Raw genomic sequence first — 55,017 nt, 5'->3', positions numbered from 1 at the left:
GTCCGCGACGGCGACCCGTGCACCCTCGCGCGCGAACAGCAGGGCCGCCGCCCGGCCGATCCCGCGGGCGCCGCCGGTGATCAGGGCCGCCTTGCCTTCGAGCATGCGCGCGGGCGGCTTCTGCGGAGCTTCGACCATTGTTCCCTCCAACCCTCGTTATTGTTCCGCCAGTCTAAGCGGCATCGTCCCTGGCGAGATAGAGGAGCCCGGCGGCGCGGAGGGGGGCGGAGCGGACAGCAGAACGCCCGGACCGATCTCTCGGCCCGGGCGCGTTCGCCGTGTACCCGGCGGTGATTCAGCGGCGGAGCATCAGTGACGGCTCTCCCAGTCCTGAAGTTGACGTTCCGCCTCGTCCTTCTCGACGCCGTAGCGCTCCTGCACACGCCCTACGAGCTTGTCCCGGCTTCCTTCCACGAAGGTGAGATCGTCGTCGGTGAGTTTGCCCCACTGCTGCTTCACCTCGCCCTTCATCTGGTTCCAGTTGCCGCGAACCTGTTCCCAATTCATGGCCGGCTCCGTTGCTGTTTCCGTTGTCTGAGAAACAGGGCGACGGCAGGGCGGTTCCCTGGCCGCGCGGCGCTACGACTCGAAGGTCGTCTCCGAATGGTCGGCGACGTCGAGGCGAGCAATTGCAGCTGGATCAAGGGTGATCAGGCGGCCGCTCGGTGGTGTTCGACGCGCTCGGCTGTTCTAGACGGCCGCGAGTGGGCGGTGGGGTTCGGGCGGCAGCGTCACCCGGATCGCATCGCCCGCGCGCACGTCGCCCTCTCGCCTGACGATCGACATGACCCCGGCCTTACGGATCAGGCCGCCATCGGCGTCGCGGCCCAGACATGCGGCCATGAGACCCTTTTGAAACCGGTCGAGCTGAACGCAGGGATTGCGCAGACCGGTAACCTCGACCACCGCCGTCTCGCCGATGGCGAGCAGGGTGCCCGTGGGCAGGCCCAGGAGGTCGAGGTCGCGCGTCAGGATGTTCTCGCCGATCTCGCCGGGACCGACGTCGAAGCCCTTGGCCTTCAGTTCCTCCAGCAGCTCGATGTGGATCAGGTGCACCTGGCGCAGGTTCGGCTGCGTCGGGTCCCGCGCGACGCGGGAGCGGTGCTTCACCGTCTCGCCGTGATGGGCGTCGCCAGCGACGCCGAGGCCGGCGAGAAGCCGAATCTCGAGTTGATTCGGCTTGCCGAAACTGTGCGTGGCACTCCGGCTCACCGCGACGACGCTCGCCGTGCCGGGGCGTTCCTGCGGTGCCATCAGCGCTTGCTGCCGTAGAGGGCGTCCGGGTCGACCAGCACGGGCGCGTTCTCGACCATCCCGTCCGGCGTGACGGCATTGAAGAAGCAGTTCCTGCGCCCGGTGTGGCACGCCACGCCGTCCTGATGGACACGCAGCAGCAGGGTGTCGCCGTCGCAGTCGACAAGCATCTGCTTCAGCACCTGCATCTGCCCCGACGTCTCGCCCTTGCGCCAGAGCGCCTTGCGCGACCGCGACCAGTAGCAGACGCGGCCGGTGCGCAGCGTCTCCGCGACGGACTCGGCGTTCATCCAGGCCATCATCAGCACCTCGCCCGTGTCGTGCTGCTGCGCGATGGCGGCGACGAGGCCGTCCGTATTGAAGCTGATCGTGCCGAGCGCCGCCGCGACGGCGGGCTCGGGCAGGGGGTATTGCTGTTCGTTCACTGCACGCTCGCTCCCGGCTGCGCCCAGGCGTCCAGCATCGCCTTCAGGGCATCGGCGCCGACGTTGCGGGTGATGAAGATGATGCGCGACCGGCGGTCGTCGCTCGGCCAGCCATCGAGGATGACGGGCGGGTGGAAGAGGTGCTGCACCCCGTGCACGGCGACCGGACGGTCCAGGCCGTCGACGTTCAGGATGCCCTTCATCCGCAGCAGGTCGCCGCCGCGGCTCGCCACCAGCGCCTCCAGCCAGCCGACCCAGACGTTCCATGCCAAGGGCTGGTCGCAGGTCAGCACGAAGGATTTGAAGGCGTCGTCGTGCTTGTGATGATGGTGGTGGTGATCGTGGTCGCCATGGTCGTGACCGTGGTGGTCATGGTCGTGCTGGGCCGCGTGGTAGGCCTCCTCGCGCAGCCAGCGGGCGACGTCGGGGCTCTTGGTCTCGGGATTGTAGAGGCCCGCCTCGAAGAGGGTCTTCGGGTCCGCCTCACCGTCGTGCACTTCCTGGATCGGCGCCCCGGGATTAAGGGCCTTCAGCCGCTCGCGGAGCTTTTCCAGGTCGCGCCGCGACACCGGGTCCCGGACGAGGTCGGTCTTGGTCAGCAGCAGCCGGTCGGCCATCGCCACCTGGCGCACGGATTCTTCCTGGCTGTCGAGCGTGCTGTCGCCGTTGATCGCGTCGATCGTGGTCACGACCCCGTCGAGCCGGTAGTGGCTGCCGACGACGGGATCGCCCATCAGCGTGTGCAGGATCGGGACCGGATCCGCGAGGCCGGTCGTCTCGATCAGCAGCCGCTCGAACGGCGGCAGGTCGCCCTTGGCGCGCCGGGCCAGCAGGTCGCGCATGGTGTCGACCAGATCGCCCTTGATGGTGCAGCAGATGCAGCCGCTCTCCATCAGGATCGTGTCGTCCGTGGCCGAGGAGACGAGGTCGTGGTCGAGGCCGACCTCGCCGAACTCGTTGATGATCACTGCGGTCCGGCCCATGTCCGGCCGCTTTAGCAGATGCGACAGCAGCGTGGTCTTGCCGCTTCCGAGGAAGCCGGTGATCACGGAAACGGGGACGGGTTCGGTCCTGGCCATCGCTACGTCCTTTTCGCCGTCGGGTCGAAGCGGCGCGGAAGACATTTAGGCGTGGTGAGGGGGCAGCGTCCAGGCTCGAGGCGCTCCGCCTCGGAGCGCGGGCGTCTCGCCCGCACCTTGGTTCTCGCGGCGGCAATTATGGCGCCGGACGTTCGGATCGCGGGCCGCCTCTGCACCGAGCGCTGCTGAACGGCCAATCCTCGGGCTCCGCGCAAAGCCCAGCCCTGACCGGATTGTACTCGACATACGAGATCGTTGCGGCGAGGTGCTCGTCGTCTCTGACATAGCGATCGAAGTAATCAGGCTGCCAGAAGCGGCCTTCGCCGGGCGAGAACTCGCGTGCGCGTTTGGCCGTGTAGGATTTCCAGGAGTGCACGATCGATGAGAGCGTATGGCCGTCGTTCACGCGGAGCACGGCGTGGACATGGTTTGGCATGATGCTCCAGGCGAGGACGCGGTAGCGTTCCCGATCGAAATGCAGCAATGCATGCTCGACCAGACCCGCGATCTCGGGAATGCGCAGTGCACATGAACCGTAGCCGCAATCGAGCAGCTTCTCGACGTTGCGTCTTAGCTCTTGCGATGCGACGCGTCGGGAGCGGAGCGCCCGCAGGACATTCTGTGGAAGACTGTCAGCGAGCCGAAAGGTTACCGACTGGACGATGTCGGGGGCATCGAGATGCGGAAGGTACCCGCGAGAGTGCCACCCGACAGTCATCAGCCGCGGCTCACTCCAAGAAAAGACGGAAGAAGGCGGGCGGGACGCCCGCGCTCCGGGTCGCCGGTCGGCCTCATCGGGCCGCCGTCACCACGATCTCGACGAGGTCGCCTGGGGCGAGTTGGACGCCGATGCAGGCGCGTTGGGGCCAGTGGCCGGGATCGTTGCCGAGCCATTCGCACCATGCCCGATCCATCTCGCCCTTCGTGGCGATATCGGTGACGTAGACCGTCGCGGACACGAGCCGCGACTTGTCCGTGCCGGACTTGGAAAGGCATTCGTCGATGACGCCGAGGGCGCCCCGGGTCTGGTCGTAGACGGAGCCGGACTTGTCCGGCCCAGTCGCGACCGCCCACACGAGGTCGCCCCAGGCGCTGGCCTGGCTGCGGCCCCGTGCGGAACCGGGCACCCGCTCGATGGCGGGCATACGACTATTCCGCGGCGCGAGCGGCGCGGGGCGGCCAGTCGACCTGACGGCGCAGTTCCAGCTTGGCGATCTGCTGGCGGTGCACCTCGTCCGGACCGTCGGCGAAGCGCAGTGCCCGCATGCGCGACCACATGTAGCTGAGCTTGAAGGCCTGGCTCATGGCGCCGCCGCCGTGCGCCTGCATCGCGTCGTCGATGACCTTGAGGGCCATGTTCGGCGCCGCGACCTTGATCATCGCGATTTCCTGCCGGGCAGTCTTGTTGCCGGCGGTGTCCATCATCCAGGCGGCCTTCAGCGTCAGCAGGCGGCACATCTCGATGTTGATGCGGGCGTTGGCGACGCGCTCCATGAAGTTGTCGCGCTCGGCCAGGGTCTTGCCCCAGGTCACGCGCTCCGTGCCGCGCTTGCACATCATCTCCAGCGCCCGCTCGGCGACGCCGATGATGCGCATGCAGTGATGGATGCGCCCCGGGCCGAGGCGGCCCTGGGCGATCTCGAAGCCGCGGCCCTCACCGAGGAGCAGGTTCTCCTTGGGCACGCGGACGTTCTTGAACTCGACCTCGCCGTGGCCGTGCGGGGCGTCGTCGAAGCCCATCACGTTCAGCATGCGCAGGTTCGTGATGCCTGGGGTGTCGACGGGGACGACGATCATCGACTGCTGGCGGTAGGTCGGCGCCGACGGGTCGGTCTTGCCCATCAGGATCAGCACCTTGCAGCGCGGGTCGCCGATGCCGCTGGTCCACCACTTCAGGCCGTTGATGACGTAGTGGTCGCCGTCGCGCTCGATGCGGGTCTCGATGTTGGTCGCGTCGGACGAGGCGACGCGCGGCTCGGTCATCGCGAAGGCCGAACGGATCTCGCCGTTCAGCAGCGGCTCCAGCCACTTCTTCTTCAGCTCCGGGCTGGCGTAGCGCTCGAACACCTCCATGTTGCCGGTGTCCGGCGCCGAGCAGTTGAACGCCTCGGACGCCCAGTGGACGCGGCCCATGATCTCGCAGAGGGGCGCGTACTCCATGTTGGTCAGGCCGGCGCCGCTCGCGCTCTCCGGCAGGAAGAAGTTCCAGAGGCCCTCGGCCTTGGCCTTCTGCTTCACCTCTTCCAGGATCGGCACGACCTTCCAGCGGTTTCCACCCTCGTCGAGCTGCTGATAGTAGAGCTCTTCGTTGGGGTAGACGTACCGGTTCATGAAGTCTTCGACGCGGGCCTTCAGCTCCTTGGTCCGCTCCGAGTACTCGAATTCCATGTCTCGCTCCCTCCATCCGTCAGGGAATGGTTCTGTCATCCATTGGTACGGACAGCCTAGCGGTTTCGGGCGGCTTTGTCGCCTCCCCGCCGAGGTCAGCGCGGCGCGGCTCCCCGGATCAGCGGCGCGAACTCGTCGACCACCTCCAGATAGACATCGCGCTTGAACGGCACGATCAGGTCGACGAGCCGGTCGAGAGCCACCCACTGCCAAGCGTCGAACTCCACATGGGGCGTCGCGGTCAGGTCGATGTCCGCATCCTGGCCGGTGAAGCGCAGCGCGAACCATTTCTGCGCCTGGCCGCGATAGCGGCCGCCCCATACGCGGCGCGCGAGCGAGGCCGGCAGTTCGTAATGCCGCCATAGGTCGCTCTCCGCGATGATCTCCGCCTTCCCCGTACCGATCTCCTCCTGCATTTCGCGGAGGACCGCGGTTCGCGGTTCCTCGCCGGGATCGATGCCGCCCTGCGGCATCTGCCATGCGTCCTGGGTGTCCAGGCGCCGCCCGACGAAAACCTCGCCGTTCGCATTGAGCAGCAGCAGCCCGACGCAGGGACGATAGCCGGGCAGGATGTGCGGGTGTCCGACGGTCATGGCCGTGCCTTCCGGGCAGAGGCCGGAGCGGGGGTGGCGTCGGGGGCGGCGTTGGGGGCCGGCTGGCTCGGCTTGTCCCCGCCGACCATGGCAGACAGCGGTGCGAGTTCGAAGCCGCGGTCGGCGAGCGTGGCCGCCCAGGCGGCGATCGCATCGATCGTGACCGGATAGGGGCGCCCAAGGGCGATGGCGCTGCCGCGACGGCGCGCGATCTCCTCCACCTCGGCCAGCCGCCGGTCGACGGCCGCGCGTGACGGTACAGGGTCGATGATCCGGTCGACTGCCGCGAACGGCACGCCGAGTTCGGCCGTGACGCGCGCCGCGATGGCGGGATTGGTCGCGGAAGCGTCGAACAGAAGCAGGCCGCGGTCGCGCAGCGGGGCGACGATCGTGCGCACGGCGCTCTCCGTCGACAGGAACGCGCCGCCCATATAGGTCGCGATCCCGACATAAGCGGAGCCCCGCGACAGATGCCATTCCAGCGCGTCGATCATGGCGTCCGGGGCGGCCGCCGTGGTGAGCGCGCGCGGGCCGGGATCGTCGGTCTTCGCGGCGGGTTCCATGGGGACGGCGATCAGGACCTCATGGCCATCGGCCCTGGCGCGCTGCAGCCAGACGGCAGCGGCGTCGGCGTAGGACAGGAACGCCAGCGACACTTCCGGCGGCAGCGAATTCACCGCCTTGCCCGTCGCCGCGGTGCTGAGGCCAAGGTCGCTGAGGACTACGGCGATCCGTGCCTTCTCTGCGTTCGGTGCGAAGGGGCGGGCATAGACCTGCCAAGGCTTCCGGCCGAGCGGCCCGATCACGGGGAGCGGACCGCTCGGACCGTCCTCCACGAGCCTCGGATCGACGCCCTGGAAGCCGGTCGTCGCCGCTGTGGCGGCGTCCGGGGACACCGGCTCAGCCCGCGGCTCCTGCCTGGGCTCCTTTTGGGGTGGCGGTTCCGCGGGCACCGGCGGAGCCGCGGCCTCCGCGGGGGTGGCGCCGGGGGGCTCGGCGGGCGGTTCGGGCACCGCAACAGGTTCGGGCGCGGGGGCGGGCTCTGGTGCGGGCGCCGGTTCGGGGGGCGTCGGCGGCGCCTGTGCCGCCGGAGGCTCCACGGGTGCCACGACCGGCTTTTCTCCGGCAGGCGCCGGCTCGGCCGGTGCCGCTGCGGCCGGGGGCGCTGCCGGTGCTGTCGCTTCTGCCGGTACTGGCGGTGCCTCCGCCGGCGGTGCCTCCGCGGGTACTGGCGCAGGGGCAGCCGGGCGGTCCGGAATGACCAGCGTCAGCGTCGGAGCGTCGGTTCGATCGGGCTCTTCCCCCAACTCCACCCACGCCACGACACCGGCCAGGACGGCGAGGGTCGCGGCCCACGCGGCGAAGAGTGGCGCGCGCCTCATCGCTTCGGCCGGGCGGGGCGACGGCGGGACTGCCCGGGATATGCCGGCTCCGAACGGCCGCTGGGCACCATCCGCTCCCTACTTCGTGATCCGCTTCTGGTACAGCGAGATGCCGCGCAGCAGGTCGAAGGCGCGCGCCAGCTGATAGTCCTGCGGTCCGCCCTGAAGGACCGGCGGGATCGCCTCGACCTCTTCGTCTTCCATCTCGGAGCCCGGCTGGCCTCCCGGCTGGGACTGAGGCTGAGGCTGGGGCTGGGGCGTGACGGCCGGTGCGGCGGGTGCTTGCGGCGCCGGGCCGGACGTCGGCTCGGCACGTTCGGCGTCGTTGCGCAGGGCACCCCGCAGGTCGGCCTCGCGCCGGCGACCCTCGACGGTCAACGGCTCGATGCGCGCCTGCTCGATGATGATGTCCGGCTCGATGCCCTTCGCCTGGATCGAGCGTCCCGACGGGGTGTAGTAGCGCGCCGTCGTCAAGCGGATCGCACCGTGCCCCGGGATGGGAACGATGGTCTGCACCGAGCCTTTGCCGAACGACTGGGTGCCGACGACCAGCGCGCGCTGATGATCCTGCAGGGCGCCTGCGACGATTTCGGATGCCGACGCCGAGCCGCCGTTGATCAGCACGACGATCGGCAGATCTGCGGCGATGTCTCCGGAATTCGCGTTGTAGCGCTGCACGTCCTCTTTCCGCCGGCCGCGCGTTGAGACGATCTCGCCCTTGTCCAGGAAGTCGTCGGACACGGCGACCGCCTGGTCCAGGAGGCCGCCCGGGTTGTTGCGCAGATCGAGCAGCACGCCGTGCAGCTTGTCGCCCATCTCCTCCTTCAGCCGCTTCATGGCGTTGCGCAGGCCTTCGTCGGTCTGCTCGCTGAACGAGGTGATGCGGATGTAGCCGATATCCTTTTCAACGCGCGAGCGCACCGACTGGATGCGGATGACGTCGCGGGTGAGGGTCACGTCGAAGGGTGCCTCCTCGCCGCGCCGGATCGTGACCTTCAGCGTGGTCTTCGGCGCGCCGCGCATCTTTTCGACGGCATCGGCGAGGGTCATGCCCTGGACGGACTCGCCGTCGAGGTGCGTGATCAGGTCGCCGGGCTGCAGGCCAGCGCGGAAGGCGGGCGTATCGTCGATGGGGGAGACGACCTTGACGTAGCCGTTCTCCATCGTGACCTCGATGCCGAGGCCGCCGAACTCGCCTTTCGTCTGCACCTGCATGTCGCGAAAATTCTTCGCGTTCAGGTAGCTGGAATGCGGGTCGAGCGCCGTCAGCATGCCGTTGATCGCGGATTCGACGAGTTGTTCGTCGGTCACCGGCTCGACATAGTCGGAGCGCACCCGCTCGAACACGTCGCCGAACAGGTTGAGCTGGCGGTAGGTCTCCGAGCCCTTGTTCTGGGCGCTCACGTCGACCGCGGTTGCGCAACCGACCGTGACGGCCACCGTGGCCGCCAGCATCATTCGTCCGATCATGCCCTGCTATTCCCTCTGCGCCGCCAGCATGGGCAGCGGATTGGTAGGCTGCCCGTTGCGGCGCAGCTCGACATAGAGGTGGGGGTTCCCTCTTTCGGATGCACCCATGACACCGACGGGCTCCCCGGCGATCACCCGCTGGCCCGGGCGCGCATCGATTCGCGCGAAGCCCATCAGCACCGAATGATACCCGTCGCCATGGTCGATGATCAAGAGTCGGCCATAGCCGCGGAAATCTCCCGCATAGGCTACGGTGCCCTCGCGTGGCGCCACCACCTGCGCATCGCCGCGTGTCTCCAGTACGACACCGCGATCCCGCGGCGGCGGTGCATCGCCGTAGCCCATGACGATCCTGCCGCGGGCCGGGGGGGCCGTCCGCGACGAGCCGCGCGGTACCACCGGTGGTGGGGGCTGCGACTCGCGCAACTCGGCGGGGCGCGGTGGCGGCGTCATCGCGACCGGTGGCGGCGCGTTCCGCCGGCGCGCCTCTTCCTCCGCGCGCCGCTGTTCTTCGGCGAGCCGGCGCTGTTCCGCGGCCCGCCGTCGTGCCGCCTCGGCACGCTGGCGCTCCGCTTCGACCCGGCGGCGCTCCTCCTCCGCGCGTCGTTCCGCTTCCAGCCGCTTGATCAGGTCGCGCAGGTCGTCGGCTTCCTTGCCCATGCTGTCGAGCCGGGCGACGACATCCTGGCGCTCGGCCGCCGCGCGATCGCGGAGGACGGCGGTTCGTTCCGCCAGTCGGGCCAGTTCGGCGCGTTCGCTTCGCAGCGCTGCCAGCTGGTTGGCCAGCGCCGTGCGCTCGCGCCTGCCCTCTTCGCGGAGGGCGGCGAGCGTCGCAAGCCGGTCGCGCAGCTCGACGGCCTGCCGCTCCAGGGGCGGGACCACCGCGCCGAGCAGCATCGCCGTCCGCACGGTATCGACCGGGCTGGTCGGCATGGCGATCATCGCCTCGGGCGGCCGGCGCGCGAGGCGTTGCAGCGCGGCCAAGGTCACCGCCATGCGGTCGCGTCCGTCATTCAGGCTCTGTTCCGCCGCTGCGGTCTCGCGCCGGAGATCGCGCAGGCGAAGCTCCGTCGCGGAGGCTGCCGCTTCCTGATCCTGCACGCGCCGGGCGACTTCGACCGACTGCGCGCGCAGCGCCTCCACCTCCTGAGCGTGTCTGGCCGCTTCTGCGTCCAGGCGTTCCCTGCGTTCCCGCGCGAGGTCGATGGCGCGGTCGATCGACCGTATCTCGCTCTTCGCCCGATCCTCGTCGCGGACCTGCGCGTCCGCGTCAGCGAGCGGCAAGGCAACCGTGGCCGCGACCACGGCCACCATCGCCCCGCACAGTCGGGCGGAGCGGGCGCTGCTGTAGCGGTGGGCGACCGGAACGGTTGGCAACATGCGCGTGGCGGGCTTTCGGGCCGCGGGACCGGCCTTCAACCTATCATGCGATCGCTTGCCCGCAGCAACTTTGCGGCCCTGCGATCATGTAGAATCGGCAATGTCGGGCGGCCTTGCGGCGCCCGCTTTAGGCGCGATGATAGGGGTGGCCGGCCAGGATCGTCGTCGCCCGATAGAGCTGCTCCGCCAGCATGGCGCGAGCCAGCAGATGGGGCCAGGTCATTGCGCCGAACGAGAGGGTCAGGTCCGCCGCCGCACGCACCGGCGCGTCATGGCCGTCGGCGCCGCCGATCAGGAACGCCGCCTGCGGGACCCCCTCGTCGCGCCAGCCGCCGAGGAGGGCGGCGAAGGTCGCGCTGTCGAGGCTGCGGCCCGTTTCGTCGAGCGCCACCACCCGCGATCCCTTGGGCACCGCCGCCAGGAGCAGTTCACCCTCGCGCGCCTTCAGCCGGGGCGGCGGCAGGGCCTGTCTCACCTCGACCTCGCGCAGGTCGAGGGGCCACGTCATCCGGCGGGCGTACTCGTCGTAAAGAGCTCCTGCAGCGCTGCCGCGGGCGCGGCCGACGGCGGCAACCAACAGGCGCAACGGCGGTTCAGCTCGCGTTCGAGCGGCTCGGCGCCGCTTCCGCCAGCTCGACGCCCCACATCTTCTCCAGGTTGTAGAAGGCGCGGACCTCGGGGCGGAACAGGTGGACGATCACGTCGCCTGCGTCGATCAGCACCCAGTCGCCGGCCGGCAGCCCCTCGATCGCCGGCGCACGGCCGATCAGCGGCTTCAGGTCCTCGGCCAGATGCTCGGCCATCGCGGCGACGTGGCGCTGCGCCCGACCGGACGCGACCACCATCTGATCGCAGATCGACGATTTGCCGCGGAGATCGATCACCACGACATCCTGCGCTTGGTCGTCGTCCAGGCGCTGCAGCGTGAGATCCAGGATGCTGCCCTTTTCGGCGCCGTAGTCCTTCGCCTCGGGGCGGTCCTGGGCATCGGGGTGGGCGGCGTGGAGCCGTCCGGCGGTCGCGTCGGAGCCGATTATGACCGTGATCCTCCTGCAGTGGCGGGCGGCCAGCACGAAAGCCGCGCGCGTATGTCCGTCGCCGATGTGTTGTCATGGGGTATGGGAATGAACGTCCAAGCCGGCGGAACGCGCCCGGCCAGATCGCCGGCACCTGAAAGCGGGACCCGGTCCTGCCGGAACCTGTGCGCCACCTTGCCTGCCATTGCCCTGGAGAAGTAGGTAGGCCGGGCGAAGACCGCAACGGGGACCATCCGGAAGAGTTGCGGCCAGCGGCTCCAGCGCGGCATCTGGATCATGATGTCGGCGCCCATCAGCCAGACGAAGTCGATGCCCGGAAAGCGTCGCCGCAGCGCCAGGACGGTGTCGACCGTATAGCGGGTGCCGAAGTGGCGCTCCAGATCCGTCACCCGGATGCGCGGATGCGCCGCCACCCGCCCGGCGCGCTGCATACGCGCGGAAAGAGAGGCCATGCCGTCGGCGGCCTTCAGCGGATTCTGCGGCGAGACGAGCCACCAGACCTCGTCCAGGCGAAGCCGCCGCAGAGCCTCGAGACTGACGTGGCGATGACCGCGATGTGCGGGATTGAACGAGCCGCCGAGCAGGCCGATCCGGCCTGTCGCGCGATGGCCGACCACGCCGGAGAGGCGCGCCGGCCGCTGCATCGAGGTGGCTATGGCCGGACCTGCCCGTCGCCGCGGACGACGTATTTATAGCTGGTCAGCTGCTCGGCGCCGACCGGGCCGCGGGCGTGGAAGCGGTCGGTGGAGATGCCGATCTCGGCACCCATGCCGAACTCGCCGCCGTCGGCGAACTGGGTCGAGGCATTGTGCAGCACGATGGCGCTGTCCACCCGATCGAGGAACCGCCGGGCGGCGTCCGCGTCCTCGCTCAGGATCGCATCGGTATGATGCGAACCGTAGCGGTTGATGTGGTCGATCGCGGCGTCGAGGCCGTCGACGACGCGCGCCGACACGATCGCGTCGAGATACTCTGTCGACCAGTCGCTGTCCGCCGCGGGCAGGACGCGCGGATCCACGTCGCGCACCGCCGCGTCGCCGCGCACCTCGCAGCCCCCATCGAGCAGGTCGCGGATCACGGGAGGCATGTGGGTCGATGCCGCCGCCCGGTCGAAGAGCAGCGTCTCGACCGCGCCGCAGACGCCGGTGCGCCGCAGCTTCGCGTTCAGCACGATGCGGCGCACCTCCTCCAGGTCGGCGGTGGCGTCGACATAGATGTGCACCAGGCCTTCGAGATGGCCGATGACCGGCACCTTCGCCTCGTTCATCACGCGTTCGATCAGCGAGCGCCCGCCGCGCGGCACGATCACGTCGACGAGGCCGCGCAGTCCGAGGAGCGCGCCGACGGCCGCCCGGTCGCGGGTCGGCACCAGTTGGATACAGTCCTCCGGCAGGCCGGCGGCGCGCAGTCCCTCGTGCAGGCAGTCTGCGATGGCGCGCGAACTGTGGAAGCTCTCGGATCCGCCGCGCAGGATGGCGGCGTTGCCGGACTTCAGGCAGAGCCCGCCGGCGTCGGCCGTTACGTTCGGGCGGGATTCGTAGATGATGCCGATCACGCCGAGCGGCACGCGCACGCGCGCGATCCGCAGCCCGTTCGGGCGGGTCCATTCCGCGATCGTCTGGCCGATCGGGTCGGGCAGGGCGGCGACCTCCTCCAGGCCGCGCGCGATGCCCTCGATGCGGCCTTCGTCCAGCCGGAGCCGGTCGGACATCGATGCCGACAGGTCGCGCGCCTCGGCGAGGTCGCGGGCGTTGGCGGCGAGAATCTCCGGCGCGCGTGCGCGAATGGCGGCGGCGGCGGCATGCAGTGCCGAATCCTTCGCCGCGGACGGCGCCAGTGCCAGGACCGACGCGGCGGCGCGGGCGCGCTCGCCGATGCGGCGCATTGTCGTGCCGACGTCGTCGGTCTCAGCGAGCGGCATCGCCAGGGTCATGACAGCACCAGGTCGTCTCGATGGATCATCTCGTCGCGGCCACGGTAGCCGAGCCGGTCGGCGATTTCATGGCTTTTGTGCCCGGCGATCAGGCGCGCATCGTCCGATGAATAGGCACAGAGACCGCGTGCCAGTTCCCGGCCCGCCGCATCCTTCACCAGCACCGCGTCGCCGCGCTGGAATACGCCGTCGACGGTCACCACGCCGGCGGGAAGCAGGCTGCGCCCGTCGCGCAGGGCACGCGCCGCGCCCTCGTCGATCGTCACCACGCCGCGGGTACGCAGGCTTCCGGCGATCCACTCCTTGCGGGCGGTGCGGGGCGTCGCGGACGGCAGGAACCAGGTGCAGCGCTCGCCGGATTCGATGGCCGCCAGCGGCGCCTCGCGTCGGCCGTTGGCGATGACCATGCGGCAGCCGGCGCCCATGCTGATGCGCGCCGCAGCGAGCTTGGTCACCATGCCGCCGCTGCCGAAACCGGACCCGGGTGCGCCGGCCATCGCCTCGATCTCGGGCGTAAGGGCGTGGATTTCCGGCAGGAACCGCGCCTGCGGGTCGTGGCGCGGGTCGGCGGTATAGAGCCCGTCGATGTCGGAGAGCAGGACGAGGGCCTCGGCACTAACCATCGCCGCGACGCGCGCGGCGAGGCGGTCGTTGTCGCCGAACCGGATCTCCTCGGTCGCCACCGTGTCGTTCTCGTTGATCACCGGCACGGCGTGCAGGCGGACCAGGGCGTTGAGCGTGTTGCGGGCGTTCAGATACCGCCGGCGCTGCTCGGTATCGCCGAGCGTCACCAGCACCTGGGCGACGGTGATTCCGTGGCGTGCCAGCGTCTCCTGCCAAGCGTGGGCGAGGCGGATCTGGCCTGTCGCGGCGGCGGCCTGGGACTCCTCCAGCCGCAGCGGTCCGTCGGGCAGGCGAAGCTGCCTGCGCCCGAGGGCGATCGCGCCGGACGATACGATGATGACCTCCTGCCCGCGGGCGGCACAGCGCGCCACGTCGTCGCCGACGGCGTCGAGCCAGCTGCGCCGGAGCTGCCCGCTCGCCTCGTCGACGAGCAGTGAGGAGCCGATCTTCACCACCAGCCGGCGCGCCGCGGCGAGCGGACTGTCGGCGATGGCCGCGGCACTCATGGCTGGTAGGGCGCGGCGGGCGCGTCTGCGCCGTCCTCGGCGCGGGAACCCTGAATGGCGGCGTACAGCGCCGAGAGCAGGTCGCGGACGTTCTGCCCGGAGGCGCCGGAGATCGTCCAGACGGCACCCGGTGCGATCTCCGCCGCCTCGGCGAGTGCCGCGCGCCGCTCCTCGATGTCGTCCGGCGTTAGCGCGTCGCACTTGTTCAGGGCGACGATCTCCGGCTTTTCGGCCAGCGTCTCGCCATAGGCCTCGATCTCGCCGCGCACGATGCGGTAGCTCTCGGCCGGATCCTCGGATGTCCCGTCGATCAGGTGCAGGAGCACTCGGCAGCGTTCCACATGGCCGAGGAAGCGATCGCCGAGGCCGGCACCTTCATGCGCGCCTTCGATCAGCCCCGGTATGTCGGCGAGCACGAATTCGGCGTCGTGCACGTTGACCACGCCCAGGCCGGGCGTCAGGGTCGTGAAGGGATAGTCGGCGATCTTCGGCTTCGCCCGGCTGACGGCGGCGAGGAAGGTCGACTTGCCGGCGTTGGGCAGGCCGACGAGACCGGCGTCGGCGACCAGCTTCAGGCGCAGCCAGAGCCAGCGCTCCTCGCCGGGCCATCCCGGGCCGGCGCGGCGCGGCGCCTGGTTCGTCGAGGACTTGAAGTGGACGTTGCCGAAGCCGCCGTCGCCGCCCTTGGCCAGCATGATCCGCTGGCCGGGTTCGGTCATGTCGGCGAGCACCGTCTCGCGGTCCTCGTCCAGGATCTCGGTGCCCGGTGGAACGCGCAGCACGACATCGCTGCCGGCGGCTCCGCTCTTCTGCCGCCCGGCGCCGCCATGGCCGCGCCCGGCGCGGAAATGCTGCTGGTAGCGGTAGTCGATCAGGGTGTTCAGGTTCGGCACGCACTCGACATACACGCTGCCGCCGCGGCCGCCGTCGCCGCCGTCCGGCCCACCGAACTCGATGAACTTCTCGCGCCGGAAGCTGACGGAACCGCCGCCGCCGTCGCCGCTGCGGATCCAGATCTTGGCTTCGTCGAGGAAGCGCATGTCAGTCTCGGATCCTGGTTCGAAGGGCCGCTGGCGAAATGCGGAACGGTGAACCGTTCCTGCCCCAGAACGACGAAGGGGGAATGGCGAGCCATTCCCCCGGGTCGCACCGTCCTGGGGGCGGAGCGTTATTCGGCCGGCGGCACCGCGGTTTCGGTGGGCACCACGGAGACGTAGGTGCGGTTCTTCAGCCCGCCGCCGAACTCCACGCGGCCCTCGACCAGGGCGAAGATCGTGTGATCCTTGCCGAGGCCGACATTGCGGCCGGGGTGATACTTCGTGCCGCGCTGGCGAATGATGATGTTGCCCGGAATGACGGCCTGTCCGCCGAACTTCTTCACGCCCAGACGGCGACCGGCGGAATCGCGACCGTTACGCGAACTGCCGCCTGCTTTCTTATGAGCCATACGATCTGCTCCCCGACCCGATCAGGCCGTGATGTCGGTGATGCGAAGGACCGTCACGTTCTGACGGTGACCGCGCTTGCGCCGATAGTTCTGGCGGCGCTTCTTCTTGAAGATGATGACCTTGTCGTTGCGATCCTGCGCGACGACCGTCGCGGCTACGGACGCACCGTCGATCATCGGCGAGCCGACCTTCGGCTCGTCGCCGCCGAGCATCAGCACTTCGCCGAGCGTGATCGTGTCGCCCGCTTCGCCGGGCAGCCGCTCCACGCGGATGACGTCGTCCTTGGCGACCCTGTATTGCTTGCCGCCGGTCTTAACGATTGCGTACATGGCTTCCCGACTTCCGCACGACGTGAGCGCACCGATATGGTGGGCACTCCCGGATCGCACAATAACAGACCGCGCCTGCGGAACCCGCGGCGCGAGAGGCCGGGAATATACGCAGCCGGCGCGACGTGTCAACCGGATGTGCCGCTTCCCGCGCAGCTTTAGAGTAGCACCATGGTTTCATCGGAGGGCAGACAGGATGAGCGTCGCCGCTGCGCGATGGCTGGTTCGGGCGGTGCAGGAGCCCGGCGATCTGCGCGACGCGCTTCGGGCGCGCGCGGAGGACGTCACTCTGGCGGATCTGGCGGCGCTCTCGACGGAACGCGGCCAGCCCGTTTCGATAGAGGATCTCCGGCAGGCATTCGTCGAGGATTGGACCTTGCGCCGGGCGCTCGCGAACGTGCGCTCGCGGTCGGAGAAGGTCTAGGCGGGCGCGGCGAACCGGATGCGCAGTGAGGCGCGTTCGCGCAGCACCCGCCGTCCCGTCCATTCCGACGGCTCCGCCAGCGCCATGTGTGGAAGGTATGGGCGGATCTCGGTCAGCACGATCTCGAGTTCCTGCCGCGCGAGCCTCGCGCCCAGGCAATGCGTCGGGCCGTGTCCGAACGCCAGATGCTTGACCCTGGGCGTATCGGCATGGGGGCACGCCGCGTCGCCGAACGCATCGACGTCGCGGTTCGCGTCCCCCAGCATGAGATGGACGAGCTGTCCCCGCTCTATGCGGTTCGATCCGATCTCGACCCTCTCCCGGGCCACGCGTCCGATACATCCGACAGGGCCCTCCAGTCGAATCAGCTCTTCGAGGGTATCGTCGAGCCCGACCGGCGCGGCGGCCAGCCGATCCCGGAGAACAGGCGATTCCAGGAGCGCCGCGACGACGTTGGCGATCAGGTCCTTCGTCGTCTCGCTGCCCGCATAGAAGATCATGGCGCGCCAGTAGCCCAGCGCGCCGGCATCGTCGGCCGACCCCCCGAGCGCCGCCAGGGCATCGGCCACCAGCGGCGTGGGTCGGCCGCCGACACGTCCGGCGTCGAGCCGCTTCACGAGCATCATGAGACAGAGGCGGGCGCGCTGACGATCCGCTTCCGACGCATCGATCTCGTGGCCCTGGGTCATTCCCGCGAAGATCGGGCGCAGTCCGAGGATGCCGTCGGCGGGGTGGCCGAGCAGATCGGCCATGACCGTCGCCGGGACGGCGTAGGCGAGGTCCGCGAGTGCGTCGAACTCGCCCTTGTCGGCGCCTCGGGCGAGGATCTCGCGGACCAGGGTCCGGATGCGCGGCGCCATCCGGGCGACGGCCGCTCCGGACAGATGCCGGGCGAGCACGCCGCTCAGGGCACCGGCGCGTCGCGATCGCGTGGCGGGATTCGCGACCTCCAGATGTGCGGCGGCGTCACCGCGCATCAGCGGCTTGTAGATTTCGAACCGGGGATCGGCGAGGACGTCCAGGACGTCCCGATAGCGGTCGAGGCGGAGGTCGGGGATGCTGGCGGGCATCGGCGGGAGTGTGGCTTCGGTCAGGACATCGCCGCCGGCTTCGTCGCGCGCGCGATGACATAGGCGCTGACGGGGAGGGCGGCGATCTTGTCGGCGAAGGCGAGCGCCTTTCGGAAGGCTGCGGGCTCCAGCGTCTTCGTCATCAGCCCTTTCAGGGCTCGGGCCCGGCTGTTCCGGACGAAGCCGCGCCAGACGGGATCGGTGACGTCGCGGCAGGCCACATCGGCAAAGCCGGCGCTCCGCCAGATCGTCTCGTAGCTGCCGATGTCGCGATAGATTTCACCGCCGGACAGAAACCTGCCGAAGACCTCCGGCTGGTCGTGGAACAGTATATCCGCGACGACGAGTTCGCCGCCGGGACGCAGGATGCGCATCGCCTCGGCGAGAAAGCGTGGCCGATCGAAGTGGCAGGCCGCCTCGATACTGATGACGGTCCGGAAGGTTGCGTCCGGGAAGGCGAGGTCTTCCGCGGGCATCAGGTGGAAGTGCGCGCCGGGCACCCGGCGGCGGCAGGCATCCAGCTGATGATCCGAGATGTTCGCCCCATGCACGCGGTCGGCCGGCCAGTGGCGGGCGATGCAGGCTGTACCGCCGCCCGCGCCGCAGCCGACGTCGAGCACCGGTCCCTGGCGATCCTGCGCCGTGGCGACCACCTCCTCGGTCAGGCGTGCGCAGGCCTCGGACAGGGACATGCTCGTGCCGGTGAAATAGCCGAGGTTGAGAAAGCCGCTGTCGGCATCCTCCGTGATGTAATGCGCGGCGTGATCGAGGAAGCGATCGTACGATTCGGCGAGCGCGCTTCGGGTGATTGGCATGGCTTCCTCAGGATGCGATGACTCGGATCGAGACGGGCTCGTGCAGAAGCCAGGCTCTCCGCCACTGTATCGGCTCCAGGAGCCTGAGACGCGGGATGAGCGGCAGCAGGTGGGTGAGCGCCGTGCGGATCTCCAGCCGCGCGAGGGGCGCGCCCAGGCACGCATGGCGCCCTCTGCCGAAGGAGAGGTGCCGCTGCGTCGGCTCTGCCGCCGGGCAATCGGGTGCGGCAGTCCCGCGCTCCCTGTTCGCCGCGGCCGTGAGCAGGTAGACGCGTGTCCCGGCCGCAACCGGCGTGCCGGCGACCGTCGCCGCCGCCGTGGCCATCCGCTTCAGCGCCAGAACCGGGCTCCGCAGGCGGATCAGGTCCTCCACCAGCGCCGGCATGTCGGCATCCGCCCGTTCCGCACATGTGCGATAGGCGGCGGGATCCTCCAGCAGCCAGGCGAGGATCGACGCCAGGCACCCGGCAGTCGTCGTCGTGCCGGCGACGAGCAGCTTGGTGCAGACATCGGCCATGGCCGCAACGGGGATACCGTGCTTCAGGCCGAGGTCGCGCAACTCGTCGAGCAGCGGCGTCGCGATCTGCGTCTGTGTCAGGTGCAGAGCGAAGTAGCCGTCCAGCCCCTGCTTGGACCGGCCGCCGCCGGCGATGCTCTCGCCCCGGCCGGAATCGTAGGATTCGAGGAGGCCGCCCGCGAGCCGTCCCAGTCCCTGACGATGGGCGGGGGGGACGCCGAGAAGCTCGGCCATCACTACGAGCGGAACGGCGCGGGCGATATCGCTCACCAGATCGGCCTGCGAGGCCGCCAGGAGAGGTCCCGCCGCGTCGGCGCAGGCCTTTTCGACCAGTGCGGGCAGTTCTTCCCCGGCTTCATGGGCGAACCAACTCCTCAGCATCCGCACAACGGAACTGCGGAAGGCCGGCGTCCGGTCGGTGAAGCTCGAACTGTCGGTGATGGACAGCCGGTCGTCGCGCAGCGCGGCGAGGATTGCGCTGCGATCCGAGACCGCCCACCCCTCGCGATCGGCCAGCCGGACCGGGCAGACCGCCGGCATCCGTCCGAGAACTTCGAAAGGATCGCGCACATAGCCTTCGGGTGGATCGCCTGCGCCGAAGACGCTCATGCCGACACCGCCGCCTGTCGCAGGACCGTGAGCGTTTCCAGTACGGTCGCGGTCGTGAACGTCGCACGATTGTCGCACGCAGGAACGACGGCGTCGCGGGCATTTGGGATGCGCAGATGCGCGGAACCGGTCCAGGAGCCGTCGACGCGCTGTGCGGCGAGCAGATCGTTCAACGCCGCCGCCAGGTCATCCGGCCGGCGGACAGCAGGCAGCGCCGTACGGAGCGCAAGTGCCGTGCCGAACGGATCCTGGTGTGCAGCGAGGCGCGTCGCAGACCCGGCGTCCAGTCGCGCCGCGGCCCAGCGCGCCGCACGCCGTGCCGCCTCGGGAGCATCCTCGCGCAACGCGTCGGCCGCGAGCGCCGTGGCATAGGCTCGATCGGCCCACCAGTAGCCGTCCCAGGCGCCATCGTCGCCCTGCGCCGTTTCGAGATACCCCCGCAGCCGCGGCCGCAGGGCGGTCAGGCCGGCCGCGGCTGCGGTCACGCAGGCGTGGCTGGCGAACCATCCGGCATTCACAGCACGGTCCCCGGACCATTCGCCGTGCTGGGCGCGCCGATACGTCGTCACGCCGCCCGTATCGTCGATGTGCGCGTGCAGGAACGCGGTTCCTGCCGACGCGGCCGATGTGTCGGCCTGCCCCAGGCGCTGCGCCAGCCGGACCGCCCACGCCGTACTGTCGGCATCCGCCGGCTCGGCGTGGTTCCAGCCCCAGCCGGGCCGGCTCCGGCTCCGCCCGGACAGGAGGGCCCAGGCGAGGCCTGCCGCCGCACGTCCGGCGCCGTCCGTGCCCGCGAGGGCATGCCCGACATAGGCGGTAACCCACTCGTCGCTCGTGCCTTCGGCGAAGCCGTCATAGTCGAGCCACCATCCGGTCTGCGTGCGGGCATCGAGGAGAAACCGGATGGCGGCGTCGCACGCCTGTTGGAGCGATCGGGTCTGCGTGGTCGTGGAGATGCGCGCAGGCAGTGGCGCCGCCGGTTCGGGGGCGATCCGGCTCGGGACCGTCCTGTTCGTCACCTCCAGAAACCCGACATATGCCTTCGCGCGTGGCGGGCCGTCCGCGCCCAGGGTGACCTTGACGTGCGAGATCCGGCACTCGATCCATCCCGCCTGATGCTTGCCGCGCAGCAGGTCGTCGATGATCAGGCGCTCGGGCCATGGCTGTTCCGCCGTCCGCGGCGTGATGACCGCAGGCCAGGCGAGAACGGCGTCGCTCGTTTCCGTGTCGGCGAGTCCGTCCGCGGCGAGCACGGCGAGAAGGCCTCGCCAGCGGGGTTCGGCCGGGCCGGGCGTCCCGACGAAGCACTCGAAGCCGATCTCGGGGCGCAGTGCCGCGTCGAGCGTGAGCGCGAGCCGGATTCGGTCGCTGCATGTGGCGAGGCCGTCGGCGCAGGCCAGCGCTTCGGCCATCCTGCCGGGCCAGTGTGTCCGTTCCAGGTAGGACCGCAGGCCGTCGCAGGGGATGCCGTCGACGATCAGGCGGAGCGGCGACCCGGTCCTCCCCGCCATGATGCCGGCATGGGACAGGAAGGCGCCGTCCGGCAACGCCGACACTGCCCGCTCCAGGGCCTGGCGCTGCGGCGTCGGCGGCGTGGTGCCGGCGGTCGCGAGAAGGCGAAGAACCCTCTCGATGTCGCTTCCCCCGGCACCGCGGCCGATCCGAACGAATATCGACAGCGGGGGCGTCTCGTTCTCGCCCTGGCCCTCGTCGTCCATCTCCAGCCAGACCTCGTCGGCTGCACCGCCGGCGAGCAGGTCGTGGATCCGCATCGGGTCGAGCTGGGAACCGAGACGGCTGTCCGCCGCATTGCAGAAGGCCAGCAGGCGCTGTGCATCCTCGCGCGTTCTCAACATCTGCTGTATATCGACCCGGCTGCGCTCGGTCAGCGCGAATTCGATGCCTGCCGCCGCGATGGCGGGGAACCGTGCCGCGAGACGGTCGATGGCGGTCGACGGTGGCCATCCCCTCTCCGACAGCACGAACCGCAGGATGGGGGCCAGCGACGCGGCGTTCACCGCAGGATCGCGTCGACGAGGCGCGGCAGATCCCGCCACCGGCGCGCGTGGCGCAGCGGGCGAACGAGCACCGTCCGTGCGATCGCGCCCAGGCCCTGCAGGTGCGCCGGGCCGAGCAGGCCGGGCATGCCGGGCGGATAGCAGGCGCGGATCAGGCCGAGAAGGGCAGGGCCGGGGGCGAGCCTGTCATCGATGGTGAAGGAAGGCTCGTCGGCATCCGAGGTCGTCGGGCTCGCGAGCAGATAAATCGCATCCAGATCCGCCGAAAGGCAGGGTGCGCCTGCGGACTGGGGACAGGTCGGCGTCCAGAGCAGCTTGTCGGCGCCGTCCGGCCGCTTCAGCGCGTCCGCGCCGATCCCCAGCGCCTCCGCCGTTTCCGGGGTGAGGCGCAGCGATGCCATGCCGGCGGCGACCGACCGGCTGGAGCGCGGATCGGAAAAGGCCACCAGATCGTCCGACAGCAGGTCGGCGCCGGCCCGAACCGCGGCCGCGGCCAGCGTCGACTTGCCGGTTCCGCTGTCGCCGAGCAGCGCGACGGTCCTCCCCTGGAAGCGGACGACGCTGCCGTGCAGGCAGACCGCACCCCGCAGGACCAGGAGATAGCCGATGGCCCAGCCCATGACGATGGACGGGAGCAGGTGCAGCCTGTCGGACGTCGACGAAATCGCGATCGATCTCAGGGCGTTATCGATCCGCACCTGCACGTGGCCAGACCAGTCCAGTACGTGTGCACCGTCAGGCTCGATCGCGATGTCGGGTTGGGACGGTCGCGCCGACCGATGAAGCACGGCGCCGCTCGACCCAGGCCGGCGGTCGGGCAACAGGATGATCCTGACGTCGTCGGGTTCGTCGCCGTGTTCGATGGGACGAGCGCCCGGAAAGGGCAGGTCGCTACCGATTCTGAGGCCGCAGAACAGGACACGCGTGCGGATTTCGCCCAGAATTGCGTGTCGCCGGATTGCCGCGCCGTTCCGCATCAAGCGGGGGGAGCGACGTCACACTCGCGGACGAGGTCGTTCTCCGCGAGGCGCGCGACGAAGGACCTGATGTCGGCCTCACAGCGGTCGCGGTCGACCCGGTAGACCGACCGCACATGTTCGACGATCTCGTCGAGAGAACGAGCCTCCGCCAGAAAGTCCCAGACGACCTTCCCGGCACCGTCAGCTTCGAAGAGAAGATCCTGGTCCACGCAAAGAAAAGCGACCCGATCTTCGAGATCGGTCCATATCGCCATCTCGTTGCGAGTGAGCTTATTTAGTACGCTACTCTGCGTCGCCAAAGGTTGAGTCAATGTTAATGCAACTCAAGAATAATCCACACCGTCAAATCCTCCGCCTCCACCTCCACCAGCTTGCGCCAACTCGCTGACCTTGCCGATCAGCTTCAGTTCCGGTGGCGCATAGTCGTCGCGACGGTTCGCGTCGGCATCTTTCGACTTTGCGTATTCGCTATCGACCGCGCGCATCTGGATGCCTCTGACTGTCAGCAGGAATTGTGCCGGCAACGTAACCCGCTCTCGGAGCGGGGGCAATGGCCGGCGTTGGAGGTGGTGCCGACATTGGCGCTAGAATGGTTCGAAACTCCTTGAGGAACCCGGATCCATGCCTGATTCGCCTACACCGATCTCGACAGCCGAAGACCTGCCCACCAGCGAGACGATCCGCCTTCTGCACGGCCGCGTCAGCGTGCGCCGCTACACCGACCGCCCCGTCGACGACGCGCATGTCGAGGCGGTGCTGCGGGCGGCGTTCCGTGCGCCGACCTCGTCGAACATCCAGTCCTACAGCGTCGTGGTCGTGCGCGACCCGGAGACGCTGAAGCAGCTGTCCGTGGTCACCTCGAACCAGCGCCACGTCGCGGAGGCCCCGGTGTTCCTCGCCTTCTGTGCCGACATGGCGCGGATCGAGACGGCGATGACCGGCTACGGCCACGACATCGACGGCAACAACCTCGAGATGGGCCTGGTGTGCAGCATCGATGCGGCGCTGGTCGGCATGTCGGCATCGCTCGCGGCCGAATCGCTCGGACTGCAGGGCGTGATGATCGGGGCGATCCGCAACGACGCGACCGAGGCGGCGCGCATCCTGGGGCTGCCGCACCGCGTCTACTGCGTCTACGGCATGGTCCTCGGCTGGCCCGCCGAGGCGCCGCCGCCGAAGCCGCGCATGCCCTACGACGCGGTCGTGCATTACGAGCGCTACGGCGAGCGCCGCAGCGCGCGCAGCATGGAGGAGGCGGTCGCCGCCTACGACGCCGAGCTGGCGGCGCACTATCGCGGCCAGGGGCGCACGACGAACGACGATTCCTGGACCGCCGACGTCGCGAAGAAGTTCTCGGTGCGGCCGCGCCAGAAGCTGCGCGGCGACCTCGCCGGCCAGGGTTTCGACTTCGGCTGAACCGTCCCGCGGCGCGGGGCGTTGGCAAATCCGCTGTCCGGACATACCGTCGCGCCCCTGAAACGGAGCGCGGAGACGGGACAGCGATGAGTGCGGGCGAGCGACTGCCGGGTACGCCGGTGCCGATGCATGTGTGGGACGGCGCCGGCGGCGTGCCGATCGCGGGCGACAGTTGGGGCGATCCGGCGGGGCGGCTGGTGGTCCTGCTGCACGGCGGCGGCCAGACCCGCCATGCGTGGAAGGGCGCCGGCCAGACGCTGGGCGAGGCCGGCTACCACGCCGTCGCCTTCGACGCCCGCGGGCACGGCGATTCCGGCTGGGCCGGCGAGGGCAACTACGGCGCCGACCAGATGGTGGAGGATCTCCGCCGGGTCGTCGCCACGGTCGGCGACGGCCGGCCGTCGATCCTCGTCGGTGCGTCGATGGGCGGCGGTACCAGCCTCGTCGCGGTCGGTGAGGGCAGGGTGGAAGCCGCCGCCCTGGTGCTGGTCGACATGGCGCCGAAGATCGACCCGGACGGCGTGCAGCGCATCCAAGCCTTCATGAACCAGAAGCCGGACGGCTTCGATACGCTGGAGGAGGTGGCGGAGGCGATCGCCAGCTACCAGCCGCACCGGCCGCGGCCGCGCAGGCTGGACGGCCTCGCCAAGAACGTCCGCCTCGGCACCGACGGGAAGTATCGCTGGCACTGGGATCCCGCGCGCCGGCAGGGCGGCAATGCCGGGCAGGCACCGTACCGCCAGCGCCTGTCCGACTGCGCCGACCGGCTGACCCTGCCGACCCTCCTGGTGCGCGGCGGCCTGTCGGACGTGCTCAGCGAGGAGGGCGCGCAGAGCTTCCTCGCCCAGTGCCCGCACGCCGAATATGTCAGCGTGAAGGACGCCGCCCACATGGTCGCCGGCGACCGCAACGACATCTTCGCCGACGCGGTCATCGACTTCCTGCGGCGGGTCGTACCGGCATAGGGCTGTGCATTCACCGTTCGGCTATGCCGAACTTGCCGGTTTCTCGCCGCAACAGGTAAGCTGGGTAAGCTGGTTTGGGAGAGACGGATGCGTGAGGTCGGGGCCTTCGAGGCCAAGAACACTCTGGGCGCGCTGCTCGACCTCGTTCAGCAGGGCGAAGAGGTCGTCATTACGCGGCATGGGAAACCGGTCGCGCGCATGGTCAGGGAAGGCGGCGCGAAGGACCGTACTGCGGCGCGCGCTGCCGCCGAACGCATCCGCGCCCGTGCGGCGGGACTTCCGCGGATCAGCCCCGAGGAGTGGCGGCAACTGCGCGATGAGGGGCGTCGATGACGCTCGTCCTCGATAGCTCGGCGACTCTAGCTTGGCTGCATAATGACGAGCGGTCGCCTGCGATCGAGATGTTGTTCGACCGGATCGTTGACGAAGGGGTGGTCGTACCGAGCCTATGGCACCTCGAAGTTGCGAGTGCGCTGACGAATGCGGTTCGGCGGCAACGGGTCACGAAGGAGTTTCGTGATGAGGCGCTCGCGGATCTGGCTCACCTCGACATCACCATCGACCCGGAGACCGACCGCCATGCGTGGACGGCCAGCCTCCGCCTCGCCGATCTGCACGGCCTGACGGTTTATGATGCCGCATATCTGGAACTCGCTCAGCGGCGGAGGCTTCCGCTCGCCACGCTCGACGCCGCGCTGATTCGCGCTGCCTCCTCCTCTGGGGTGGAGACGCTGCCTTGACGGACGACGAGGCTGCTCTGCCGCTTCTCCGCATCGCCGCCTTCGCTCCCGCCGACGAGCCCGCTCTGCACGCCCTCCGCCTCGAAGCGCTCGCGGCGCATCCCGAGGCGTTCGGGGCTTCGCTGGCGGAGGAGAGCCGAGGGGTGCCCGACTGGCTCGCCGCACACCTCGCCGCAGGGCGGATCTACGGGGCCTGGGACGGCGACGACCTCGCCGGCATGGCCGGGCTGTGGCTGGAGGCGGCGGAGAAGAAGCGCCACCGCGGTGGGCTGTGGGGCATGTATGTGCGGCCCGCTTCGCGTGGGCGCGGCGTCGGCGGTGCACTGGTGCGGCACGTTCTCGACCGTGCGGCGGCGGCGGGGCTGGAGCAGGTCCATCTTGGCGTGGGTGCCGGCAATTCGGCGGCACGGGCGCTCTACGAGGCCTGCGGTTTCGTCGCCTACGGCACCGAGCCCCGGGCGCTGAAGATCGGGACTGCCTATGTCGACGAAATCCTGATGGTCCGCCGCCTGGAGCGGTGACGGCAATTTTCACCACGCGGCACATGACACCGGCAGCGGACCCTGCGTAATCTGCGGCAAAACGCCTGATGCGAGGGAGCCGTAGATCATGGCCGAGGGCCGCAACTATTCCACGCTCGACCAGGAGTCGCTGCGCATGCACGCAGCCGGCCGGCCGGGCAAGATCGAGGTCGTCCCGACCAAGCCGCTGACGACCCAGTACCACCTGTCCCTGGCCTATTCGCCGGGCGTGGCGGCGCCCTGCCTCGAGATCTTCGACGATCCCTCGAAGGCGTACGACTATACGGCGAAGGGCAACCTCGTCGCGGTCATCTCCAACGGCACGGCGGTGCTCGGCCTGGGCGACCTCGGCGCCCTCGGCTCCAAGCCGGTGATGGAGGGCAAGGCCGTCCTCTTCAAGCGGTTCGCCGACGTCGACTCGATCGACCTGGAAGTCGATACCCGCGACGTCGACGAGTTCGTCAACTGCGTGCGCTTCCTGGGCCCGACCTTCGGCGGCATCAACCTGGAAGACATCAAGGCGCCCGAGTGCTTCATCATCGAGGAGCGCCTGCGCGAACTGATGGACATCCCGGTCTTCCACGACGACCAGCACGGCACTGCGATCATCGCCGGTGCCGGTCTCGTCAACGCGCTGCACCTGACCGGCCGCGACTGGACGAACACGCGGGTCGTTATCAACGGCGCCGGGGCGTCCGCCATCGCCTGCATCGACCTGTTCAAGGGGCTCGGCCTGCCGTCGCGCAACGTGATCCTCTGCGACAGCAAGGGCGTCATCTACGAGGGCCGCACCGAGGGCATGAACCAGTGGAAGTCGGCCCATGCGGTCGACACGCCCTTCCGCACCCTCGCCGAGGCGATGAAGGGCGCCGACGTCTTCGTCGGCCTTTCCGTGAAGGGGGCCGTGACGCAGGAGATGGTGCGCTCGATGGCGGCAAAGCCGATCATCTTCGCCCTCGCCAACCCGGATCCCGAGATCACGCCCGAAGACGTCCAGGCGGTGCGCGACGACGCGATCATGGCGACCGGCCGGTCGGACTATCCGAACCAGGTCAACAACGTGCTGGGCTTTCCCTTCATCTTCCGCGGCGCGCTCGACGTGCGCGCCTCGAAGATAAACGACGCGATGAAGGTCGCCGCAGCCGAAGCGCTGGCGAAGCTCGCCCGATCCGAGGTGCCCGACGAGGTCGCCGCCTCCTATTCCGGCCGGCACCTGCAGTTCGGCCCGGACTATGTGATTCCCGTGCCGTTCGATCCGCGCCTGATCGTCGAGATTCCGACGGCGGTGGCGAAAGCGGCGATGGAGTCCGGGGTCGCCAGCAAGCCGATCGAGGACTTCGCAGCCTACCGCGCGCAGCTTGCGCAGCGGCTCGACCCGACGGCGGGCGCGCTGCAGCGGATCTACGACGAGGTGAAGGCCAAGCCGAAGCGCGTCGTCTTCGCCGAGGGCGAGGAGGAGCGGGCGATCCGGGCCGCGGTGAACTTCCGCAACGCTGGCCTCGGGACCCCCGTCCTGATCGGCCGCGAGGACACGGTGAAGGCGGCGATGGCGCGCATGGGCCTCGGCGACGAAGCCGGCGAGGGCAGCGGCCTGGAGATCCACAACGCCCGGCTCAGCCAGGACAACCGCCGCTACGTCGAGCTGCTCTACAGCCGCCTGCAGCGCCGCGGCTCGCTCCAGCGCGACTGTCAGCGGATGGTCAACCAGGACCGCAACGTCTTCGCCGCCTGCATGGTGGCGGCCGGCGACGCCGACGCGATGGTCACTGGCCTGACGCGCAGCTTCGCCGTCTCGTACCGCGACGTGACCCAGGTGATCGAGCCGGACCCCGATTCGATCGTCTTCGGGCTGACCACCATCGTCAGCCGCGGCCAGACCGTCCTGATCGCCGACACCACCGTGCACGAGCAGCCCTTGCCCGAGGAACTGGCCGAGATCGCGGTCGCCGCGGCGGCGCAGGCACGGCGCATGGGTCACGAGCCGCGCCTGGCCTTCCTGTCCTACTCGAACTTCGGCAACCCAGACCGGCCCTCGGCCCGGCGGGTCCGCGACGCGGTCGCGGTCCTCGATCAGCGGCCGGTAGACTTTGAGTATGACGGCGACCTTTCCGCCGACGTCGCCCTCGACCCGGAGCTGATGAAGCGGCTCTATCCGTTCTGCCGCCTGTCCGGGCCGGCCAACGTGCTGATCATGCCGGCGCTGCATTCGGCCAACATCGCGGCCAAGCTGCTGCAGAAGCTGGGCGGCGGCACGGTGATCGGTCCGATGCTGATCGGCCTGCCGAAGTCGGTGCAGATCGTCCAGATGGGGACGACGGTCTCCGAACTGGTCAACATGGCGGCCGTGGCGGCGCACGACGCGATGCGCTGACCGGCGGCCGGCGGGACTGCACCGATGCAGCCCTTGCCCGGCCGGTTCTGGCTGGTCGCGGCGGCCGTCGCCGCGCCCGGCCTGGCGGTTCTGACGATCGGCGCAGCGGCCGGCTGGGCGCCGATCGTCGCGGCCGCCGTGGGTGCCGTTCTCGTCGCGGTCGCAGCTTGCGTCATCGCCTGGGCGGCGGTGCGCGACATGGCTGCCCTCGCCGACCGTGTCGAACTGATCGGCGCCGAGGATGGCGTGGCGCCGGCGCAGAGCCTGCTCACGCCGCTGGCCTCGGACTTGGCGCTCGGCATCGCCAGGGCGCGCCGGCGCACCTCCTCGATCCAGCGCGCCCAGGAGGCTCGTGCCGCCGCGTCCGAAGCGGTGATCGACAGCGTTCCCGAGCCGCTGATGGTGCTCGATCCGTCTAGGGTGATCACGCACGCCAACAATGCGGCGGAGACGCTGCTGGGCGGGCGTCTGGCGGGGCGCCCGCTGGCGGAGGTGATCCGCCACCCTGCCGTCCTCGACAGCGTCGCCGAGACGTTCCGCGACGGGAACAACCGCTCGGTCGAGTTCGAACTCACGGCCCCGGTCCGCCGCTACATGCGGGCGCGAGTCGCCAATCTGGCGTCGACGCTGGCGACGGGAGAGGCGCTGGTCCTCACGCTGGAGGACGAGACGGCGATGCGCCGGGCGCAGCAGATGCGCGTCGATTTCGTCGCCAACGTCAGCCACGAACTGAAGACGCCGCTCGCCACGCTGCTCGGCTTCATCGAGACCCTGCAGGGGCCGGCACGGGACGACGCCGAGGCGCGGGACCGCTTCCTCTCGATCATGCAGACCGAGTCGGCGCGGATGCGGCGGATCGTCGACGACCTGCTCTCGCTCTCGCGCATCGAGGCCGAGGAGCACAATGCGCCGACGGAAGCCGTCGATCTTCGGGACGTGCTGGAGATGACCTGTGACGTGCTCCATTTCGTCGCAGCCGAGCGCGGTTCGACCATCGACCTGCGGCTCCCGCGCGATCTTCCATCCGTCGTCGGCGACGAGGATCAGCTCGCGCAGGTGTTCCGCAACCTCATCGAGAACGCCGTGAAGTACGGCCGCGCCGGCACGGCGGTCGAGGTCGACGTTCGGGTGGACGTCGTCGGCGGGCAGAAGCAGGTTGCGGTCGGCGTGCGCGACCATGGCGAAGGCATTCCGCGCAACCACCTGCAGCGACTGACGGAACGGTTCTACCGCGTCGACGCGGCGCGCTCGCGTGAGATCGGCGGAACCGGGCTCGGCCTGGCGATCGTGAAGCACATCGTCAACCGGCACCGCGGGCGGCTGACCATCGAGAGCGATCCCGGAAAGGGAAGCGTCTTCACGGTGCATCTTCCGGTCGCCGGGAATGGCGCCGTCATCAAACCGTAACCAAACGGTCATGCTTCTGTCGGGAGACGCGGCCTACCAAGCGCCTCGGTCACACCCGCTGAACGGAGGTACTTCCGTGTTCAAGAAAACGCTCGCCACCGGCGCATTCGCGCTCCTCGCCTGCACCGCTCTCGCCGGCCAGGCATCCGCTCGCGACCAGATCCGCATCGTCGGTTCCTCGACCGTGTTCCCCTTCTCGACGGCGGTCGCCGAGCAGTTCGCCAAGACCACCAACTTCAAGGCCCCCGTGGTCGAGAGCACCGGCACCGGCGGCGGCATGAAGCTGTTCTGCGCGGGTGTCGGCACCGGCCATCCGGACATGACGAACGCGTCGCGCCGGATGAAGTCGTCCGAGTTCGAGCAGTGCCAGAAGAACGGCGTCGAAAAGATCACCGAGGTGAAGATCGGCTTCGACGGCATCGTCTTCGCGAACGACAAGAGCGGCCCCAAGGTCGACCTGACGAAGCGCGACATCTGGCTCGCACTGGCCAAGGAGATCCCGATCGACGGCAAGCTCCAGGCGAACCCCTACACCATGTGGAACCAGATTCGCTCGGATCTGCCCGCCAACAAGATCGAGGTGCTCGGCCCGCCGCCGACCTCCGGCACGCGCGACGCCTTCGTCGAAATCGTCATGGAAGAAGGCTGTGAGGAGGTCGCGGGCACCAAGGAACTCGGCCTCAAGGGCAAGAAGTGCCACATCATCCGCGAGGATGGCGTCTTCGTCGAAGCCGGTGAGAACGACAACCTGATCGTCCAGAAGCTGGCCGCGAACCCGAACGCGTTCGGCATCTTCGGCTTCAGCTTCCTCGACCAGAACGCCGACAAGGTCAAGGGCGCCACGATCGGCGGCGTCGAACCGACCTTCGAGAACATCGCCGACGGCAAGTACGGCGTGTCCCGTTCGCTCTTCTTCTATGTCAAGAACGCCCACACCGGCGTCATCCCGGGCATGAAGGAGTTCGTGGCGGAATTCACCAGCCCGGCCGCATGGGGTCCGAACGGCTACCTGTCGGACAAGGGTCTGATCCCGCTGCCGGACGCGGAGCGGAAGAAGGTCGGCGACGCAGCCAATTCGATGACGCCGCTGACCATGTAACCTGCTGACGGTGCGCGTCCGGCGGCGAAATTCCGCCGCCGGACGTCGCCGTCACCGCAAACCTGCGGGCGCTTCATGCAAGCCATTGTCTTTCTCGCCGGACTGCTCGCCCTCGCCGCCTACGGCTACTATGCCGGGCGGGGCAGGGCGATGTCGGTCGCCGGCCCGCGCCGGAGCAGCACTTCTCTCCACTCCCTGCCGTCATACTACGGCGCCTATGTCGTTTTGTGGTGCGGGCTGCCGATCTTGATCATCGGCTTCGTCTGGCTGGTCGCCGGCGGGTGGATCGCCGAACAGGCCGCCATGGCGAGCCTCCCCGGAAGCCTGACCGACGTCGATCCGGGGCGCCTGCAACTCACACTGAACGAAATTCGCAACATCGCGGCAGGCTCGCTGTTCGGCGAGCCCAGCCCAGAGGTCCGTACCGCCGCCGAAACCTATGCGACGGTGAAAGGGTTCGGCGGCTGGATCGTGGTGGCCGGCGCCCTCGTGATCGGCGCAGCCTGCGCCGCGCTGGCGCAGCGGCGCATCCGGCCTGGCCTCCGGGCGCGCAATGCCGTCGAACGAGCTGTCATGATCGCCATGATGGTCTCGTCCGGCATCGCCATCCTGACGACCGTCGGCATCGTTCTGTCGCTGCTCTTCGAGAGCATGCGCTTCTTCGCGCAGGTGCCGGTCACTGAGTTTCTCTTCGGCTTGCACTGGAGCCCGCAGACCGCCCTCCGTGCCGACCAGGCCGGGTCGTCCGGCTCCTTCGGCGCCGTGCCGATCTTCGTGGGCACCCTGCTGATCACCTTCATCGCCATGCTCGTCGCGGTGCCGATCGGCCTGCTGGCGGCGGTGTACATGTCGGAATACGCCACCCCGCGCATCCGGTCGGTGGCCAAGCCGGTTCTCGAGATCCTCGCCGGCATCCCGACCGTGGTCTACGGCTTCTTCGCCGCCCTGACGGTGGCACCCTTCTTCCGCAATGCCGGCGAAGGGATCGGGCTCAGCGTCAGCTCAGAGTCCGCGCTCGCGGCCGGGGTGGTCATGGGCATCATGATCATTCCCTTCGTCTCGTCACTGTCCGACGACGTGATGAACGCCGTGCCGCAATCGCTGCGCGACGGCTCCTATGCCCTCGGCGCGACCAAGTCGGAAACGATCAAGCAGGTCATCTTCCCCGCGGCGCTGCCCGGCATCGTGGGTGCGATCCTGCTGGCGATCAGCCGCGCGATCGGCGAGACGATGATCGTCGTCATGGCTGCTGGCCTCGCCGCCAATCTCACGGCCAACCCGTTCGAAGCGGTGACCACGGTTACCGTGCAGATCGTCACGCTGCTGGTGGGTGACCAGGAATTCGACAGTGCCAAAACCCTGGCGGCCTTCGCCCTCGGTCTGGTTCTCTTCCTCGTCACCCTGACACTCAACGTCATCGCCCTGCGGGTGGTGCGGGCATATCGAGAAAAGTATGACTGACGCGATCGTCTCGTCGGCGGGCCCCGTGGCGGGCAAGGCCGACACGGAGCGGCGCCTGCGCCGCCGTTACGCCGCGGAGCGCCGCTTCCGCATGTATGGTGCCGGCGCGATCATCGCAGCTGTGCTGGTGCTGGTGACGCTGCTCGGTTCGATCATCAGCCAGGGCTATACTGCCTTCTGGAACCACGAGATCGCCCTCAACGTCACGTTCGATCCGCAGGTGATCGATCCGCAGGGAACGCGCGATCCCGCGACGCTGTCGCGTGCGAACTACGGCCTGCTCGTCCGTGATGCGCTCCAGCGGCAGTTTCCGCAGGTCACTGGTCGCAGCGACGTGCGGCGGTTGAGCGGCATCGTCAGCAGCGGTGCCGACGGGAAGCTCCGGCGCATGGTCATGGACGACCCCTCGCTGATCGGGCGAACCGAAAGGGTCTGGGTGCTCGCGTCCGACGACATAGACACCCTGCTGAAGGGCCAGATCGACCGCGAACTGCCCGAAGGCAGCCGGCGCGTCAGCGACCAGGAGATCGCCTGGGCCGACGCTCTGGGTGAGCAGGGGGCTGTTCGCTCCTCGTTCAACACGACGCTGTTCACCGCGGCCGACAGCCGCGAGCCGGAACTGGCGGGCATCTGGGGCGCTGCGGTCGGATCCTTCTGGCTGCTGCTGACGACCCTGGTGCTCAGCTTCCCGCTCGGGGTCATGACGGCCACCTACCTCGAGGAGTTCGCGCCCAAGAACCGCTGGACCGACCTCATCGAGGTGAACATCAACAATCTGGCGGCCGTCCCGTCGATCGTGTTCGGCCTGCTCGGCTTGGCAGTCTTCCTCGGCTTCTTCGGCATGTCGCGCTCGGCACCGTTCGTCGGCGGACTGGTGCTGACGCTGATGACGCTGCCGACGATCATCATCACGACGCGCGCGGCCCTGAAATCGGTGCCGCCCTCCATCCGCGAGGCGGCACTGGGTGTCGGCGCGTCGCGCCTTCAGGTGGTGACGCATCACGTGGTTCCGCTTGCGATGCCGGGCATTCTGACCGGAACGATCATCGGGATGGCGCAGGCTCTGGGCGAAACCGCGCCGTTGCTGATGATCGGCATGGTGGCCTTCATCATCGACGTGCCGGGCGGTCCGTTCGATCCGGCGACCGCCTTGCCCGTCCAGATCTTCCTCTGGGCCGACAGTCCCGAACGTGCCTTCGTTGCGCGCACCAGCGCCGCAATCATGGTGCTCCTCGCCTTCCTCGTCCTGATGAACGCGCTTGCGGTGGTTCTGCGCAGGCGGTTCGAGCGCCGGTGGTAGAAAGATGCTGATGAATCCGAAGGACAGTACGGTGTCCACCGCCCACCCGACCAAGGTCGTCGCACGCGGCGTGAAGGTCTTCTACGGCGCGGCCGAGGCCCTGCACGGCGTCGACCTCGACGTGAAGGCGAACGAGGTGACCTCGCTGATCGGCCCCTCCGGCTGCGGCAAGTCGACGTTCCTGCGTTGCCTCAATCGGATGAACGACGTCATCGACGGCTGCCGGGTGGAGGGCAGTATCCTGCTCGACGGCGACGACATCTACTCGTCGGCGGTCGACCCGGTTCTGCTGCGCCAGCGCGTCGGCATGGTCTTCCAGAAGCCGAACCCGTTTCCGAAGTCGATCTACGACAACATCGCCTACGGGCCGCGCATCCACGGACTTGTGTCCGACCGGAACGAGCTGGACGAGGTGGTCGAGCGCAGCCTGACCAAGGCGGGCCTCTGGAACGAGGTGAAGGACCGCCTGCAGCAGCCGGGAACCGGCCTCTCCGGGGGCCAGCAGCAGCGGCTCTGCATCGCCCGCGCCATCGCTGTCAGTCCGGAACTGATCCTGATGGACGAGCCGTGCTCCGCGCTCGATCCCATCGCCACGGCGAAGGTCGAGGAACTGATGGACGAACTGCGCGCGAACTACACGATCGTCATCGTGACGCATTCGATGCAGCAGGCCGCGCGCGTGTCCCAGCGCACCGCCTTCTTCCACCTCGGCCATCTGGTCGAGGTCGGTGAGACCGAGCAAATGTTCACCAATCCGCAGGACGAGCGGACCCAGGGATACATCACCGGGCGCTTCGGCTGACCGCGCCGCCTCGGCCGAAGACAGGAGAAGGGTGCATGTCGCAACAGCACATCGTCGCGTCCTACGACGCGGAACTCAGCCGCCTGAACCAGCTCATCGCGGAGATGGGCGGCCTCGCGGAATCGCAGTTGGCGACCGCCGTCGACGCGCTGTCGCGGCGGGACAGCAAGCTCGCCGCCAACGTGGTCGCCCAGGATTCGCGGGTCGACGCGCTGGAGAACGAGGTCGACAATTTCGCCGTCCGCCTTCTGGCCCTGCGCCAGCCGATGGCGAGCGACCTGCGCAACATCGTCGGCTCCATCCGGATCGCCGCCGACCTTGAGCGCATCGCCGACTATGCGGCGAACGTCGCGAAGCGGACCATCGCGCTCAACCAGAACGCCCCCGTCGAGCCGGCGCGTGCCATCCCGCGCATGAGCCGCCTGGTCGCGGCGATGATCAAGGATGTGCTCGACGCCTATGTCGACCGCGACGTCGCCAAGGCGATCGACGTCTGGGGCCGCGACATCGAGGTCGACGACGCCTATTCCAGCCTCTTCCGCGAACTCCTCACCTACATGATGGAAGATCCGCGGAACATCACGGTGTGCACGCACCTGCTGTTCATCGCGAAGAACATCGAACGCATCGGCGACCACATCACCAACATCGCCGAGACGATCCATTTCGCCGTCTCCGGACAGCGCCTCGTGCAGGCGCGGCCGAAGACGGACGAGACGCCGTTCGCGGCGCATCCTGGCGACGCCCCCGCCGGCGCGGCCGAGTCGAAGGACGACTGACGATGCAGCCTCTGGTCCTGATCGTCGAGGACGATCCCGGCCTCGTCGAACTCCTCAAGTACAATCTGGAGAAGGCGGGATTCGGCACCGCCATCGCCCGCGACGGCGAGGAGGCGATGGTCGTTCTCGCCGAGCGTACGCCGGATCTCGTGCTGCTCGACTGGATGCTTCCGATCACTTCGGGCATCGAGGTCTGCCGGCGCATCCGGCGCCAGCCGGGCACCCGCGACCTGCCGATCATCATGCTCACGGCGCGGGGCGAAGAGGGCGACCGGGTGCGCGGGCTGGAGAGCGGCGCGGACGATTATGTGACGAAGCCGTTCAGCCCGAGCGAACTGGTGGCGCGCGTGCGCGCGGTCATCCGCCGCGCCCGCCCTGGCGTCGACGCGGAGCGGCTGGAGTTCGCCGACCTCGCCATGGACCTGGTCGCGCATCGGGTCACGCGCGGCCAGCGCCGGGTGCATCTGGGGCCGACCGAATTCCGCCTGATGCGCTACTTCCTGGAGCATCCCGGCCGGGTCTTCTCGCGCGAGCAGCTGCTGAACGCCGTCTGGGGGCACGACGTCTATGTCGAGCCGCGCACGGTCGACGTGCACATCCGCCGCCTGCGCAAGGCTATCAACGAGGCGGGCGAGCCCGACATCATCCGCACCGTGCGCGCCGCCGGCTATGCCCTCGACCAGCCGGAAGAGACGGCTGACGCCTGACCGCCGGCTTCGGGCCGCCGATCAGACGCGCGTCAGGATCACTGCGGCGGTCACCGTCAGCGGGCAGAGAATGGTACTGCCGACGACGATCGCCGAGGCGAGATCGGGGTCGCAGTCATACTCGCGGCACAGCATGGCCAGGAGAATCGCGGCCGGGATCGACGATCCGACCAGCAGGAGGTCGGCCAGCGGACCGCCGGTTCCCAGGAAGAACAGTGCGATTCCCGTCGCGACCGGTGCGGCCAGGAGGCGCAACGCGATTCCGGCACCCAGCAGACCGCGGGCGGTGAACGCGGCGCCGGCCGCGAGTTGCGCGCCGATCGCCGTCAGCGACAGCGGCGTGGCGGTCGCGCCCATCAGTTCGACCGGATAGCCGATGACCGTCGGCAGTCGCCAGTCGAGCGCGTTCAGCGCGAGGCCGAGGGCGACCGCGGGGATGAGCGGCGTACGGAAGGCGTTCAGCACGAGGCCGATGCCGCGCGCGCGACCGGCGGTCAGCAGCGGCGGTGCCACGGCGAGCACCAGCATGACGTGCAGGCTGGTCATGACGGCCTGGTGCATCACCATGTCGGCGCCGAAGGCGAGTTGCGCCAGCGGGATGCCGAAGTTGCCCGAGTTGGGGAAGGCGGCGGCCAGCGCCAGGATGCCTCGCGCGAAGGGCGGGGCGCCCATGGCACGGCCGACCAGCCAGCCGAGCGTCAGCAGGCCGAAGAACTGCACGACGGTGAAGGCAACCGTGAACTGCACCTCGCCGACCGGCAGGTCGGCTTTCGAGAGGCTGTCGACGAAGAGTGCGGGCAGCGCGCCGTAGATCACCACACGGTTCAGCGTCGTGACGTCGAAGCCGAGGCGTCGCTGGCCGAACCAGCCGAACACCATCAGGAGGATGATCGGCAGGGTGACCTCGGTGACGACCTCGAAGAGCAGCGCCATCGGTCTTTCCCGATCCGCCCCGACCCTGTCGGTGCCGCGTCGGCTCAGTCGGCGTCGGCGGCCGTGCGGTTCTCGATCTGGGCGGCGCGGCGCTGGCCGTAGACGGAACGGACGGCGGCGTAAAAGTCCAGGCTCCGTCGTCGCACGGCGTCGAGTTGGCCGAGGCTGCGGTAGCGCGAGTCGACGGCGTTGAGGCCCGCAGCCACGTAGCTCGCCGTTTCGAGGTCGGCCTCCTCTGCGGCGATTCCGACCGGGTCGATATACCAGTCGATGCCGCGGCCCGCGGCGTCGCGCAGGTTGGACGGGCCGAAGATCGGCAGCACCAGATAGGGGCCGTCGCCGAGACCCCATACCGCCAGCGTCTGGCCGGCGTCCTCCTCGTGATACGGCAGGCCGTAATGGTCGCCCGCGAGGTCGAACAGGCCGCCGACACCCAGGGTCGTGTTCATCAGGAAGCGGCCGTACGTGATCTGGGCGCGGTCCCACTCGCCCTGGGCGATGTCGTGGATGAGCGTGATCGGGCTCTTCAGGTTGTTCACGAAGTTGCGCACCGCCGTCTTGCCGACGTCCGGAACGATCTCCCGATAGCCGACCGCGGCCGGCCGCAGGATGAACGTGTCCAGCGTCAGGTTCATCGCGAAGACGTGCCGGTTCAGCGGCTCCAGCGGGTCGCTGATCTCCCCGGCGGACTCGAAGCTGGGTTGCGTCGAGGTCGCGCAGGCCGCCGATGTCAGCGTCAGCGCGAGCGCCAGGAAGAGCCGCGCACCGGGCGCGCGGAGGAGCGAACGAAGGGGACTCATGCTGGCCTCCTGCCGGCCTCGGTGCGCCACCATGGGGCGCCGGACGGGATTGGATGTCTCGAAGAACGGGCGCGCGGCGGCGTCACTTCAGCGGCGACACGGCGGTCGGGAGCATGATCACCGACTGCATCTCCGCCAGCATCGCGGTGCCCTTGCCGAGAAACGCCTGCCAGTCCGGGTCGCGCAGGGCGGCGTCCCGGGCATCGCGACGCTCCAGAAGGTCCCGATAGGCCCACAAATGCGCCACGGAGTTGGGGTCCGGGGACTCCACGGTCCAGGCGCAGACGTTGGCCGAATATTTCTCGCGGACCGGCATGATCGCCTTGAACAGCTCGGACCACGGCTTCACCGCTCCGGCATTGGCGCGATAGATCCGCAACTCATAGACGTTGCCCGCCTTGGCGGGCGCCTTGAACGGCAGGAAGGCGTTCATGAACCGGATCTCCTGGCGCGCCAGCAGCGGCCGGATCTTCGACGTGAAGCCATCGGTCCAGTCCCGGTTCTGCGACAGTTCGGCCCGCAGCCGGGTGCGCTCCTCGTAGCTCTCATATTCCCAGAGATGCCAGACTTGGTTGAGTACGCCGATCTCGGCGGTCCAGGAGCCGAGCCGCTTGCCGTAGCGGTCGCCGCGCACCTTCGAGCCGACTTCCTCCGAAAGCTTGAGATATTCGGGCATCTTGCCCGGCACGAAGGTGTAGGTGCGCAGTTCGTAGAGCATGCGTCTTCCTCGCGGGGTCGCAACGACGGCGCAGCATACACGCCTCCTGCCCGCGGGGGCAGGGGACTCGCGTGCGGATCGCGTAGGTATACCGCTCTTGCATCCGCGTGCGGACCGCGGCCTATTAGGTCGCCTCCGCAAGGGTGATCGCATCATGCCCGCTACCACACCCGCCGGCGCGCTCGCCGGCATCCGTGTCGTCGACCTGACCCGCGTGCTCGGCGGGCCGTACTGCACGCAGATCCTCGCCGATCACGGCGCCGAGGTGATCAAGGTCGAGCCGCCCCAGGGCGACGAGACCCGCGACTGGGGTCCCCCGTTCAACGAGGGCCGCGCCGCCTATTTCGAGGGCGTCAACCGCAACAAGCGCTCGCTCGGCCTCGACGTGTCCAAGCCCGAGGGCAAGGCCGTGCTGCTGCGCCTGCTCGAGACGGCCGATGTACTGATCGAGAACTTCAAGCCGGGCAGTCTGGAGAAATGGGGCCTCGGCTACGAGGAAGTGCTCTCGAAGCGCTTCCCCGGGCTCGTCCACTGCAGCGTGACGGGCTTCGGGCCCGACGGCCCGCTCGGCGGCTTCCCGGGCTACGACGCCGTCATCCAGGCGATGTCAGGCATGCTCAGCGTCAACGGCTCGCCGGAGAGCGGTCCGGTGCGGGTCGGCACGCCGATGGTCGACATGGGCACCGGCCTGAACGCCGTGATCGGCATCCTGATGGCGATCATCGAGCGCGGCCGTTCGGGGAGGGGCCAGCATCTCGACGTGACCCTCTACGACTGCGCCGTGTCGCTGCTGCATCCCCAGGGCGCGAACTATCTGATGTCCGGCAAGGCGCCGGTCATCACCGGCAACGCGCATCCGAACATCTATCCCTACGACGTGTTCCAGTCGGGAACGAAGCCGGTGTTTCTCGCCATCGGGAACAACGGGCAGTTCCGCCGCCTGTGCGCGGCGATCGGGGCGCCGGAGCTGTCGGACGATCCGCGCTATGCGGACAACGCCCTGCGTTCGGAGAACCGCGCGACGCTGAAGCCCGCGATCGAGGCGAAGCTGTCCGCTCTCGACGGCGACGAGCTGTGCGATCGGCTGCTCCGCGAGATGGTGCCGGCCGGCCCGGTCAATGCGATCCCCGAGGTGATGACGGCGCCGCACACGGTCCATCGCAAGATGCGGGTCGAACTCGACGGGTATCAGGCCACCGGCATTCCGGTGAAGATGAGCCGCACGCCGGGCTCGGTCCGCGCGAAGCCGCCGGAGTATGGTGCGGACGGCCGCGACGTGCTGCATCACGCCGGCTATACCGACGCCGAGATCGCCAAGCTGATCGACGGCGGCGTGGTCCTGGAGCGGCGCAGGACCTCCTGACGCACCGGCATCCGCGCGGCATGGGCAGCCGCTGACCGGCGACGAGGGTGCGGGCGGCCTATTCGGCCGCCTGCCGTTCCGGCTGCGTCTCGCGGGCGGCGTCCTGGGCGAACAGTTCTTCCAACTCCTCGGCCGCCTGCTTCGCCAGATAGATCAGGCGCTGCTCGTCGGTGTGGTGCTTCTGCGACCGGCGCAGATGCTCGATGTCGTGCTCACGGAAGGTCTCGACCGCGCGTGCCGCCTCGCCGTCGGTCAGGCCGACGCATTCCAGTACCTGGCGCGCCATGACCAGGCTGGAGTGGAACGTCTCGCGCTCGATCAGTTCGATGCCGAGATCCATCAGCCGGTAGGCGTGGCGGCGGTCACGGGCGCGCGCGTAGATCGGCAGGTCCGGAAAGTGTTCGCGGACCACCCGCGCCGTCGCGAGTGAGCGCTCCACGTCGTCGACGGTCAGGACGAAGGCGCTCGCCTTGTCGATGCCCATCGCGCGGAGGATGTCGAGGCGAGAGGAGTCGCCGTAATAGACCTTGGCGCCGAACCGTCGCATGAAGTCGATCTGCTGCGGGTTCGACTCCAACGCGGCGAACGGGATCTTTTTCGCCACCAGGATGCGCCCGATCATCTGCCCGACGCGGCCGAAGCCGGCGATGATCACCAGCGGCTCCTCGCGCGGCGGCGTGTCGTATTCGGGGCGGTCGCGCGCGGTGCGGCGGGCATCGAGGGCCTCCACCGCGATGTACAGCAGCGGCGTGGTCAGCATCGAGACCGAGACGACCAGGATGACGATGTCCGCCGTGCGTTGGTCGAGGATGTAGGCGCCGACCGCCGCCGACAGCAGCACGAAGGCGAACTCGCCACCCTGGGAGATGACGGTCGCCAAGCGCAGCGCGGCCATCGGCGCCATCTTCGTCCGCCGGGCGAGACCATAGATCGCCGCGGCCTTGATGGTCACCAGCCCTGTGACCAAACCCAGGATCGCCAGCGGCATCTCGGCGAGGAGGCCGAGATTGACCGCCATGCCGACGGCGATGAAGAACAGGCCGAGCAGCAGGCCCTCGAACGGCTCGATATGCACCTGCAGGGCGTGCCGGTACTCGGAGTCTGCCAGCAGCACGCCCGCGATGAAGGCGCCCAGCCCCATGGAGAGGCCGGCCCATTCCATCAGCATCGCAGCACCGACCACCGTCAGCAGCGAGAGCGCGATGAAAACTTCGTTGGTGTCGGCGCGCGCCACGACGCGCAGGGCGTATCGCAGGCCGTAGCGCCCGAGAACCACCAGTGCGGCGATCGCCACGAGCGCCTTGGCGACGTCGCCCCATTCCGGCGCCGCCTCGCCCACCGCCAGCAGCGGCAGCAACGCCAGCATCGGTATGACAGCGATGTCCTGCAACAGGAGGATCGAGAAGGCGCCGCGGCCATGCCGTGTCGCCAACTGGTTCTTCTCCGCCAGGATCTGCAGGGCGAAGGCGGTGGACGACAGCGACAGGGCGAACCCGAGCACCAGCGACTCGGCGATCCCGAGGCCGAGAACCAGACAGGCCCCTACCAGCGGTACCGTCGTGACGAGCAGCTGCCCGACGCCGAGTCCCAGGATCTGCCGCCGCATGATCAGCAGGCGCCGCGGCTGGAGTTCCAGGCCGATCAGGAACAGCAGCATAACGACGCCGAACTCGGCGAAGTGCAGGATCGAATCGACATCGTAGACGAGGCCGAAGCCGAAGGGGCCGATCGCGACCCCGGCGACGAGGTAGCCGATCACCGCGCCCAGCCCGAGCCAGCGGGTGATCGGCACGGCCACCACGGCCGCCGCGAGGAAGATCGCCAGTTCGACGAAGGTAAGGCTCACGACATGCTTCTTTCCGGATCCGAGCGCCTTCTCGGCCGGAAGCAGCATAGCATGCCCTTTCGGACCGCCTCACGGTCTCCCGTCAGGCGGGCCGCTGCTCCTCCGCGGGTGCGGCGAGTGTCCGGGCCACGAGACCGGTGTCGTAGTACTCGGTGAAACGCACGATCTTTCCGTCGCGTACCCGGAGGATGTCGGCCTTCTCGGCAGCCAGCGGGAGGCCGTTCGTCCGCAGCCGGGCCGTGATCCGGGCGACGACCGCGGCGCGGTCGCCTTGGACGATGATGTCGAGGACTTCGAACGTCTCGACGGCGACCGTCTCGGCCACCCGTGCAAAGAACTGCCCGACCTGATCATGCCCGGAGAACCGGCCAGCCCAGGGGAGCGCATCGTCGGCGCCCTGTGATGTCCATTCGATATCGTCCGCCAGTCCGGCGAAGACCGTCTGCAGGTCGCCACGGCCGTAGGCCTCATAGGTACGCCGGATAAGGCGAGCGGTTTCCTCGGTGCTCATGACGGGGACTCCCGGTTGCAGCGCAGGGCGATCATCGCACGTAAAGCGTCCGGCGGCACGTCGCGTCGTGCGCTCGGATACGACGGCCGGCGGACCGCAGGCATCGAAGCGGCACGGTCGCTGGCACCCTCCGCCTCACGGCGATATGCTTGCCGTCGCCTTCCGCGACCGGGTTCCGCCATGTCCGACAGTTCCGATACCGTCACCGCCGCGCTCTGCATCATCGGCAACGAGATCCTCTCCGGCCGGGTGCAGGACGCGAACCTCGCCTTCCTCGGGCAGGGCCTGAACGAGGTCGGCGTGCAGTTGCGCGAGGTGCGCGTCGTCCCGGACATCGAGGACGAGATCGTGGCGGCGGTGAATGCGCTTCGGGCGCGCTACACCTACGTCTTCACGACCGGCGGCATCGGCCCGACGCACGACGACATCACGCCGGAATCGGTCGCCAAGGCGTTTGGACGGCGGGCGGTTCATCATCCGGTCGCCTATGCGCGGCTCGAGGAATGGTACCGCAACAACGACCGCGAGTTCACCGAGGCGCGTAAGCGCATGACGCTGATGCCCGAAGGGGCGGAACTGGTGGACAACGCCGTATCCATCGCGCCCGGCTTCCGGGTCGAGAACGTCTTCGTCATGGCCGGCGTGCCGCAGATCATGCGGGCGATGTTCGAGGCGGCGAAGCCGTTGCTGCGCGGCGGTAAGACGGTGCGCTCGCGGACCATCGGCACTCGCGTGGTGGAAGGCGTGCTGGCCGGCCCGCTCGGCGAGATCCAGAAGCGCTTCCCGCACTCTGACATCGGATCCTATCCCTACTACGGCGCACCTGGCGGCAACGGGGTCAACCTCGTCGTCCGCAGCACGGATCCGGCCGACCTCGACGCCGCCGGCGACGCCATCGTGGCGATGATCCGCGACCTCGGCGGCGACGTTCTGGACGACGTGCGCGGCTGAGGGAGGGCCGTCCTGGCCCGGGTGCTCATCCCTCGCTCTTCCCGGTGCGGCCCGCGTCTCTCCGAGGCGCGGCAGCGCCGCGTCGCCGCACATCCTGCTCCCCGTCTTTCTGCTTCCCGTCTTTTTTTCGGCGCATTCCTCGGCTTTGTCCGTCTCGGCGTCGCGCGTCCGATGCGGAGAGGGCACCGGGGCATCGGTGGTTCGTGTAAAATTTTATTCAATATACAATAAAACGAGCTGAATTGACAATCTATCCTAGCGGACATTCAGTAACGACTTCTTATCTTTTTCCGATGGACCATGTATTTAATGTCCGTATCTTTTGAGGCGAAGCGGTAGCCCCATGGCGCAGTTGCCCGAGCCTGGTTTGGCGAAGAGAAATCCCGCCACGGGTGATCAATCCGCCGCCGTCCTCGAATGGCTCGGTGCGGCCGTTCCCGGCTTCACGCTGTTCCGCGCCCGTGCGGACGGAACGCTCGCGTCGGTGTCCGATACGTGGCAGGCCGTGACGGGGCTGGAGCCGGAGACCTGCATCGGGCGGCTGCTCGCCGATCTCGTCGATCCCCGTGATCGCGTGCGGGTCGAGCGGCTGCTGGAGCGGGGCCCGGGCGCCTCGTCCGGAGAAGCGCGCTTCAGCATACCCGCTCCAGACGGCGAGGGCCGGCTCGTGATGGCGATGCGCGGCCCGGATCTGTCCGGCGACCATGGGCGGGACGTCGTCGGAATCATGCGCGACGTGACGGCCGAACGCGCCATCGAGCGCCAACTCGCGGCCGCCTACTCGTACGACATGCTCACCTCCATTCCGAACCGGACGCTGTTCATGGACCGGCTCGGCGAGGCGGTGCGGGCGGCGCGCGCATCGGGTGAAGGGCTCGCGCTGCTGGTGTGCGACATCGATCGCTTCCGCGCTGTCAACGAGACCGCCGGGCACCGCACGGCCGACGAACTGCTCCGCATCGTCGCGCGACGGCTGGAACGGCAGATTCGCGGCGGCGACATGATCGGGCGCATCGGCGCCGACGAGTTCGGCATCATCCAGTCCGGCGTGCGCAGTCAGGCGGACACGGAGAGCCTGGCGGAGCGTCTGACGTTCGTCCTCGCCAAGCCGTACCGGGCCGAGGGCATCCGCATGCGGGCCTCCTGCTCGATCGGCATCTCGATGCTCGCCGCCGAGGCCAGCGCCGAGAGCATGCTGACCGAGGCGATGAGTGCGCTGACCCAGGCGAAGCGCGTCGGCCGGGGACAGGTTCGCTTCGCCGATCCGGAGGCGGAGAGCGAGGTCAGGGAGACGCATTCGCTCGAGGACGATCTGCTCCAGGCGATCGACGAAGCGGGCCTGACACTGCACTTCCAGCCCGTGGTCGATCTCGCGACCGGGCGCATCTCGGGCGCCGAGGCCCTGCTGCGCTGGCCGCATCCGGAGCGGGGTTTCGTCGAGCCTTCGCGTTTCGTGCCGCTCGCCGAAGCGACGGGCGCCATCCGCCCGCTCGGCGCGTGGGTGCTCGATGCCGCCTGTGCCACGCTGCGCCGCTGGGACGCCGCCGGGCTCGACAACCTGACCGTCGCGGTCAACGTCTCCGCCGCGCAGTTCCGGGATGCCGGCGTCTACGAGGCCGTGACCGCCGCACTGGACAGGAACCGTGTCGATCCGCGGCGCCTGGAGATCGAGATTACCGAGACGGCGATGCTCGAGGACCGTGCCGGCGATGCACTGCCGCAGCTCGCCGCTCTGGCGCGACGCGGCGTCCAGATCGTCATCGACGACTTCGGCATGGGCTACGGCACGCTGACCTATCTTCGTGCCTTTCCCGTGTCGAAGATCAAGATCGACCGGGCGTTCATCGGTGCGGTCATGGACGACCCGCGCGACGCGGCGATCGTCCGCGGCGTCGCCGCGCTCGGCTCCAGCCTGGGACTGCGTGTCCAGCCGGAAGGTGTCGAAACGGCCGAGCAGCTTCGCTTCGTCCAGGAACTCGGCTGTACGGAAGCGCAGGGCTATCTGTTCAGCCGCGCGCTGCCGGAAGAGGATTTCGTTCGCTTCATCAGCGACTGGGAGCAGCGCCGCGCGTCGGTTCCCGCGTCGGTCGGCGACGTGCCGGCACTCGTCCGCCGTCTTGCGGCGGGATCGCCGGTCGCCGACGCGCCGGGTGATCCCGGAAGTGTGGCGCCGGACATCCACGATGTGCCGCACGTGGCGCGGGCGCCGGGTTGGGAGCGCGCATTCGTGCTGGCCGCCTCCCTGGTGAGCCTGTGGACGGCCGCCGGTGCCATGCTCTGGCTGATCGTGTGAGCAGCCCCGCAAGCCGATCCGCTCCGGGGCGTCGCCCCGCGCGGACGGCAGAGCAGGCGTCTGGCTGCGGAAAGAGGGCGGCGCCGATGCGCCGCCGCCCTCTCGATCGTCCGGGTCGCGACCGGAGCGTGGGCTATTTGTCCAATGTCTTGTCCCAATAGGCGTCGGTATCGGCCGCTTCGCTCGACATCGTGCCGTCGTAGGTCGGCGCCTGTTCCATCGCCTGCTCGCTGACCGGCAGCACCAGGGTGTTCATGCCCGGCGTCGCGCGAAGCTTGTTCCATGGGACCGCGACGCGGTCTTCGCCCATGCCGAGAAAGCCGCCGCGCGAGACGATCACGCGCTTAACGTCGCCGGTCGCCGGATCGAGGACAACATCTTCGACTTCGCCGAGGTCCTCGTCCTGCGCATTGCGCAGGTCGGAGCCGATGATGTCTTCGATCCGTACCGCGGACGCCATTTCGGAAACCGGCTTGGCGTTGACGATCTCGGCCTGGCGCCAGTCGCTGATCTGCTGCGGCTGAACGCCCATCCCCTCGAGTTGTTGGGCATACTCCCGATACGTGGTGCGCGTGGCGTCGAGCACTTCGCGGCAGGCCTCTTCGTTGCCCCGCTGCGCGAGGATGTCGGCCGCCCGGTAGAGCGTGCGCATCTCGACGTGCGGGCGGGTCTCCCATCCGACGTCACCCCAGGGGCCCATCGTGCGACCTGCGGCGGAAGGGGTGGCCGTGGCACCCGGCGCGGCGACGGTGGTGCCGTAGCTGCGATAGCCGGACAGCCAGTATCCATCCTCCTGCATCGTCTGCCCCAGCGCGGTCAGATCCTGGCGGCATTGACTCGATGCACCCGCGGTGGCCTGACCGCCGGCGCTCCGCCCGTGGATCGTGCCGCCGGGCTGACTGGCTTGGCTTGCCGAGCCGGCTTGCGTGGCCTGAGAAGATGCGGCTTTATCCGCTGCGGTATTCGCCGCGTGTCCGGTCTGTGCAAATAGAAGAACTGAAGCGATTGCGCTGCTGACAGTGATGGTGCGTGCAGTCATTACGGCACCTCCATGCTTCCGGGCAATTGATCTCCCGCGCCGGCTCATTGGCCGTAGCGATGCCCTGCGTAACCAGCGAAGACCGGACCTGTTCCAAAAAACCGCAGTTCGGCTGCAGTCCGATATCGGCTGGCCCGGGTTGCGGTTTGCGGCGACGGGAATGTGCGACGTCCCTCGTGTGTTCTCGACTACAGGAGCTGGCGGATCGCCTCGAGCTGGTGGGGGGCGTCAGCAGGCGCGATCAGCAGGACATCGTCGAAGCCCAGATCCGCGAGGCGCATCAGGCGCTCGCGGGCTTCGGCCGGCGTGCATATCAGCGAGATTTTCGAATGGGCGCCGAGCGGGGTGACCTTCGGTTCGTCGCGGATGTCGATCGAGACGTTGGCGACCGCGGCCCGCTTGCCGCCGGCCGCCCGGTAGAGTCCGATGCCGCGCTCCAGATCCTCCCATGAGCTGTGGATGCCCGAGGCGAGCCAGCCCTCGCATTCCTGTGCGGCACGTTCGATCCAGCGCTGGCTGCGCCATGCGCCGAGCAAGATCGGCGGCGCGGCAGGCATGCCCGTCCAGGGTGCCAGGGTGACGCCCGCGACCGGCTCGCCGCGCCACACGGCGCGCATCGTGTCGAGTACCTCCGGAAGAGCACGAAAGCGGCTCTCATAGTCCGCGCCGAACAGGCTGAAGTCCGCCTGCGTCGAGCCGGTCCCGACACCGAGGCGCAGCCGCCCGCCCGCCAGCGCGTCGAGCGAGCGGATGCGGTGGGCCGCATCGACCGGCGGCCGGATCGGCACCTGCAGCACGCATGTGCCCAGTTCGATGCTCTCGGTCACCGCTGCCGCCGCGGACAGGGCGATCAGGGGATCGAGCGAGGCTGGTCCGCGGCCGACGGAATCGGTCATCCAGAGGCCGGCGAAGCCCAGCGCCTCGACCCGCCGGGCGGTATCGACGATGCGACGCACGGGCGTTCCCGCGGCGGTGTTCTGAACCGGCAGGAATACGATGCCCAGTCTCATGATGGCTCTCCCGATGCGGCCGGACGGGCTGCGGCCACATGCTGACCGACATCGGCCGATTGCGAAAGCACCCGGCGCACCGGACGTCGCTCTCTCGTCGTGGTTATCGCGCCGTTCGGTCGTGATCGAGCCGCGCGGCGCCGCCGTGACCGCAGGCCCTCACGGGGTCAGTTCGAACAGCGCCTTGCCGCTCTCCATGTCGAAGGGGGCGGAGAAGTGCTCGTGCGCGATCTTCCACTGGCCGGCCAGCCTGCGGTATCCCGCGCTCATCCGCATCCAGCTCGCCTGCTCCTGGCCGTTGGGGCCGACGCCGCCGCAGCGGATCAGGCAATGGGCAAAGCCCACGTCGCCGTCCGCCGACGCCGTGATGTCGCCGGGGTCGAAGATCATGCCGCCGCACATGCTCATGCAGAACGCCCAGTGATCGCGATAGGCCGGCTTGCCGACGAACTGCAGTTGCGCGATGGCGTCATAGGCGATCACGTCGTCGGCGTAGAAGGCCATGATCCGATCGACGTCGGCCGAACGGACCGCGGCCGCCCAGTTCTCTATGAGCGCGCGGATGCCGCTTTCGGCAGACTCCGGCGCTTCCTTCGTGGCGAGTGTCGCCGTCATCGTGCTTCTCCTCGTCCTGTTCCGGAGGGGCGAGACGCCGGTCTCCGGTCGATTGGCGTTGACATAAACGTTGATATCAACATTACTGGGCGCCGTCAAAGCCGCTGCGCGGAGTGGGTGAAGCAACGCGACGCCGGCGGCGCGAAGGTCGGCCGACGTGGCACGGCCGTATCCGAAGGAGACCTGCCGTGACCGTCCAGCCCTACCTGTTCTTCAACGGCCGCTGCGAAGAGGCGATCGCCTTCTACCGCACGGCGCTCGACGCCGAGGTCCAGGAGCTGATGCGCTTCAAGGACGCGCCGCCCGATCCGACGGGCAAGCCGGTCGAAGGCTGCGCGCCCCCGCCCGGGTCCGAGGACAAGATCATGCATTGCGGCCTGCTCATCGGCGGCGCCCTGGTGATGGCGTCGGACGGGATGAGCCAGGGGGACGCGACGTTCCAGGGCTTCTCGCTCGCCGTGTCCGTCGCCGACGAGGCGACCGCGCGCCGATACTTCCACGCCCTCGCCGAGGGCGGGCAGGTGCAGATGCCCCTGGGTCCGACCTTCTTCGCCAAGATTTTCGGCGTGGTCGCCGACAGGTTCGGCGTGTCCTGGATGATCCTCGTCCCGACGGCGTAGCGTGCGGGCGGCGATCCGCTTCGTTGACCGGCGAGCCGCTCCGGCCTAGAAACGGATCGTGTCCGCCACCGCGATCATCGACGCGCTCCGCACGAGGCTGTGGCTCGCCTGCATGCTGCTGGCGGTGCTGACGGTCTCGTCCCTATCCGTGTCCGTTGCCCGGATGCCGCCCGCTTCCGAGATGCTGCCGTGCCACGCCGCCAGCGGACCCGGCGGCCTGCACCATGGGCTCGATGCGGCGCATGACGGGGCGGGCCACGCCTCGCCACAACCTTCGGGCGACGCCGGGCACCAGACGCCGGCAGCGCCCGATCACGCCATGATGGCCTGCTGCACGCTGGCCTGCGGCCACGCGGCGATAGAGGCCTGTCCCACACAGATCGCCCGCCGCGCAACGATCGTGGCGTCGGCGCCGGGCCGCCTCGCATGGACATGGCAGCACGCCCATTCCCGTCTCGACAGGCCGCCGCGCGGCGCTGCCTGACCGCCGCACAGGCGGCGACGTCGGGACGAGTCCGCCAGCGTGCATGCGCCACGCCGCCGCGGAACCGTCCTCTCCCATCGAGACACATTCGCGACGAGGCGTATCATGCCTTCCAACGACACCTGCGCACCCCTGTCGCGGCGTGCCCTGCTCGGCCGCGCGGCTGCGATCGGCGGCGCCGCGTCCATGCTGCCGCTTCTGCCCGCCTGGGCCCGGAGCGGCACGCCCGGCCTGCCGCCGGTCGCGCCTACCTTGTCCGGCGACCACATCGCGCTGACCGTCGCGGAGACGCCGTTCTCCGTGGGCGGCCGCACCGGACACGCCATCACCGTCAACGGCACCCTGCCGGCGCCGCTCCTGCGCCTGCGCGAGGGCCGCAGCGTCCGGCTCTCCGTCACGAACCGGCTGGCGGCTGACACGTCGATCCACTGGCACGGCCTTCTCCTGCCGTTCCAGATGGATGGGGTTCCCGGCATCAGTTTCCCGGGCATCCGTCCGGGCGAGACGTTCCACTACGAATTTCCGGTGCGGCAGGCCGGCACCTACTGGTACCACAGCCATTCCGACCTGCAGGAGGCGCGCGGCCACTACGGCCCGATGATCATCGACCCCGCCGATGCCGACCCGGTCGCCTACGACCGCGAGCATGTGCTCGTGCTGTCGGACTGGAGCTTTCTGCATCCGCACACGATCATGCGGCTGCTGAAACAGGAGGGCGGCTACTTCAACCGCCGGCACCTGACCCTGGCCGGTCTCGCCGATCACGGCGACCCGGAGCAGCGCATCCCGCTGCGTGACCGGGCGATGTGGGCCGGCATGCGCATGGACCCCACGGACATCGCCGACGTCACCGGGGCCGCCTACACCTACCTCGTCAACGGTCACGGACCGGAGGAGAACTGGACGGGCCTGTTCCGTCCGGGCGAGCGGGTGCGCCTGCGGGTGATCAACGCTTCGGCCATGTCGGTCTTCCAGGTCCGCATTCCCGGCCTGCGCATGACGGTGGTCAACGCCGACGGCGAGAACGTCCGGCCGGTGACCGTGGAGGAGTTCCAGATTTCCGTCGCGGAAACCTACGACGTGATCGTCGAACCCGACGAGGATAGCGCCTACACCATCGTCGCCGAATCGGCCGATCGCTCCGGCATGGCCCGCGGCACGCTGGCGCCGCGCATGGGCATGTCGGCCGAGGTGCCGCCCCTGCGCCCGCGCCCGCTGCTCGGCATGGCGGACATGGGGATGGCAGGAATGGGGACGGGAGGCATGGACCATGCCGGGATGGACCACGGCTCCATGGATCATGGTTCCATGAGCATGCGCGACCCCGCCAATGCGCCGCCCGATGTCCATGTCGGGGTCGGCGTCGACATGATCGCGCCGATGCCGCAGGACCGGACGGGGCACCCCGGCCTGGGGCTGGAAGATGTGGGGCACCGGGTGCTCACCTACCGCGACCTGGTCGCGCTGGAGCCCAATCCGGATCCGCGGCCGCCGTCGCGCACCATGCAGATCCACCTGACCGGCAACATGGAGCGCTTCATGTGGTCCTTCGACGGCAGGCGCTTCAGCGAGGTCGTCGAGCCCTTCCGCTTCGCCCGGAACGAGCGGGTCCGCGTCACCCTCGTCAACGACACGATGATGCAGCACCCGATCCACCTGCACGGCCACTTCTTCGAGGTGGTCAACGGCCACCCCGGCCGGCATCCGCGCAAGCACACGGTCAACGTCCTGCCGGGCAGCACCGTGACCTTCGACTTCACCGCCGACGCGCCGGGCGACTGGGCGTTCCACTGCCACCTGCTGTTCCACATGCATGCGGGCATGTTCAACGTCGTCAGCGTACGGCCGCTGGATGGAGGCCCCGCATGAGGACGCTGCCGATCCTATTCGCCGTCGTCGCTACCGGCTGGGCCGTTCCCGCCGTGTCGCAGCATGCGCACCACGCCGATCCGGCACCGGCGCAACCGCACGCCGATCATGCTCCGGCAGCCGCCGATCCGCATGCCGGTCATGTGATGCCGCCTCCGGCGCCAGCCGCCGATCCACACGCCGGTCACATCATGCCGCCTCCGACTCCGGCCGCCGATCCGCATGCCGGCCACGTCATGCCGGCACCGGCTCCCGCCATGCCGGCCGACCCGCATGCCGGCCATGGGATGGAAGCGGCGCCCGCGCCGGCGCCGGTCGCGGATCCCCCGCCGCCGGCCGCGGCGTTCGACGGTCCGGTGCATGCGGCCGACACGCTCTTCGATCCCGCTGCGATGTCCGCCGCGCGTGAACAGCTCCGCGCGAACCAGGGCGGGATGCGGACCTGGAAGGTGATGGCCGACCGGCTGGAGACCCATGTCCAGGATGGAGCCGACGGCTATGTCTGGGACGTCCAGGCCTGGTACGGCGGCGACATCGACAAGCTCTGGCTCAAGAGCGAGGGGGAGGGCGCCTGGGGCGGCAGGACGGAGGAGGCCGAGCTTCAGGCCCTGTGGAGCCGGGCGGTGACGCCATGGTTCGATGCCCAGGCCGGCCTGCGCTACGATTTCGAGCCGGACGCGGGCCTGGCGCACCTCGTCCTCGGGCTCGAAGGCCTCGCCGCCTACTATGTGGAGGTCGACGCTTCGGCCTTCCTGTCCGAGCGGGGCGACCTCACGGCCCGGGTCGAGGTCGAGTACGACCAGCACATCACCCAAAAGCTGGTCCTGCAGCCGCGAGTCGAGGTGGAATTCGCGGCGCAGGACGTGCCGCGCACCGGCACCGGTTCAGGCCTCTCCTCGTTCGAAGCCGGCCTGCGGCTGCGCTACGAGTTCGTGCCAAACTTCGCGCCGTATGTCGGTGTCGGCTACGCGCGCAAGGTCGGCGAGACCGGCCGCATGGCGCGCGAGGAGGGGGAGGATTCGGACAGCACGTCCCTGCTTCTGGGCGTGAGCTTCTGGTTCTGAGCGGCGAAGCGCAGCCCTCGCATCGGGAGGAGCGACCCTTCCCGATGCCGGGCTCGGACGACGTCGATGACGAACGCGGAACTTCGCGCGGTGGATTCGGTTGCATCGGCACCCCAACCGGGAGGCAGCCGATGCAACTCCGCCCCACCGTCGCCGCAGCCGCATGTGCGCTCGCCGCCGCTTCGCCTGCTCTGGCGCAGAAGACCGACGTCCAGATCACGGGACATGTCTACAAGCCGACGCCGAAAAAGCCGACCAAGGAAGATGTCCGTGCCCTGACGCTGCCGGACGGCTTCCAGATCGCGCCCTTCGCGGAGGATCTGGAGAACCCGCGGATCATCGCCGTCGCCGACGACGGCACCGTCTATGTCTCGCAGCGGCGTCCGGGCTCGCTGGTGATGCTGCGCGACACCGACGGCGACGGAAAGGCGGACACGCGCAAGACTGTCGCCGAAAAGAAGGACCTGCACGGCGTCGCAGTGCGCGGCGACGAGGTCTGGTTCACGACGGTCAAGGAGGTCTATGTCGCCGACCGCAACGAGGACGGCTCGCTCGGCGAGCCGCGGCTGATCGTCGACGACCTTCCCGACGGCGGGCAGCATCCGAACCGCACGCTGGCGTTCGGTCCCGACGGCAAGCTCTACATAACCGTCGGCAGCACGTGCAACGCCTGCGCCGAAACCAGCGACGAGAGCGCTACGGTCCTGCGCGCCGAGCCCGACGGCAGCGGCCGCACGATCTTCGCCTCCGGGCTGCGCAACACCATCGGCATCGACTGGCACCCCAAGACGGGGGCGCTCTACGGGCTCGACCACGGCATCGACTGGCTCGGCGATGACGAACAGCCGGAGGAGTTCAACCGGCTGGAGCAGGGCAAGAAGTACGGCTGGCCCTATGTCTGGGGCAAGGGCGGCATCAATCCGCAGGACGAGCCGCCGGGCACGACGAACGAGGCATGGGCGAAGGAGAGCGAGGAGCCGGTGCTGCTCTACACGGCTCATGCGGCGCCGATGCAGCTGCTGTTCTATGACGGCGGCCAGTTCCCCGACGCCTATGACGGCGACGCCTTCGCTACCATGCGGGGGTCGTGGAACCGCAAGCCGCCGGCTGGCTACGAGGTCGTGCGTATCCGGTTCGAGAACGGCGAGCCGAAGGCGATCGAGCCGTTCCTCGCGGGCTTCGTGCGCGACGCCAAGGACGGCGGCCATGTCCAGCTGGGCCGCCTGACCGGCCTCGCCGCACTGCCCGACGGCAGCCTGCTCGTCGGCGACGACGAGAACGGCGTCATCTACCGGGTCGCGGCCGGAAAATAGGTCCGGCTGCTACGAGCGGCGTCCGTCGGGGTCCTCTCCGTCTCTTAAACGAATGCTTGGAACCGCCCGCCGAGGCAACTGCGGGTTTATTGTCAAATCCAAGCCGATGCCTCTTTTGGTCTACGCCGATGGGACTCGTCGGATCATGGTAATGCGTGTAGCATAAGCCGTCCTCAGGAAGAGGCCGAAGGCATTCGGTCGCGGGAGGGTGATCTGCCACGCGAGCCTCACGGGCTGGCCCAACGGAGTGGATGCGATCATGGCCGAGACGGCGAAAGACAAGTCAGGTACGACGACTCCCGAGAATGAAGCCGCGACCGAGACGCCTCCGGTTGCAGCGCTGAAGGCGCGGGTCTCCCAGGCGGAAATCGACGAGATCATCCGCAAGCACGTCTACGGCGCGATGGCCCTCGGTCTCGCCCCTGTGCCGTTGATCGACGTGTTGGGGCTCATTGCGATCCAGATGAATCTCGTACGCTCGCTCGCGCAGAAGCACGAGGTCAGCTTCCAGAGCCATCTCGCCAAGCCGGTGATCGCCTCGCTCGTCGGCGGTGTCGTGCCGGTGGCCATCACGCCGATGATCGCCAGCTTCGTGAAGGTGATCCCCGTGATCGGCTACACCACGGGTGCCGCCTCGCTCAGCCTGCTCGGCGCGGGCGCCACCTATGCGGTCGGCCGGGTCTTCGCCGACCATTTCGCGGCCGGCGGCAGCATGAACGATTTCGACGTGAACAGCAGCCAGGCGACCTTCAAGAAGGAATTCGAGAAGGGCAAGGCCATGGCGGGCAGTTCCGGCAGCACCGGCGCCGCCGCGGCCTGACCGACGCGGGTTGGGCGTACGCGGTCGCCCATTTTTCCGAAACGGCGCCGGGGCCCCTGTCCTCGGCGCAATCCTTGCGGTTCCCGCTTCCGTCCGGCTTCGCGGGGATGGCCGGCTCGGGAGGCTTGACGAGGCCCGATGCTGATCGACGGGAGCGGCCTGTTTGCGTGACAAGCTCTTACTCAGTCTTCTGAGGGAGCGTTCGGGGGGCCGTGCCAAGAAGATCCTGGCGGCGGCGATCGCCGCCGGGGCTCTCGAAGGAGCGACCATCGTCTGCGTCGCACTGGCGCTGGACGATCTCCGGACGGGATCGATTTCGCTCCGTATCCTGGTGCTCTTCCTGCTGGCGCTCGGCGGCTACTATGTCTGCTACAAATATGCGATCGGCAATTTCACCTCGATCGCCCTGGGCATCGTCCACGACCTGCAGACGCGGATCACCGACGCCTTCCGGCGCCTGAACCTGCGGCAGTTCGAGCAGCTCGACGAAGGGCAGGTCTACCAGGAGATCATCGGCAACAAGGACGTCATCGTCGAATCGACGCGCTATCTCGTGGTGGCGCTGTCGGGCCTGACCTTGATGCTCGTGGCCTTCGTCTTCGCCCTGGTTCTGTCGCCCATCGGCTTTCTGGTCATCGTCCTGTCGCTGACCTTCAGCGGCATGGTGCTCGCCGCGATGCACAAGGAGGTGACGGTCCTGCAGCGCCGGGTCCAGGCGGTCGACGCGCGGCTGACGCTCAGCCTGAAGGACCTGCTGTACGGGTTCATCGAGCTGAAGATGAACCGTGCCAAGCGCGACGAACTCTTCGCCGAGGCGATCCACGCCCGGGCCGCCGAGAGCCACGCCCTCAAGCAGCAGTCCGAGCAGCTCTACGTTCGCGGCCTCGCCTTCTTCAACTCCTTCATCTTCTTCCCGGTC

The 55,017-nt window shown here is 68.8% G+C and carries 60 protein-coding genes (2 of these 60 only partly in view); 25 read left to right on the top strand and 35 right to left on the bottom strand.

Annotated elements, in window-relative coordinates:
* From ABIE65_RS16140 to ABIE65_RS16095, 10 genes are all read right to left on the bottom strand, one after another.
* Positions 1-138: the 5' portion of a glucose 1-dehydrogenase gene (locus ABIE65_RS16140; protein ID WP_354079040.1), read on the bottom strand. 657 nt of this gene lie to the left of the window's left edge; 138 of the gene's 795 nt are visible here — the first part of the coding sequence; the start codon lies at positions 136-138; the stop codon falls past the left edge of the window.
* A gap of 171 nt (positions 139-309) precedes the next feature.
* Complete coding sequence (locus ABIE65_RS16135) at positions 310-507, bottom strand: CsbD family protein (RefSeq protein WP_354079039.1); 198 nt, start codon at positions 505-507, stop codon at positions 310-312.
* Positions 508-690: 183 nt separating this feature from the next.
* Entirely contained in the window at positions 691-1,254 is a 564-nt protein-coding gene (locus ABIE65_RS16130) for an MOSC domain-containing protein (protein WP_354079038.1), read from the bottom strand.
* Complete coding sequence (hisI, locus tag ABIE65_RS16125; protein ID WP_502918542.1) at positions 1,254-1,658, bottom strand: phosphoribosyl-AMP cyclohydrolase; 405 nt, start codon at positions 1,656-1,658, stop codon at positions 1,254-1,256. Before hisI ends, ABIE65_RS16130 begins: the two co-directional genes overlap by 1 nt.
* A gap of 17 nt (positions 1,659-1,675) precedes the next feature.
* A complete protein-coding gene (locus ABIE65_RS16120) occupies positions 1,676-2,758 on the bottom strand; it encodes a CobW family GTP-binding protein (protein ID WP_354079034.1) in 1,083 nt (360 codons plus the stop codon).
* 136 nt (positions 2,759-2,894) lie between these two features.
* Entirely contained in the window at positions 2,895-3,476 is a 582-nt protein-coding gene (locus ABIE65_RS16115) for an REP-associated tyrosine transposase (protein ID WP_354079033.1), read from the bottom strand.
* Positions 3,477-3,549: 73 nt separating this feature from the next.
* Positions 3,550-3,903, bottom strand: a complete 354-nt coding sequence (locus tag ABIE65_RS16110; RefSeq protein ID WP_354079032.1) for a RidA family protein — start codon at positions 3,901-3,903, stop codon at positions 3,550-3,552.
* 4 nt (positions 3,904-3,907) lie between these two features.
* A complete protein-coding gene (locus ABIE65_RS16105; protein ID WP_354079031.1) occupies positions 3,908-5,146 on the bottom strand; it encodes an acyl-CoA dehydrogenase family protein in 1,239 nt (412 codons plus the stop codon).
* Between the two features lie 95 nt (positions 5,147-5,241).
* Positions 5,242-5,739, bottom strand: a complete 498-nt coding sequence (locus tag ABIE65_RS16100; RefSeq protein ID WP_354079030.1) for an RNA pyrophosphohydrolase — start codon at positions 5,737-5,739, stop codon at positions 5,242-5,244.
* Positions 5,736-6,635: a divergent polysaccharide deacetylase family protein gene (locus ABIE65_RS16095; protein WP_354079029.1), complete on the bottom strand. Its 900-nt coding sequence runs from the start codon at positions 6,633-6,635 to the stop codon at positions 5,736-5,738. The genes ABIE65_RS16100 and ABIE65_RS16095 overlap by 4 nt, the downstream gene beginning before the upstream one ends.
* Before the next feature lie 206 nt (positions 6,636-6,841).
* Here ABIE65_RS16095 and ABIE65_RS16090 point away from each other — a divergent pair, with 206 nt between their 5' ends.
* Entirely contained in the window at positions 6,842-7,000 is a 159-nt protein-coding gene (locus ABIE65_RS16090; RefSeq protein WP_354079028.1) for a hypothetical protein, read from the top strand.
* 199 nt (positions 7,001-7,199) lie between these two features.
* Here the strand turns inward: ABIE65_RS16090 and ABIE65_RS16085 are convergent, their stop codons facing one another.
* From ABIE65_RS16085 to rplU, 10 genes are all read right to left on the bottom strand, one after another.
* The gene (locus tag ABIE65_RS16085) at positions 7,200-8,591 is read right to left on the bottom strand and encodes a S41 family peptidase (RefSeq protein ID WP_354079027.1); all 1,392 of its coding nucleotides are present in this window, start codon (positions 8,589-8,591) and stop codon (positions 7,200-7,202) included.
* Positions 8,592-8,597: 6 nt separating this feature from the next.
* Positions 8,598-9,971, bottom strand: coding sequence for a murein hydrolase activator EnvC family protein (locus tag ABIE65_RS16080; protein ID WP_354079025.1), 1,374 nt, complete (start codon positions 9,969-9,971; stop codon positions 8,598-8,600).
* Positions 9,972-10,098: 127 nt separating this feature from the next.
* Positions 10,099-10,557 carry a 23S rRNA (pseudouridine(1915)-N(3))-methyltransferase RlmH gene (rlmH, locus tag ABIE65_RS16075; protein WP_354079023.1) on the bottom strand — a complete coding sequence of 153 codons (459 nt, stop codon included), beginning with the start codon at positions 10,555-10,557 and terminating at the stop codon, positions 10,099-10,101.
* A 7-nt stretch (positions 10,558-10,564) separates the two neighbouring features.
* The gene (gene rsfS / locus ABIE65_RS16070) at positions 10,565-11,044 is read right to left on the bottom strand and encodes a ribosome silencing factor (protein WP_502918541.1); all 480 of its coding nucleotides are present in this window, start codon (positions 11,042-11,044) and stop codon (positions 10,565-10,567) included.
* Positions 11,005-11,652, bottom strand: a complete 648-nt coding sequence (locus ABIE65_RS16065) for a nicotinate-nucleotide adenylyltransferase (protein WP_354079022.1) — start codon at positions 11,650-11,652, stop codon at positions 11,005-11,007. Before ABIE65_RS16065 ends, rsfS begins: the two co-directional genes overlap by 40 nt.
* A gap of 8 nt (positions 11,653-11,660) precedes the next feature.
* A complete protein-coding gene (locus tag ABIE65_RS16060) occupies positions 11,661-12,941 on the bottom strand; it encodes a glutamate-5-semialdehyde dehydrogenase (RefSeq protein WP_354079021.1) in 1,281 nt (426 codons plus the stop codon).
* Positions 12,938-14,071, bottom strand: a complete 1,134-nt coding sequence (proB, locus tag ABIE65_RS16055) for a glutamate 5-kinase (RefSeq protein WP_354079020.1) — start codon at positions 14,069-14,071, stop codon at positions 12,938-12,940. The genes ABIE65_RS16060 and proB overlap by 4 nt, the downstream gene beginning before the upstream one ends.
* Positions 14,068-15,111: a GTPase ObgE gene (obgE, locus tag ABIE65_RS16050; RefSeq protein WP_354079019.1), complete on the bottom strand. Its 1,044-nt coding sequence runs from the start codon at positions 15,109-15,111 to the stop codon at positions 14,068-14,070. The genes proB and obgE overlap by 4 nt, the downstream gene beginning before the upstream one ends.
* A 128-nt stretch (positions 15,112-15,239) precedes the next feature.
* The gene (gene rpmA / locus ABIE65_RS16045; RefSeq protein WP_354079018.1) at positions 15,240-15,518 is read right to left on the bottom strand and encodes a 50S ribosomal protein L27; all 279 of its coding nucleotides are present in this window, start codon (positions 15,516-15,518) and stop codon (positions 15,240-15,242) included.
* 21 nt (positions 15,519-15,539) lie between these two features.
* Complete coding sequence (gene rplU, locus ABIE65_RS16040) at positions 15,540-15,848, bottom strand: 50S ribosomal protein L21 (RefSeq protein ID WP_354079016.1); 309 nt, start codon at positions 15,846-15,848, stop codon at positions 15,540-15,542.
* 196 nt (positions 15,849-16,044) lie between these two features.
* Between rplU and ABIE65_RS16035 the strand changes: the two genes are divergently transcribed.
* Positions 16,045-16,272, top strand: a complete 228-nt coding sequence (locus ABIE65_RS16035) for a hypothetical protein (protein WP_354079014.1) — start codon at positions 16,045-16,047, stop codon at positions 16,270-16,272.
* On the opposite strand, the gene ABIE65_RS16030 is transcribed toward ABIE65_RS16035, so the two are convergent.
* The 7 genes from ABIE65_RS16030 to ABIE65_RS16000 form a co-directional block, all read right to left on the bottom strand.
* A complete protein-coding gene (locus ABIE65_RS16030; RefSeq protein ID WP_354079012.1) occupies positions 16,269-17,342 on the bottom strand; it encodes a cytochrome P450 in 1,074 nt (357 codons plus the stop codon). The two genes, ABIE65_RS16035 and ABIE65_RS16030, sit on opposite strands and share 4 nt — an antisense overlap.
* A gap of 20 nt (positions 17,343-17,362) precedes the next feature.
* Positions 17,363-18,157, bottom strand: coding sequence for a class I SAM-dependent methyltransferase (locus ABIE65_RS16025; protein WP_354079011.1), 795 nt, complete (start codon positions 18,155-18,157; stop codon positions 17,363-17,365).
* Between the two features lie 7 nt (positions 18,158-18,164).
* Entirely contained in the window at positions 18,165-19,283 is a 1,119-nt protein-coding gene (locus ABIE65_RS16020; RefSeq protein WP_354079010.1) for a cytochrome P450, read from the bottom strand.
* Positions 19,280-21,301, bottom strand: coding sequence for a hypothetical protein (locus ABIE65_RS16015; RefSeq protein ID WP_354079008.1), 2,022 nt, complete (start codon positions 21,299-21,301; stop codon positions 19,280-19,282). Before ABIE65_RS16015 ends, ABIE65_RS16020 begins: the two co-directional genes overlap by 4 nt.
* Complete coding sequence (locus ABIE65_RS16010; protein ID WP_354079007.1) at positions 21,298-22,122, bottom strand: hypothetical protein; 825 nt, start codon at positions 22,120-22,122, stop codon at positions 21,298-21,300. The genes ABIE65_RS16015 and ABIE65_RS16010 overlap by 4 nt, the downstream gene beginning before the upstream one ends.
* A gap of 155 nt (positions 22,123-22,277) precedes the next feature.
* Positions 22,278-22,490 (bottom strand): PqqD family protein, encoded by a 213-nt coding sequence (locus tag ABIE65_RS16005; RefSeq protein WP_354079006.1) that lies wholly within the window; start codon positions 22,488-22,490, stop codon positions 22,278-22,280.
* 114 nt (positions 22,491-22,604) lie between these two features.
* On the bottom strand, positions 22,605-22,766 hold the full coding sequence (locus ABIE65_RS16000) for a hypothetical protein (protein ID WP_354079004.1): 162 nt from the start codon (positions 22,764-22,766) through the stop codon (positions 22,605-22,607).
* A 136-nt stretch (positions 22,767-22,902) separates the two neighbouring features.
* Here ABIE65_RS16000 and ABIE65_RS15995 point away from each other — a divergent pair, with 136 nt between their 5' ends.
* From ABIE65_RS15995 to phoB, 13 genes are all read left to right on the top strand, one after another.
* Positions 22,903-23,697 (top strand): NADPH-dependent oxidoreductase, encoded by a 795-nt coding sequence (locus ABIE65_RS15995; protein WP_354079003.1) that lies wholly within the window; start codon positions 22,903-22,905, stop codon positions 23,695-23,697.
* A gap of 86 nt (positions 23,698-23,783) precedes the next feature.
* Positions 23,784-24,662 carry an alpha/beta fold hydrolase gene (locus ABIE65_RS15990; protein WP_354079002.1) on the top strand — a complete coding sequence of 293 codons (879 nt, stop codon included), beginning with the start codon at positions 23,784-23,786 and terminating at the stop codon, positions 24,660-24,662.
* An 87-nt stretch (positions 24,663-24,749) separates the two neighbouring features.
* Entirely contained in the window at positions 24,750-24,995 is a 246-nt protein-coding gene (locus ABIE65_RS15985) for a type II toxin-antitoxin system Phd/YefM family antitoxin (RefSeq protein WP_354079001.1), read from the top strand.
* Positions 24,992-25,402, top strand: a complete 411-nt coding sequence (locus ABIE65_RS15980; protein WP_354079000.1) for a type II toxin-antitoxin system VapC family toxin — start codon at positions 24,992-24,994, stop codon at positions 25,400-25,402. The genes ABIE65_RS15985 and ABIE65_RS15980 overlap by 4 nt, the downstream gene beginning before the upstream one ends.
* Positions 25,399-25,923, top strand: coding sequence for a GNAT family N-acetyltransferase (locus tag ABIE65_RS15975; RefSeq protein ID WP_354078999.1), 525 nt, complete (start codon positions 25,399-25,401; stop codon positions 25,921-25,923). Before ABIE65_RS15980 ends, ABIE65_RS15975 begins: the two co-directional genes overlap by 4 nt.
* 88 nt (positions 25,924-26,011) lie before the next feature.
* Positions 26,012-28,294 carry an NADP-dependent malic enzyme gene (locus tag ABIE65_RS15970; protein ID WP_354078998.1) on the top strand — a complete coding sequence of 761 codons (2,283 nt, stop codon included), beginning with the start codon at positions 26,012-26,014 and terminating at the stop codon, positions 28,292-28,294.
* A gap of 24 nt (positions 28,295-28,318) precedes the next feature.
* Positions 28,319-29,701, top strand: coding sequence for an ATP-binding protein (locus ABIE65_RS15965; RefSeq protein WP_354078997.1), 1,383 nt, complete (start codon positions 28,319-28,321; stop codon positions 29,699-29,701).
* A gap of 76 nt (positions 29,702-29,777) precedes the next feature.
* Positions 29,778-30,800: a PstS family phosphate ABC transporter substrate-binding protein gene (locus ABIE65_RS15960; RefSeq protein ID WP_354078995.1), complete on the top strand. Its 1,023-nt coding sequence runs from the start codon at positions 29,778-29,780 to the stop codon at positions 30,798-30,800.
* 75 nt (positions 30,801-30,875) lie between these two features.
* On the top strand, positions 30,876-32,261 hold the full coding sequence (gene pstC, locus ABIE65_RS15955) for a phosphate ABC transporter permease subunit PstC (protein ID WP_354078994.1): 1,386 nt from the start codon (positions 30,876-30,878) through the stop codon (positions 32,259-32,261).
* Positions 32,254-33,561 (top strand): phosphate ABC transporter permease PstA, encoded by a 1,308-nt coding sequence (gene pstA, locus ABIE65_RS15950; RefSeq protein WP_354078992.1) that lies wholly within the window; start codon positions 32,254-32,256, stop codon positions 33,559-33,561. The genes pstC and pstA overlap by 8 nt, the downstream gene beginning before the upstream one ends.
* A gap of 10 nt (positions 33,562-33,571) precedes the next feature.
* Complete coding sequence (pstB, locus tag ABIE65_RS15945; RefSeq protein WP_354079167.1) at positions 33,572-34,363, top strand: phosphate ABC transporter ATP-binding protein PstB; 792 nt, start codon at positions 33,572-33,574, stop codon at positions 34,361-34,363.
* Between the two features lie 35 nt (positions 34,364-34,398).
* Entirely contained in the window at positions 34,399-35,142 is a 744-nt protein-coding gene (gene phoU, locus ABIE65_RS15940; protein ID WP_354078991.1) for a phosphate signaling complex protein PhoU, read from the top strand.
* A 2-nt stretch (positions 35,143-35,144) separates the two neighbouring features.
* On the top strand, positions 35,145-35,849 hold the full coding sequence (gene phoB / locus ABIE65_RS15935) for a phosphate regulon transcriptional regulator PhoB (RefSeq protein WP_354078990.1): 705 nt from the start codon (positions 35,145-35,147) through the stop codon (positions 35,847-35,849).
* A gap of 21 nt (positions 35,850-35,870) precedes the next feature.
* Here the strand turns inward: phoB and ABIE65_RS15930 are convergent, their stop codons facing one another.
* The 3 genes from ABIE65_RS15930 to ABIE65_RS15920 form a co-directional block, all read right to left on the bottom strand.
* A complete protein-coding gene (locus tag ABIE65_RS15930; RefSeq protein ID WP_354078988.1) occupies positions 35,871-36,782 on the bottom strand; it encodes an AEC family transporter in 912 nt (303 codons plus the stop codon).
* 44 nt (positions 36,783-36,826) lie between these two features.
* Entirely contained in the window at positions 36,827-37,582 is a 756-nt protein-coding gene (locus tag ABIE65_RS15925) for an MlaA family lipoprotein (protein WP_354078986.1), read from the bottom strand.
* Between the two features lie 82 nt (positions 37,583-37,664).
* Positions 37,665-38,300, bottom strand: a complete 636-nt coding sequence (locus tag ABIE65_RS15920; protein WP_354078984.1) for an NIPSNAP family protein — start codon at positions 38,298-38,300, stop codon at positions 37,665-37,667.
* Between the two features lie 154 nt (positions 38,301-38,454).
* On the opposite strand from ABIE65_RS15920, the gene ABIE65_RS15915 reads away from it, so the two are divergent.
* Positions 38,455-39,663 (top strand): CaiB/BaiF CoA transferase family protein, encoded by a 1,209-nt coding sequence (locus ABIE65_RS15915; RefSeq protein WP_354078983.1) that lies wholly within the window; start codon positions 38,455-38,457, stop codon positions 39,661-39,663.
* 58 nt (positions 39,664-39,721) lie between these two features.
* On the opposite strand, the gene ABIE65_RS15910 is transcribed toward ABIE65_RS15915, so the two are convergent.
* Positions 39,722-41,557, bottom strand: a complete 1,836-nt coding sequence (locus tag ABIE65_RS15910; RefSeq protein WP_354078981.1) for a monovalent cation:proton antiporter-2 (CPA2) family protein — start codon at positions 41,555-41,557, stop codon at positions 39,722-39,724.
* Positions 41,558-41,591: 34 nt separating this feature from the next.
* The gene (locus ABIE65_RS15905; protein ID WP_354078979.1) at positions 41,592-42,020 is read right to left on the bottom strand and encodes a nuclear transport factor 2 family protein; all 429 of its coding nucleotides are present in this window, start codon (positions 42,018-42,020) and stop codon (positions 41,592-41,594) included.
* Between the two features lie 180 nt (positions 42,021-42,200).
* On the opposite strand from ABIE65_RS15905, the gene ABIE65_RS15900 reads away from it, so the two are divergent.
* A complete protein-coding gene (locus tag ABIE65_RS15900) occupies positions 42,201-42,971 on the top strand; it encodes a competence/damage-inducible protein A (RefSeq protein ID WP_354078977.1) in 771 nt (256 codons plus the stop codon).
* A 367-nt stretch (positions 42,972-43,338) separates the two neighbouring features.
* The gene (locus ABIE65_RS15895) at positions 43,339-45,264 is read left to right on the top strand and encodes a putative bifunctional diguanylate cyclase/phosphodiesterase (RefSeq protein ID WP_354078976.1); all 1,926 of its coding nucleotides are present in this window, start codon (positions 43,339-43,341) and stop codon (positions 45,262-45,264) included.
* Between the two features lie 133 nt (positions 45,265-45,397).
* On the opposite strand, the gene ABIE65_RS15890 is transcribed toward ABIE65_RS15895, so the two are convergent.
* The 3 genes from ABIE65_RS15890 to ABIE65_RS15880 all read right to left on the bottom strand — a co-directional run bounded on the left by ABIE65_RS15890 (position 45,398) and on the right by ABIE65_RS15880 (position 47,928).
* Positions 45,398-46,303: a PRC-barrel domain-containing protein gene (locus ABIE65_RS15890; RefSeq protein WP_354078975.1), complete on the bottom strand. Its 906-nt coding sequence runs from the start codon at positions 46,301-46,303 to the stop codon at positions 45,398-45,400.
* 188 nt (positions 46,304-46,491) lie between these two features.
* The gene (locus ABIE65_RS15885; protein ID WP_354078973.1) at positions 46,492-47,313 is read right to left on the bottom strand and encodes an LLM class flavin-dependent oxidoreductase; all 822 of its coding nucleotides are present in this window, start codon (positions 47,311-47,313) and stop codon (positions 46,492-46,494) included.
* Positions 47,314-47,472: 159 nt separating this feature from the next.
* On the bottom strand, positions 47,473-47,928 hold the full coding sequence (locus ABIE65_RS15880; protein WP_354078972.1) for a YybH family protein: 456 nt from the start codon (positions 47,926-47,928) through the stop codon (positions 47,473-47,475).
* 188 nt (positions 47,929-48,116) lie between these two features.
* On the opposite strand from ABIE65_RS15880, the gene ABIE65_RS15875 reads away from it, so the two are divergent.
* The 7 genes from ABIE65_RS15875 to ABIE65_RS15845 all read left to right on the top strand — a co-directional run.
* Positions 48,117-48,548: a VOC family protein gene (locus tag ABIE65_RS15875; RefSeq protein ID WP_354078971.1), complete on the top strand. Its 432-nt coding sequence runs from the start codon at positions 48,117-48,119 to the stop codon at positions 48,546-48,548.
* Between the two features lie 58 nt (positions 48,549-48,606).
* Entirely contained in the window at positions 48,607-49,032 is a 426-nt protein-coding gene (locus ABIE65_RS15870; RefSeq protein WP_354078970.1) for a hypothetical protein, read from the top strand.
* 105 nt (positions 49,033-49,137) lie between these two features.
* Entirely contained in the window at positions 49,138-50,901 is a 1,764-nt protein-coding gene (locus tag ABIE65_RS15865) for a copper resistance system multicopper oxidase (protein ID WP_354078968.1), read from the top strand.
* Entirely contained in the window at positions 50,898-51,965 is a 1,068-nt protein-coding gene (locus tag ABIE65_RS15860) for a copper resistance protein B (protein ID WP_354078967.1), read from the top strand. The genes ABIE65_RS15865 and ABIE65_RS15860 overlap by 4 nt, the downstream gene beginning before the upstream one ends.
* 131 nt (positions 51,966-52,096) lie before the next feature.
* Positions 52,097-53,278, top strand: a complete 1,182-nt coding sequence (locus tag ABIE65_RS15855; protein WP_354078965.1) for a PQQ-dependent sugar dehydrogenase — start codon at positions 52,097-52,099, stop codon at positions 53,276-53,278.
* Positions 53,279-53,537: 259 nt separating this feature from the next.
* Positions 53,538-54,098, top strand: a complete 561-nt coding sequence (locus ABIE65_RS15850) for a YcjF family protein (protein WP_354078964.1) — start codon at positions 53,538-53,540, stop codon at positions 54,096-54,098.
* 163 nt (positions 54,099-54,261) lie between these two features.
* Positions 54,262-55,017: the 5' portion of an ATP-binding cassette domain-containing protein gene (locus ABIE65_RS15845; protein ID WP_354078962.1), read on the top strand. 894 nt of this gene lie beyond the right edge of the window; only the first 756 of its 1,650 coding nucleotides appear in the window; its start codon is at positions 54,262-54,264; its stop codon lies beyond the right edge, outside the window.

This window comes from Constrictibacter sp. MBR-5 (genome assembly GCF_040549485.1).
Classification (GTDB): Bacteria; Pseudomonadota; Alphaproteobacteria; order JAJUGE01; family JAJUGE01; genus Constrictibacter.
This window is presented reverse-complemented; position numbering and strand designations above follow the sequence as displayed.

Excerpts from the sequence above, each read along its gene's own strand:
- rplU (WP_354079016.1), bottom strand. The coding sequence starts at position 15,848 with ATGTACGCAATCGTTAAGACCGGCGGCAAGCAATACAGGGTCGCCAAG.
- ABIE65_RS16020 (WP_354079010.1), bottom strand. The coding sequence starts at position 19,283 with ATGAGCGTCTTCGGCGCAGGCGATCCACCCGAAGGCTATGTGCGCGAT.
- ABIE65_RS16130 (WP_354079038.1), bottom strand. The coding sequence starts at position 1,254 with ATGGCACCGCAGGAACGCCCCGGCACGGCGAGCGTCGTCGCGGTGAGC.
- phoU (WP_354078991.1), top strand. The coding sequence starts at position 34,399 with ATGTCGCAACAGCACATCGTCGCGTCCTACGACGCGGAACTCAGCCGC.
- ABIE65_RS15900 (WP_354078977.1), top strand. The coding sequence starts at position 42,201 with ATGTCCGACAGTTCCGATACCGTCACCGCCGCGCTCTGCATCATCGGC.
- ABIE65_RS15970 (WP_354078998.1), top strand. The coding sequence starts at position 26,012 with ATGGCCGAGGGCCGCAACTATTCCACGCTCGACCAGGAGTCGCTGCGC.
- rpmA (WP_354079018.1), bottom strand. The coding sequence starts at position 15,518 with ATGGCTCATAAGAAAGCAGGCGGCAGTTCGCGTAACGGTCGCGATTCC.
- ABIE65_RS15905 (WP_354078979.1), bottom strand. The coding sequence starts at position 42,020 with ATGAGCACCGAGGAAACCGCTCGCCTTATCCGGCGTACCTATGAGGCC.
- ABIE65_RS15880 (WP_354078972.1), bottom strand. The coding sequence starts at position 47,928 with ATGACGGCGACACTCGCCACGAAGGAAGCGCCGGAGTCTGCCGAAAGC.
- ABIE65_RS16030 (WP_354079012.1), bottom strand. The coding sequence starts at position 17,342 with ATGCCCGCCAGCATCCCCGACCTCCGCCTCGACCGCTATCGGGACGTC.
- ABIE65_RS15995 (WP_354079003.1), top strand. The coding sequence starts at position 22,903 with ATGCCTGATTCGCCTACACCGATCTCGACAGCCGAAGACCTGCCCACC.
- ABIE65_RS15885 (WP_354078973.1), bottom strand. The coding sequence starts at position 47,313 with ATGAGACTGGGCATCGTATTCCTGCCGGTTCAGAACACCGCCGCGGGA.
- ABIE65_RS16025 (WP_354079011.1), bottom strand. The coding sequence starts at position 18,157 with ATGCCAATCACCCGAAGCGCGCTCGCCGAATCGTACGATCGCTTCCTC.
- ABIE65_RS15985 (WP_354079001.1), top strand. The coding sequence starts at position 24,750 with ATGCGTGAGGTCGGGGCCTTCGAGGCCAAGAACACTCTGGGCGCGCTG.
- ABIE65_RS16035 (WP_354079014.1), top strand. The coding sequence starts at position 16,045 with ATGAGCGTCGCCGCTGCGCGATGGCTGGTTCGGGCGGTGCAGGAGCCC.
- ABIE65_RS16100 (WP_354079030.1), bottom strand. The coding sequence starts at position 5,739 with ATGACCGTCGGACACCCGCACATCCTGCCCGGCTATCGTCCCTGCGTC.
- obgE (WP_354079019.1), bottom strand. The coding sequence starts at position 15,111 with ATGCGCTTCCTCGACGAAGCCAAGATCTGGATCCGCAGCGGCGACGGC.
- phoB (WP_354078990.1), top strand. The coding sequence starts at position 35,145 with ATGCAGCCTCTGGTCCTGATCGTCGAGGACGATCCCGGCCTCGTCGAA.
- ABIE65_RS15865 (WP_354078968.1), top strand. The coding sequence starts at position 49,138 with ATGCCTTCCAACGACACCTGCGCACCCCTGTCGCGGCGTGCCCTGCTC.
- ABIE65_RS15990 (WP_354079002.1), top strand. The coding sequence starts at position 23,784 with ATGAGTGCGGGCGAGCGACTGCCGGGTACGCCGGTGCCGATGCATGTG.
- ABIE65_RS15930 (WP_354078988.1), bottom strand. The coding sequence starts at position 36,782 with ATGGCGCTGCTCTTCGAGGTCGTCACCGAGGTCACCCTGCCGATCATC.
- ABIE65_RS15965 (WP_354078997.1), top strand. The coding sequence starts at position 28,319 with ATGCAGCCCTTGCCCGGCCGGTTCTGGCTGGTCGCGGCGGCCGTCGCC.
- ABIE65_RS15890 (WP_354078975.1), bottom strand. The coding sequence starts at position 46,303 with ATGACTGCACGCACCATCACTGTCAGCAGCGCAATCGCTTCAGTTCTT.
- ABIE65_RS16105 (WP_354079031.1), bottom strand. The coding sequence starts at position 5,146 with ATGGAATTCGAGTACTCGGAGCGGACCAAGGAGCTGAAGGCCCGCGTC.
- pstB (WP_354079167.1), top strand. The coding sequence starts at position 33,572 with ATGAATCCGAAGGACAGTACGGTGTCCACCGCCCACCCGACCAAGGTC.
- ABIE65_RS15925 (WP_354078986.1), bottom strand. The coding sequence starts at position 37,582 with ATGAGTCCCCTTCGTTCGCTCCTCCGCGCGCCCGGTGCGCGGCTCTTC.
- ABIE65_RS15915 (WP_354078983.1), top strand. The coding sequence starts at position 38,455 with ATGCCCGCTACCACACCCGCCGGCGCGCTCGCCGGCATCCGTGTCGTC.
- ABIE65_RS16000 (WP_354079004.1), bottom strand. The coding sequence starts at position 22,766 with ATGCGCGCGGTCGATAGCGAATACGCAAAGTCGAAAGATGCCGACGCG.
- ABIE65_RS16115 (WP_354079033.1), bottom strand. The coding sequence starts at position 3,476 with ATGACTGTCGGGTGGCACTCTCGCGGGTACCTTCCGCATCTCGATGCC.
- ABIE65_RS16135 (WP_354079039.1), bottom strand. The coding sequence starts at position 507 with ATGAATTGGGAACAGGTTCGCGGCAACTGGAACCAGATGAAGGGCGAG.
- ABIE65_RS16120 (WP_354079034.1), bottom strand. The coding sequence starts at position 2,758 with ATGGCCAGGACCGAACCCGTCCCCGTTTCCGTGATCACCGGCTTCCTC.
- pstA (WP_354078992.1), top strand. The coding sequence starts at position 32,254 with ATGACTGACGCGATCGTCTCGTCGGCGGGCCCCGTGGCGGGCAAGGCC.
- ABIE65_RS15910 (WP_354078981.1), bottom strand. The coding sequence starts at position 41,557 with ATGCTGCTTCCGGCCGAGAAGGCGCTCGGATCCGGAAAGAAGCATGTC.
- proB (WP_354079020.1), bottom strand. The coding sequence starts at position 14,071 with ATGAGTGCCGCGGCCATCGCCGACAGTCCGCTCGCCGCGGCGCGCCGG.
- ABIE65_RS16080 (WP_354079025.1), bottom strand. The coding sequence starts at position 9,971 with ATGTTGCCAACCGTTCCGGTCGCCCACCGCTACAGCAGCGCCCGCTCC.
- ABIE65_RS16065 (WP_354079022.1), bottom strand. The coding sequence starts at position 11,652 with ATGCAGCGGCCGGCGCGCCTCTCCGGCGTGGTCGGCCATCGCGCGACA.
- pstC (WP_354078994.1), top strand. The coding sequence starts at position 30,876 with ATGCAAGCCATTGTCTTTCTCGCCGGACTGCTCGCCCTCGCCGCCTAC.
- ABIE65_RS15850 (WP_354078964.1), top strand. The coding sequence starts at position 53,538 with ATGGCCGAGACGGCGAAAGACAAGTCAGGTACGACGACTCCCGAGAAT.
- ABIE65_RS15860 (WP_354078967.1), top strand. The coding sequence starts at position 50,898 with ATGAGGACGCTGCCGATCCTATTCGCCGTCGTCGCTACCGGCTGGGCC.
- ABIE65_RS15855 (WP_354078965.1), top strand. The coding sequence starts at position 52,097 with ATGCAACTCCGCCCCACCGTCGCCGCAGCCGCATGTGCGCTCGCCGCC.
- ABIE65_RS16085 (WP_354079027.1), bottom strand. The coding sequence starts at position 8,591 with ATGATCGGACGAATGATGCTGGCGGCCACGGTGGCCGTCACGGTCGGT.
- ABIE65_RS16110 (WP_354079032.1), bottom strand. The coding sequence starts at position 3,903 with ATGCCCGCCATCGAGCGGGTGCCCGGTTCCGCACGGGGCCGCAGCCAG.
- ABIE65_RS15920 (WP_354078984.1), bottom strand. The coding sequence starts at position 38,300 with ATGCTCTACGAACTGCGCACCTACACCTTCGTGCCGGGCAAGATGCCC.
- ABIE65_RS15980 (WP_354079000.1), top strand. The coding sequence starts at position 24,992 with ATGACGCTCGTCCTCGATAGCTCGGCGACTCTAGCTTGGCTGCATAAT.
- ABIE65_RS16060 (WP_354079021.1), bottom strand. The coding sequence starts at position 12,941 with ATGACCCTGGCGATGCCGCTCGCTGAGACCGACGACGTCGGCACGACA.